We start from the raw sequence: 57,671 nt of genomic DNA, 5'->3' as shown, positions 1-57,671 counted from the left end.
TAATCAACTGCTCCGCTTCCTCATAAGGAATTTCAGGGATAAAGCGGACACCGCCTGCAGCGCCTGGAATCGTTTCTAAAATACCTGTTCCACGTTCTTTAAATGTTTTTTTAACAATTGCTAAATCTTCACTAATGGAAGACTTGGCAGATTGGTATCGGTCAGCAAAATATGTCAAAGAAACCAATGTATGGGGATGATCTAAAAGATATTGGGTCATATCGATTAATCGTTCACTTCTCCGAATTTTCAAATTCGTCACTCCTTTTCATTCTATCGTTCCTTATTATAAGGGGTTTAACCGAAAAATTCGAGGATTTTTTTCAAATAACTGAAAATAGTTCGCCATTTCTTTTAAAAAAAAGAAATAAAGGAGAAAAACTTTCGTTTTTCTCCTTAGTTTCTTTGCATTTTTTGTTTTCGTTGGACCATGACAACCACTCGGCGATAAATATTGACTAATAAGAATAAACCAATAAAAATTAGGGTAATGCTTGCACTCGGTGGTGTTTCCAAATAATACGAGCTAGTCAACCCTGTTAGCATGCCAATCAAGCCCATAAACACACTGATGATAATCACCGTGTTGAAGCCTTTACCAATTCGCATACCTATCGCAGCTGGTAAGACCATAATTGCTGAAATTAACAAGGCTCCCGCAATCGGAATCATCACAGCAATCGCCACACCAGTAATTACATTAAAAAACATCGACATCCAATGAATAGGTAGCCCATCAACATGAGCAGTATCTTCATCAAATGTTAAAACATACATTGGACGTTTAAATAACATAAACAATAGAACTAAAACTACGAATAAAATTGCCAACATAACCACTTGATCCCACGTAATCGTGACGATGGAACCAAATAAATACGATTGAATACTAGCAGCTGAATTGCCTCCTGTTAAATTCATCAAAACTAACGCCAAAGCCAAACCGCCTGACATTAAAATAGCAATCGAAATTTCTGAATAGGTGCTATAAATCATTCGTAAATATTCTAGAATGATTGCAGCCACAATCACGACAATTAAGGTCATTAAATTAGGATTCCAATTAAAAAAGAAGCCTAGTGCCACACCGGCTAATGACACATGTGAAAGGGTATCTGCCATTAAAGATTGTCGGCGAATAACTAGAAAGACGCCGAGCATTGGGGCAATCACTGAGATAAACAGTGCTGCTAAAAAGGCCTTTTGCATAAATGCATAAGAAAGCATTTCTGCCATACGATTCACTCCTTACCGCTAAAATGAACACTACCATTGTAGCGACGTTTAAGCGAATTAATTTTTTAATTCCTGTTTATTTTTTAAATTTTTCCAACATTTCTTTAAGTCGTTCCTTGGCTTTCGTTATGATCGAGCCAGATAACGTTTTATTGGAAAATTTACGTATACGATTCTTCACTCATATGGAAACAACGCCATTTCGAATCTTCTTTGCGGACAAGACGAATTTGACGATCCACATAGGTTTTGATATCTTCATGATCATGCGTAATCATCAAAATAGCTTTTCCATGTTCATGCGCACTGTGTTGCAACAATTGATAAAATTCGTTTCGCGATTGTTCATCCATACCTGTTGTTGGCTCATCTAAAATAAATAAATCTGGATCGGTCGCAAACACTCGTGCTAAACTAATTCGTTGCTTTTGCCCTCCAGAAAGCTCGCCAATTCGTTTGTGGCGCATTTCCCACATGTCCACTGATTTCAAAGCTTTTTCCACATGAAGATGATCTTTTTTCGTCAACGGTTTGAACCAACGATTTCTGGGAAAGCGACCTGAACGTACTAATTCAATGACGGTGCTAGGAAAGCCCGCATTGAAAGAAGCGACTTGTTGTGGAATGTAGCCAATGCTGATTTTTTCACCAGCACTATTTTTTTTAGCGACCGTAATTTTGCCACTTGTTGGTTTTAATAACCCTAAGGTACTTTTGATCAGCGTTGACTTGGCAGCGCCATTTTCTCCTGTTAAAATAACGAATTCCCCTGGATCAACATAATAAGAAACATCTTCTAAAACAGGTTCATCATCATAATAGAAGGTTAAATTTTCGACTTCAATATAATGCATAAGTTGGCTCCTTTCTGTTGCCAGATTAATGAATGCTTTTTTGTAAAGCAGCGAGGTTTTCTTTCATGACAGACACGTAGTTCTCGCCTGCTTCTTGTTCTTTTTGAGTTAAACTCTCTAAAGGATTCAATACGGCTAATTCGACGCCTGTCTCGTCTGCCAATGTTTTGGCTACTTTTGTAGAAGCCGATGCTTCAAAATAGATCACAGAAACATTGTTTGTTTTAATATATTTTTTTAATTCGGCTAAACGACTTGGCGAAGGTTCTTGGTCTGGAGAAATCCCAGCAATCGGTTCTTGGGTCAAGCCATATTGTTTCGCCAAATAGCCAAATGCAGCATGTTGCGTCACAAAGGTCCGATTTTTAGCGTCTGCAAATGCAACTTGGTATTCCTTATCTAGCGCAGTCAATTTTTCCAAATAAGCAGCGGTATTTTTTTCAAATACGGCTTTTTTCTCAGGATATTTTTTGATAAGCGCATCCCGAATCGCTGTTACTTCTTTTTGCGCTAACACGGGATCTAACCAGACATGCGGATCCAGTTCGTGGGAATGGTTATGGCCTTCATGACCTTCTTCGCCAGATTCTTCCTCTTCTGTTCCTTGCATCAATTGAATGGATTGACTGGCTTCCACGATTGAAACTTTTTTCGTGTCCAAGTTTTCAATAACATTCGGAACCCAAGTTTCTAGCTCTTTACTATTATAAACAAAGACATCCGCATCAGTAATTTTCGCTAAGTCTTTTGCGCTTGGTTCATAATCGTGTGGTTCCGTTCCAGCTGGAATCAACAGCTCAACCTCTCCCTCATCACCAACGACTTGTTTTGCGAAGTCGTACATCGGATAAAAAGTAGTCATTACCGTGAGCTCTTTCTTCTCTTTTGGCGATTGTGTGGTTTGCCCACAGCTAGCTAAAAGAAAAGCACTGATTGCTAAAGTAACGCCGATTATCAAACGGCGGTAGATTTTCGTCATGTTCTGTCCTCTTTTCGATTTACCTATCATAAACCGTAATATTTACGATTTGCCAGGAATAATGTACCAAATGGATCACGGGACGTCAAGGAATAAATTTAAAAAAACAACAGAGCGTGGGACAAAAATCACTTTGGGTTTTTGCTCCACGCTCTGTTGTTTTTATTTATTTCAATGTCCGAACCAAATAAACTTCTTCACAAAAGCCTTTAAGTCCATTATAAATCCGTTGTGCTCGTGTTTTCTTTTCACATAAAGCAAAGACTGTCGGTCCACTGCCGCTCATCAACGCTGCATCAGCGCCGTACTTCAGCATGCGATCCTTGATTTGTTGCACGATCGGATGTCTGGCAATCGTGACACTTTCCAACGCATTGCCAACCGTTTGGGTCATCCCAGTATAATCACCATTCTCAATAGCTATTCTTAGTCCAGCAATATCTGGATGGTGCAATTCATCTACCGCTAAATCATTAAAAACGGTACTAGTGGATACACTAATTCTTGGTTTAACTAACACAATCCAACATTGAGGCATGGTCGGTAATGCTTCAATTTTCTCCCCACGTCCGTTTGCAAAGGCTGTTCCGCCCCTTAAACAATAAGGAACATCCATACCAATTTGGCTGCCAATTTCACAGAGTTCGTCCATCGTCAACCCCAGATTCCACAGTTTGTTCAAGCCTCGTAATGCTGCGGCACAGTCACTGCTCCCCCCTGCTAAACCAGCTGCCACGGGGATACGTTTTTCAATATATATTTTAATTCCTTTATGAATATTATAGGTACGCTTTAATAAGTCAACTGCTTGATAGACATGATTCCGTCGATCCACGGGTAAAAAAGAGCTGTCCGTTTCAATACGAATGATGTCTTCTTCTAGATTTTCAAAAGTTAAATGATCGGCTAAATCTACACTTGCAAAAATAGATTCAACTTCATGATAGCCATCCACACGTTTATGCAGAACATCTAACCCAAGATTAATTTTCGCAGGAGCTCGTTCGATTATTTCCATCGGTTCCCTGATTCACCTTCCTTAATCTTTTGTCTACCAACATTTTAATCTTTTAGATTCTATCATATGTCCATGAAGAAGTACACCGAAGATTGCTCTTTCTCTGACAACAGATGGGTGAAATTAAAAAGAGCTTAGGAACGAAGGGCTCTTCCTTCACTCCTAAGCGGACTTTCTAAATTATACGGCTTGACCGATGAATTCGATTTCAACGGTGCGTGTTAAAACATCTGAATAGCTATAAGATACACGTTCAAATGAGTTCTCGTCTGGATCCAAGTCAACAACAAAAACAGATGGATAAGTCTCCGTTAAGATTCCTTTACGTTCTGTTTGGCGCTTTCTTCCAGTCTGAGCAACTAACATAATTTCACTGCCGATACGGCCTTCCAAATCTTTCTTAATTGACGATAACGTTGTTGGCATTGCATTCACCTCGAGAAACATTATATCACTTTTTTTAAAAAATTTCAAGTTTATCACACTAGAAGTCTGTTTGCAACTACTTTTGCTCGACAAACCGGCTGTTTTGTCGAATTTTTATTCATTTTCTAATGTATATTTCATTTTTGCTTTGGCACGATCATAGGCACTTCGGACAGCTGAAAAAGTTCCCCCACGTACTTTAGCGATTTCTTCTAACGTGTAGCCTTTTAAGTATGCGTTTAAAATTTGTTGTTCCAACGAGGAAAGACGTGTCGGAAAAGCTGCCAATTTTTCTTGAATCATTAATTGACCTAATGGGTCGGTAGCCGCTGTCCCCAAATAGTCCACTAACTCTTCACCAGCGCTTTCTAATCGTTGTTCCAGAGAAATAGACAAGGTATCTGTTCGCCGCTTATAGGCGCATTGATGGCGAATTAAGCTATGTACGTGATTTTCAAAATTTCGTTTAAAAAACTTTCCTAATGATGCTTGTTTTTCTGAATCAAATCGTTCTAACGTCCGAAAGAAGACAATTCGTCCTTCTTGAAGCCAGTCTTCAGTATCATAATCTTTTAAATAGTATTTTTTCATGCACTTATAAATCACTGGCTGATATTGCCCATATAAGGCTTGAAATTGTTCTTGGTCTCCTGCTAATGCTTGTTGAATCTGTTCTAACATAAAAAGCCCTCCTTTTCGATAAACGTATCGAATGATTTAGGAGAGCATAGCATGTTAGAAATTTATGACTTAAGCGAACATTTGTTTAATCTTTTTTTTGAGACAATTCTTCTAGCTTCTCAGAAAGTTTTGATAACTGCTCCACGTTCCATGGAGAATTTCGACGAAATTGCTGGAAATGGATATCCGTTGCATGAATGGCAATCGTCTTTTCTGTTTTCTGGACAGCTTTGTAAAGTTCATTGGCCGAAGTCCGCAATGCACCTTGTGAAAAGACCACCCATTGTTCAGCCAAATCACTCGTTGCGACTGTTACTTGCGTTAAACGATCATTTTTTTCACCAGCTAGACGTTCAATATAACTATCTGCTGTTTCATCTTCTTTGGTGAAAACCACGGTCAAAAGGTACTTTTTGTACGTTTGCTGAATACCTGGGACTAATTGGGCATCAAAGACCACAATGATTTCCAACCCTTCATATTTGGCATAATTGGACAGACGACTAAGAAGCAGTTCACGCGCATCCTCTAAACGCTCTTGCTTTTTCAACTGGACCAATTCTGGCCAAGCACCAATCATATTATAGCCATCAACGATTAACAATTGTTTTTTCATACAATCGCCTTCTTCTATAATGGGTTGCGGCCACGATAGACTTCATACATTAGCAAGCCTGCAGCCACACCAGCGTTTAAGCTTTGAACGTGTCCAGTCATTGGAATCGTTAATAATTCATCCACTTCTTTATGAAGACCTTGACTCATGCCACGACCTTCATTTCCGATGATTAAGGCAATTGCGCCTTGTGTATTCCAGCGACGGTAATCCGTCCCAGACATATCTGTACCAAAAATCCAAAATTGATTCTCTTTTAGCGTTGCAATACTTTGCGCTAGATTCGTTACACGAGCCACTGGAACATGTTCCACGGCCCCTGTTGATGCTTTGGTTACGGTTGGTGTAATTCCCACTGCACGATGTTTTGGAATGATAATACCGTCCACGCCTGTCGCATCAGCAGTTCGCAAAATTGAGCCAAAGTTATGCGGGTCCTCTAGACTGTCTAAAATTAGGAAAAATGGTGTTTCTGTCTTTTCTTTTGTTTGTTCCAATAATTCTTCTAAAGTTAAATATTGATACGCCGTGATTGCTAAAACCATGCCTTGATGCACGCCGTGATCACTCATCGTATCTAATTTTGCTTTAGGCACCCATTTGACTGGAACAGCCTGTTCTTTCGCTGCTTGTTTTAATTGCTCAATTTTCTCGCCACGAGCATCTTCTTGTAAAAACAATTTATTCCCGCGTCCTTGCTGCAACGCCTCAACAGTGGCATGGAAACCAAAGACAAAGTTATCTGCTAGCTCTTCTGAGGTTCCATCAGCACCTGCTGTCGCTGGTCGTGGGTTCCGTTCTTTTGAACGCTTATCTGAACGTTCTGGACGTTTCTTACCTTTTTTAAAAGGACGAGATTTTTCATTTTTCATTGGTTTCACCTACTTTCTTGATACACCAGTTAATTAATTCTTCTAAACGTTCTTTTTGTTGTGTTAAATGTAAATAACCCATCAAGGATTCGAAACCGGTCGCTACCCGATAGGTCGTCACATCAGCATTTTTGGCAAAGGTGTGACTTTTAGCATTCCGACCGCGTTTGTACATCACTTCTTCTTCCTCCGTTAGCATTTCTCCCGCTAACATCGCTTGCATTAAGCTTGCTTGGGCTTTTGCTGACACGTAATGTGTCGCCATGCGATGCAAAACATTCGGTTTCGTTTGTCCTAAGGAAACTAAATAATCACGAATGTAAATTTCATAAATCGCATCGCCAACATAGGCCAAAGCTAAACCGTTTAATTGTTTGTAATCTCTCATTCACTTCTTCTCCATCTCGTTCCTTGCGGAGTATCTTCTAAAACAATGCCTTGTTCTTTTAATAAATCGCGGATTTCATCACTTCGGGAAAAATCACGGTCTTTCCGTGCTTGGTTCCGTTCTTCAATTAACGCATCGACTTGTGCATCCACTAATTCTTCGTTTTTAAAGAATAAACCAAAAATAGCTAACCAGCCACTGAAAAGCTTATCCATCGCCAATAGAACTGGTTCCGAAACTGTCGCTTGTTCACTGTACTGATTCATCATCTTCGCTAATTCATAAACGACCGTAATCCCGTTAGCTGCATTGAAATCATCGTCCATTTCCGTAATAAAACGTTGTTCTAATTCGTTTAATTGAGCCAAATAGTGTTCATCCTCTGGCAAACTTGCGACCGCATCTGCTTGTCTAAAACGTAAATTTTCAAACGCATTTTTCAATTTTTGATAATTGGCTATTGCCTCTTTTAGAGTGCTTTCGCTATAACGAATCGGGCGACGGTACTGGGTGGTTGACATAAAGAAACGTAAAATTTGCGGATCCACTTTTTGAATCATTTCATGAACAGTAATGAAGTTACCTAGGGATTTGCTCATTTTTTCATCGTCTTCACCAATTGTGACATAGCCGTTATGCATCCAGTAATTGGCAAAGGTATGGCCTGTTTTGGCTTCGCTCTGTGCAATTTCATTCTCATGATGTGGAAATTCTAAATCTTGTCCACCGCCATGAATATCAATCGTCTCTCCCAAGTGTTTTGTCGCCATGACAGAGCATTCAATATGCCAGCCGGGACGTCCTTTCCCCCAAGGAGAATCCCAAGAAATTTCATCTTCTTTGGCACTTTTCCAAAGAGCAAAATCCAATGGGTCTTCTTTTAATTGTTGTTCAACGCCAGTTCGTTGACTTGCCCCCACTTCTAATTCATCAATCGATTGATGGCTTAATTTACCATAATTAGGGAATTTACGGGTGCGATAATACACATCACCTGCGACCTCATAAGCAAAACCTTTTTCAATTAAAACGTCGATAAAAGCTAAGATATCAGGCATATGGTCCATCACCCGGGGATGCAGCGTTGCTGGTTGGACATTCAATGCTTGCGTGTCTTCTTCAAAGGCTTTGATAAAACGCTCTGCCACTTCCGGCGCAGTAATTTTCAATTCTTTAGCTGCCTTGATAATTTTATCATCGACATCTGTAAAGTTCGAGACATAATTCACTTCATACCCACGATATTCAAAATAACGACGAATTGTATCAAAGGCGATCGCACTGCGCGCATTACCGATATGGATATAGTTATACACGGTTGGTCCGCAGACATACATCCGAACTTTATGCGCCTCAATTGGCGTAAATACTTCTTTTTCTCTGGTCAATGTATTATAAATTTTAATCATGCCCTTTTTCCACCTTTCTTCCATTTAGACGAACGACTTTCGCAGGAACACCCACAGCTGTGGCATCTGCTGGGATGTCTGAAATAACAACAGCACCCGCCCCAATTTTTGAACGTTCACCAATCACAACTGGCCCTAAAATTTGAGCTCGTGCCGAAATCATCGCTCCTTTTTTCACTGTTGGATGGCGTTTACCCGTATCACGACCGGTCCCACCTAACGTCACTCCGTGAAACAAAACAACATCTTCTTCTATTTCCGCGGTTTCCCCAATCACAATGCCCATGCCGTGATCGATAAAAACCCCCGCACCAATTGTGGCTCCGGGATGAATTTCTACGCCCGTTATGAAACGCCAAAATTGTGCATGAATCTTCGCCAACAAAAACAACTGATGCCTATATAAGAAATGAGACAAGCGATGCCAAAACAGGGCGTGCAAGCCAGGATACGTTAAAAGAACTTCTAGTGTGGTCCGCGCTGCAGGATCGTTTCTTTTAACAGCTGCGACGCTACGTTTCAACCAACTCATATGGTGAACTCCTTTCTATTATACAAAAATAAAAAACGTCTTTTAAGCAACAAAAAAACGTTGCTTAAAAGACGCCCATGCGTGGTTCCACTTTTCTTCACAAGAACTAGCTCTTGCCTCGATACAGTTAACGCCTGCCGACGTCTTCGGTTACTTTTTTCACCAAAGCCACTCATAGATGCATTTCGACAAAAGATGCTCGCTGTTCTCACCACCCACAGCGTCTCTGAAATCCATCTGATTGTCTACTTCTTCTATTCTTTGTGTTTTTATAACACTTTATTTAAATGATCTAAAGCTTTTTCTTTGCCTAATAACTCGATGGTTTCGCCTAATTCAGGACCATGCATTTGTCCAGAAACAGCAATTCGAATTGGCATAAACAAGTTTTTGCCTTTAACGCCGGTTTCTTTTTGGACGGCTTTAATCGCTGCTTTAATACTTGGGACATCGAAAACGTCCAAGGCTTCTAATTGTTCTTTAAACGCATGTAACACAGTTGGCACTGTTTCTCCTTGCAAGAATTCTTTCGCAGCATCATCTAAAACTGGATGTTCATTAAAGAACAAGTTTGATAGTTCCACAATTTCAGCTGCATAACTCATTTGTGGTTGATACAAGCTAACTAATTGTTTTAACCATTCGATTTTTTCAGGAGATGGATTTTCTTCAACACGACCGTCAGCGACTAAATAAGGAATACACATATCTGTTAGTTCACCTAAGTCCATTTGTTTCATGTATTGATTGTTAATCCATTCTAATTTTTTCGCATCAAAGGCCGCTGGTGACTTGCTTAAGCGTTGTTCATCAAACAATTTAATCAAGTCTTCTTGTGAGAAGATTTCTTCTTCGCCAACAGGAGACCATCCTAGTAAAGCAATAAAGTTGAACATGGCTTCTGGTAAGTAACCTAATTCACGGTATTGTTCAATAAATTGTAAAATTGTTTCATCACGTTTGCTCAATTTTTTGCCAGTTTCTGAATTAATGATTAAGGTCATATGGCCAAAGACAGGTGGTGTCCATTCAAACGCTTCGTAAATCATTAATTGTTTTGGTGTGTTCGCAATGTGATCATCGCCACGTAAAACATGAGAAATTTTCATTAAGTGATCATCTACTGCAACGGCAAAGTTATACGTTGGCATCCCATCGCGTTTTTGGATGACAAAATCGCCACCAATGTTATCTGACTCAAAAGTAATTTCACCTTTCACGATGTCATCAAATTTGTATTCTGTATTACGTGGCACACGGAAACGAATCACTGGTTCTAGACCAGCCGCTTCTTTGGCTGCTTGTTCAGAAGGTGTTAAATTCGCACAAGTGCCTGCGTAGTGAGGCATTTCCCCACGAGCTTGTTGTGCTTCACGTTCTGCTTCTAATTCTTCTGGCGTACAATAACACTTATACGCACGATTGCTACTTAATAATTGATCGATCAATGGTTGGTAAATTTCTTTACGTTCTGATTGACGATATGGACCATATTCTCCCGGATGAGCAGGTGATTCATCCCATTCCATCCCTAACCATGCTAAGTTTTCCAACTGACTTTTCTCGCCGTCTTCGATGTTCCGTTTTTGGTCGGTATCCTCGATACGAATGATAAATTCTCCGTCATTGTGGCGGGCAAATAAGTAGTTAAATAATGCTGTTCTTGCATTCCCAATGTGCAAGTGTCCAGTTGGACTTGGTGCGTAACGCACACGAACTTTCGTCATGTTCATTCCTCTTTCCATTTTTTAAAAACAGACGGTTTAACGTCGTTTTCAGTTATTTTTCCAATAAAGCAACGGCAATTGCGCCGATTCCTTCTTTTTTACCAACAAAGCCCATCGCTTCCATGGTCGTTGCCTTAATGTTCACTTGTGTGACCGCTAAGTGGCAACTCGCGGCTAGATTCTTTTCCATCTCTGCCAAGTATGGGCTCATCTTTGGCTCTTCCGCTAAAATTGTACAATCAATATTGCCAATAGTAAAGCCCGACCGCCCAACTTTTTCATTTACTTTTTTTAATAAGTTTACAGAATTCGCATTTTTGAACTGCGGATCGGTTTCGGGAAACAGTTGCCCAATATCACCCAGACCAGCGGCACCAAGGATTGCATCAATAATTGCATGTGTTAAAACATCGGCATCTGAGTGACCTAACAGACCTTTTTCATAAGGAAGAGTAACCCCACCAATAATTAAAGGTCGTTGCGGAACTAATTGATGAACATCAAAACCTTGACCGATTCGAATCATACTAAGTCCTCACTTTGCTTAATTTTTATCGTTTTTAGGATGGTTATCCTTGCGATCATTAATCCCGCGACCCGCGTGCGCCGGTTTGGCAAAAATCATACGCCCAGCTGCGGTTTGTAAAGCACTTGTAACGACCACTTCGATTTGCTCATTCATGTAATGCTGGCCATCTTCTACCACAACCATTGTGCCATCATCTAAGTAAGCGACCCCTTGTTGACGCTCTGTTCCGGCTTTTACAACCATCACATTCATCGTTTCACCTGGAATCACCACTGGTTTCACAGCATTAGCTAAAGCATTAATGTTTAAAACAGGCACATTTTGAAATTCAGAGACTTTATTTAAGTTGTAGTCATTGGTCACAACCACGCCATCTAATAATTTTGCTAATTTGATTAATTTACTGTCTACTTCAGAGATATCCTCGAAATCTCCGTCATACATCTCAACGGAGATACCTTCTTCTTTTTGTAAAGCATTTAAAATATCTAAGCCACGACGACCTCTCACCCGTTTTAAACTGTCTCCAGAATCAGCAATGTATTGTAATTCATATAAAACAAAGTTAGGGATGAGCAAAACACCTTCTAAAAAGCCTGTTTTAGCGATATCGTAGATTCTGCCATCAATGATGACACTGGTGTCTAAAATTTTGTATTTATGGAAGTTGTCTTCCACTTTACGTTCCAACATTTGTCCTTCGGTGTCTTCCGTATTTGCTTTCTTTTGGCGAGGTGTGAAAACTTTTTTCCACTCCTCAATCCGTGTTGTTCCCATTCGGAAACCTAAGTAACCCAGAATAATCATAACTAGAATTGGTAGTAAACTATTCACGACAGGAATTTGTAAGTTGTACATTGGAATGGAGATAATGACGCCAATTGTTAAACCAATGATGGCACCAATACTTCCAAATAATAAATAGGTTAAACTCATTTCATTTAAAGCTGCTTCGATTTTTTTAACAGCGGAAACAATATACTTTGCTAACCCTAAAGATAAAATAAAGAAAATAATTGCACCGATTAATCCGTTCGTAAAGTTATTGTTTAACCAACTGTTATTGCCTTGCTTAGCCATTTCCCAAGCCATTGGGAAAAGAGAAATTCCTAAACTTGCACCAGCAATGATCATCAGCAACGTGATGATTCGTTTTTGCATATAGCCATCCTCCTCGTTTATTTAATAAAGACGTCTAGTGTTGTGGGGCGTACAAAAATCATACGCCACCAAAAACCTAAACGGATTATTTCTACTTTTTTCATTATTTAAAAACTTTTCTTAACGTTTCACCAATTGTTGAAACGCCAATAATTTCAATCCCTTCAGGCGCTTCCCAGCCACCAAGGTTATTTTTAGGGACATAGACTTTTGTAAAGCCTAGTTTTTGCGCTTCACGCACTCGTTGTTCAATACTATTCACGCGGCGGATTTCACCAGTTAAACCAATCTCACCAATGAAACATTCTGAAGATGAGGTTCCTTTTTCTTTATAGCTAGAAGCAATACTGATTGCTAACGCTAAATCAATAGCTGGTTCATTAATTTTGACTCCACCAGCCGCTTTTAGATACGCATCCTGGTTTTGTAATAAAAGGCCTGCCCGTTTTTCTAAAACCGCCATGATTAAAGAAACGCGATTAAAGTCCAACCCGGTGGTCGTTCGCTTGGCATTGCCAAACATCGTTGGGGTAACTAACGCTTGGATTTCCACCAAAATGGGGCGTGAACCTTCCATTGCTACCACAATTGAAGATCCGGTGGCTCCTTCTAAACGTTCTTCTAAAAAGACCTGAGAAGGATTCATAACTTCAACCAATCCATGTGTCTGCATTTCAAAAATACCAATCTCATTCGTTGAGCCAAACCGATTTTTGACAGCCCGTAAGATTCTAAAGGTGTGATGCTTATCTCCTTCAAAATAAAGAACCGTGTCTACCATATGTTCCAACATCCGTGGCCCTGCGATAGACCCTTCCTTCGTTACGTGTCCGACAATAAAAATGGCAATCCCATTCGTTTTTGCCAGTTTCAATAATTCGGCAGTTGTTTCTCGGACTTGACTGACACTACCAGCAACGCTGGTAACATCTGGCTGCGTCATTGTTTGAATCGAGTCAATAATGACATAGTCTGGTTCTAATTTTTCAATGGCTCGTGAAATTTCGTGCATATCTGTTTCTGCGTATAAGTAAAATGTCTCGTTGACCGTGCCTAAACGCTCCGCTCGCAATTTAATTTGCTCAGCACTTTCTTCACCAGAAACATATAAAACCGTGCCACCTGTGGCTGCTAATTGTTGCGATACTTGTAAGAGCAATGTTGACTTACCTATTCCGGGATCGCCACCGATTAAAACTAACGAACCTGGAACAACGCCACCACCTAAAACCCGATTCAGCTCCACTAATTCAGTTTTTACACGAGGCTCTTTTTTAGGTACGACTTCAGATAGCCGTTGTGGTTGTGTCTTTTTACCAGTCAAACTTACTCTAGCACGACGATCAGAAGTATCTTGAATAACCTCTTCCACCATCGAATTCCATTGTCCGCAATTAGGACAGCGGCCGAGATATTTTGGAGACACATACCCACAGCTTTGACATTCAAATTGAACTTTTGCTTTTTTTGCCATGTAGAATCTCCTTATCTGTTGTTTATTTTAACATTTATTAAATGGTTTGAATAACGTTGCCTACTGAAAAAATGGGCTTTATTTTTGTCCAGACGAACCAAAACCGCCCGTTCTTTCTGCATCGACTTGGTCATCATCCGCTAATAAAAACGGCTTAAAAATCCCTTGGCCAATTCGTTCACCTTTTTCAATGACAACATCTTCATATCCAAAGTTTAAAAATTGGAACATGATATGTCCTTCGTTATTCTCGTTATTATAATAATCACTGTCAATGACTCCGACACCATTCGCTAAAAGTAGGAACCGTTTTAGCGGGTTCGAAGAACGACTCACCAATTCTAAATATTCAGAATCAGGCATATACGCCTTAATTCCTGTTTTAACTAAAATTGGTTTGGGATTTTCTCCAGCTTGTTGTAACTTCCAAAGACTTGGTACAACGACCGTTTCGGCTGCTTGAAAATCATACCCCGCGGCACCTTTTGTTGCTCGTTGTGGGACACTCAAGCCCTCTTCTTGATACTTAGAAATAATCTCAAAACCACGTTGTTTCATATTCATTCTCCCCTACTGTCTAAACTACTCCTATTTTACCATAATCTCTGATACTCTGGTTGTTTTTAGTAAGTTTCTCATTTCTAAAAGCCCAGTTAATCTAGACTACGCAAAAAAGAGGAGAATTTTTGTTTATTTTCCTTCTTTTAGTCTATCATCTTCTCTTAAAATAAACAGACCAAATCCCAAAAAGTCCCAAGATTCCCTCAAAAAGTTCACACTTTCATTAAACTTTCTTTACTATTCATTATTTAGCACTTTCTAGTAGCCGCTGATTTTGTTATAATGAATGTCAAATTTTACTGTAAAAAGAAACGAGGCACTTATGAGAAACAAACTCCAACAGGCCAAACGAATTGTGATCAAAGTCGGAACCAGTTCTCTGATTTATCCCAATGGCAATATTAACTTAAAAGCAATTGATCAATTAGCCTTTACTTTGAGTGATTTAAGCAACCAAGGCAAAGAAATTATTTTAGTTTCTTCTGGCGCAATTGGTGTCGGACTGAATAAATTAAATCTATCTGTACGCCCAACGACAATTCCCGAACAACAGGCAGTCGCTGCAGTCGGCCAAGCAGAATTAATGAACATTTATAATCAGCGGTTTTCAACCTATAGCCAACAAATGGCACAAGTTTTATTAACTCGTGATGTTATTGAATATCCTGAAAGTCGCAATAATGTTACCAATACTTTTGAACAACTGTTAAAAATGAATATTATTCCTATCGTCAATGAAAATGATACTGTCGCAATTGAAGAATTGGATCACTTAACCAAGTTCGGGGATAACGATCAATTGTCTGCCATTGTCTGCCAAATTGTTCAAGCTGACTTGTTAGTTATGTTATCAGATATTGATGGTTTCTTTTCAGACAACCCTACTGTCAACAAAGAAGCCACGTTATTTTCTGAAATCAATGAAATTAATGAAGACTTGTTCCAATTAGCCGGTGGTAAGGGGAGCCGCTTTGGCACTGGTGGGATGTCTAGTAAATTAAAAGCTGCTGAACGTGTGTTAGCTAATCAACAGGCGATGATTTTAGCAAACGGAAAGCAGCCAAAAATCATCTTTGAAATTTTAGAAGGAAAAGATATCGGTACGTTATTTATTAAAGGAGGGCATGAAAGTGACTGATTTAAAGCAACTAGGGCAACAAGCTAAAGAAGCCTCTTATACGCTAGGCTTGATGGATACTCGTCAAAAAAATACTTTGTTAAACAAAATGGCCGCAGCCATTGAAGCCAATGCACCCCGCATTTTACAAGCAAACGCATTAGATTTAGAGCAAGCCGCTACCCACGGAATTTCTGAAACAATGCAAGACCGCTTACGTTTAACAGAAGAACGGATCACAGCGATGGCCGAGGGCATACGCCAAGTCGCTACTTTACCCGATCCAATTGGGGAAGTAGATAAAATGTGGCGCAATGAAGCGGGGCTGTTAATTGGGCAACAACGCGTGCCTTTAGGTGTTATTGGAATCATTTATGAATCGCGGCCAAACGTGACAACAGATGCCGCTAGCCTTTGTTTCAAATCAGGAAATGCTGTTATTCTTCGAGGCGGAAAAGAAGCGTTTCACTCCAATCAGATATTGGTGACAATTTTACAAGAAGCGCTAATCCAAGAAGCCGTTTCTCCCCATCTCATTCAATTTGTTGATGATACTTCTAGAGAAACAGCCCAACAACTTATGCGCTTAAATGACTACTTGGATGTCCTCATTCCACGTGGCGGCGCCAACTTAATCAAAACTGTTTTGACAACAGCCACTGTTCCTGTTATTGAAACAGGCACAGGCAATTGTCATATTTACGTGGACAAAGACGCCCAGTTAACAATGGCAACTGAAATTATTGTCAATGCTAAATGTCAACGTCCTTCTGTCTGTAACGCCGCCGAAACGTTATTAATTCATCAAGAGGTGGCTGAAGCCTTTTTACCAACAATTGAAAAAGCCTTGAAGGAGTTTCACGTGGAACTTCGGGCAGATGAACGTGCGTTAGCAATTTTTGAAGAAGCCATTCCAGCGACTGAACAAGATTGGGAAACGGAATTTCTCGACTTTATCTTAGCAGTGAAAGTCGTTGATTCTTTGGACGAAGCCATCCAGCATATTAATCGCTACAATACAAAACATTCTGAAAGTATTATTAGTGATAATTACTTTGCCACACAACAATTTTTACAACAAGTGGATGCAGCCGCTGTTTATGCGAATGCTTCAACTCGTTTCACGGACGGTTTTGAATTTGGATTTGGCGCCGAAATCGGCATTAGTACGCAAAAATTACATGCCCGTGGACCTATGGGCTTAGCAGAGCTTACTTCGACAAAATATGTTATTTATGGAAATGGGCAAGCACGTTCTTAGAAAGAAAAACCCTTGATTTAAAAATCAAGGGTTTTTCTTTCTCCTCTCCAATGTGCATCTTTACACATGGAATTGTTCACAGTCCCACAATCTATTCTTGATATTTTTTTTGAATCCTCATTATACTTTCTACATATGCTTGTTTCACTTGGACTGGCTCTAAAATTGTCACTTCTTCACCAAAGCCCATAAAATAGTTGGCTAAAAATTGTGTTTCTGTTGGATGAATCTGTCCAACTAAAAAACACTGCGTGGGCGTTTCTTCCAACTGAATATTGTCAAAGCGATGTTTATAAAAAAATTCTTTGCCTTTTTCTGTAATGATTGCTTTAAATGGAATCGTACGTGCCGTCGTTTGTTGATGGCGATACGATTCTTTCAGTTCTTCAGTCGTAAAATCCAGTGTTTGGTTTAATTGCTGAATAGCCTCCATAAAATCACAGCGGTAAGTACGCCAAGCCTTTTTAGTCACATCATAGCCTGAACAATACCAATACCCTTCTAAAATAGTTAACCGGGTTGGTAAGATTTTTTTCGTTGTTGCTTCATATCTGGTATAGTTAAACTGAATTACTTGTTGCGCCAAAATACAATGAAACAGCTGCTCTAAATTGCCTGGTGCTTCTACTTGTTCAATTCCTTCGTAATAGACGACCTTACTCATTTGACTGATTTTAAATTGGGTTGGTTCATCTAAAGAATGCAATAATTTTTGCTTAATTTGCTGATAGGAATGACCAAACGGTGACTCTGCAACTAATTTCAGTAATTGTAACGAAAAAAAAATCGCTAACACTTCGTTTTCATTAAAATAAATCGGCGGCAACAACGGTTTGTTTAAAACTCGATAGCCACCATAACGACCATTCTCCACATATAGCGGCACGCCTAAATTTTCCAAAGCTTCAATATCCCGCAAAGCTGTGCTTTTAGAAATCCCAAAAGTTTTCATTAACTGATTTAAATTAAACTGAGGATGGGTTATCAAGAAAAAAAGTTCCTGATTTAAACGTTCTGATTTTTTCATTTTTCCCTCCATCGGTGTCACTTTTTGACACCTTTTATTGTTATGCTTATCTTATCAATCTTAGGAGGTTCAAACAATGAAAAACACACAATTTGCCCTTTTTATGGTCTTAAACGGACGAGCAACGGAAGCCTTGACGTTTTACCAAGAAGCCTTTGCTGGTGATATTCTTTTTAAAATTACTAATCAAGAATTTAAAGAGCGTTTAAATCCTTCTTTGACCATTCCCGCTGGCGAAGAACACTGGCTTTCTCACTCGATTTTACAAATGGACACTTTTCAATTACAACTAGCTGATAATCCTTTGTTTGCAGGAATGAATACCACGCCCACAGAACAATTGACCCTCAGCTTAATCGTCGAGAGCCGTCACTCTGCCAAAACAATTTTTGAAAAACTCACGCGCCATCCCGAATCCTGTATTATCCAAGAACCAATTGAAAATGAATTTGCAACGTTTTATGCGATTGTGAAAGATCCTTTTGGTTTAGTCACTCAAATTACTCATGAAAAACAAGCAGATCCTACCAAGAAAGGAAGTTAGCCGAAGAATGCGAACCTATGAATCAAAAGAAGCCTTGATTGAGGCCATTCAAATAGCTTCACAAAAATATTTAGCTGAATTTGCAGAAATTCCTGAAACACTTAAAGATCACCGAATTGAAACAGTAGCTAAAACACCTTCAGAGAACTTAGCCTATCAATTAGGTTGGCTCAACTTGCTGCTTTCTTGGGAAGAACAAGAACAACGTGGTCTGACCGTTCAAACGCCAGCTGAAGGCTATAAATGGAATCAACTGGGCTCTCTCTATCAATCATTTTATCAAACCTATGGACAAATGAGTTTAGAAAGTCAGCTGATTGTGTTGCAAGACACCTTAGAAAAATTACTTCATTGGATTGACTCGCTTTCCGAAGACGAATTATTTTTACCTCAACAACGGGCTTGGGCGACTACCAAAGCACAATGGCCTCTTTGGAAATGGATTCACATTAATAGCGTTGCCCCTTTTACTAGTTTCCGAACGCAAATTCGCAAATGGAAAAAAGCGTGTCTTTAAAAAGTTATCCACATTTTTTCAAAAAAAGCTTGACAAGCATTTTTAAATTCTCCACAGAAAACTTTGTGGATGAAATTTCTTGTTTTTTCCAAAAAACTTTTCCACAGTGCTTATTTGTTCGACATTAAATCCTTGTAAATTCTAGAAAAAAGAAGATGAAAACGTTGTTTTAATAACGTTTTCATCTTCTTTCAACTTTAGGGGCTCCTTCACTTTTAGCAAGCAGCCCTTCTGAACTTACGTCTATTTTTTTAGCAACTCGAAAACTTATCCTTGTGGATAAACCGAGATAAAAAGCTTTTTTGTGGTTTTCAACAGAGTTATGCACAAAGTTATCCACAGGGTGTTTTCAGCAATTTTTCGGAGAATATTCGTTGTTTTAATCTGGTGATTTAGCATTGGAATGTCAATCCCTTACTCCTAATTCTTCTTCACTCCACCCTTAGGATCCTAATAAAATTTTAAAGTTTTTCTTCTATTGGTACATCAAATAAAGAGTATGATAAACTATAGGTACTTTCGAAAAATCAGGTGAGGTTATTTATGAAAAATAAAAGTAGGCAGTTTTTAAAAAACAACTGGCCTTATATGTTAGCCAGTTTCTTCATTCCATTTTTAATTATGGCAATTATCTATTTGAGTATTGGGATTTATCCAGGAAGTAGTCGCAGTGTTTTAGCCAGCGATGCCTTTTCTCAATTTTCAAATTTTCACGCAAGCTTTAACAATGTTCTTCATGGAAAACAAAGTCTTTTCTATACGTGGAATGCTTCTTTGGGACTAAACTACTTGTCCTTAATTTCCTATTATCTTGGTGGCTTATTTACGCCGCTTGTCTTTTTCTTTAACAATCAAAACATGCCTGATGCGCTCTATTTCCTAACGTTGTTGAAAATTGGGAGTGCTGGCTTGAGTTTTTGGTTCTTGGCAAAACAAACCTTTAAGATTCCTAAATGGTCCCATGTGACTTTAAGTGTGTCTTATGCGCTAATGTCCTTTATTGTGGCCCATTCAGAATTAATTATGTGGCTGGATGCCTTTATTTATCTGCCACTCGTAATTTTAGGAATTCATCGTTTAATGGACCAACGAAAACCGACATTATTGTTTGTCAGTTATTTCTTGCTTTTCATTACAAATTATTATTTTGGCTTTATGATTGGGTTGTTTTCCTTCCTGTACTATTTTGCACGAACGTTTACAGACTGGCAACGATATAAATCTCGAATCGTTGCGTATTTTACTACTTCTCTTTTAGCTGGTGGAGCATCCATGATTATGGTCTTACCTGCTGTCTTAGATTTACGAACCAATGGTGAAACTCTTTCTGAAATTACAACCTTTAAAACAGAAGCGACTGCCTTTTTAGATATTATTATGAAAAATATGATTGGCGTTTACGATACAACCAAATATGGGTCCATTCCTTTTATTTACATTGGGTTGTTGCCTTTGATTTTTTGTCTCTTCTATTTCGTTACGAAAGAAATTCCATTGAAAAACAAACTACTTTTTGGCAGTTTGTTTGTCCTATTGATTGCTAGCTTTTACATCACGCCCTTAAATTTATTCTGGCATGGTATGCATGCGCCGAACATGTTTCTTTTCCGCTATAGTTTCCTCTTTTCATTCCTAGTTATTTTGCTTGCTGGTTATGGTTGGGAAAAATTTGAAAAGGATGATCTCGGTGTCTTAAGCGGCTTGATTTTGATTCTTTTAGCAATTTTTGCTCTTGCAATGGGTACAAAAGGTGCTACTAGTTATACGTATGTGACTTTAACCTCTTTCGTATTAACGGCAACTTTTTTACTATTATACTTTTTCGGAATTGCTTTTTATCAATTGAAAAAAGCGCCTATGCAATACTTAGTGATTTTACTATTGCTGCTCGTTTCTGGTGAAGCAATCATTAATACACGGGCGATGGTCACTGGTATTTTAGATGATTGGAACTACGCATCACGCAGCTTGTATTCTGAGCCTTATCCTGACTTAAAAAATCTAGTCGATCAAACAAAAAAAGAAAATGATACCTTTTACCGCTTGGAAAATTTAAATGGTGTTTCGGCCAATGACGGCATTAACTATGGCTACAGTGGCATTAGCATGTTTTCTTCCGTACGGAACCGACATTCTTCAACATACCTAAACGCCTTAGGTTTCCGCTCACGAGGCACGAATTTAAATATTCGTTACCAAAATAATACCTTGTTAATGGATGCTTTGATGGGCATTAAATACAATATTGCTGAAAATAATCCAATGAAATTCGGCTTTGAACGACAAGCAGCTGCTGGTAAATATCAGCTTTATCGTAACGAAAATGCTTTGCCGTTAGGATTTTTAGCAGACAAAGAGATTTACAATGTTCGGCAACCTCTCAATGATAATTTAGGTAGTCAAACAAATTTACTAAATGCTTTAGCCAATACCAATGAACGGTATTTTACCTTTTATCAACCAACGATGACGCTTCAAAATAACGTGACAATTACGCAAAATACAGCTGGCGTAACTTTTACGGAGAAACAACATAACGTAGCCAAAGAGATTTCTTATACAGTCAATGTGCCCGCCAATACGCAAGCTTATTTGAGTTTATTCCCAACGGATTTTGCTCAATTGGAAAGTTCCACTGCGACGGTCACCGTGAACGGCTCAAGTCAGCAATCACAAATTGGCATTACTGGCCAATATTATAACTTAGGTTACTATCCCAAAGATACAACCGTTAACTTCAAAGTAAGTTTTTATGGAACCAAAGCAGTAAGTTTTGTTCAGCCGCAAGTGGTTGGCTTAAATACCAATGCATTTGAAAAAGCCATTTCCGCCGTGCAAGAAAAAGGCGTTGATTTAACAACTGGCAAACGCTCTGCTTCAGGTACCTTTACCGCCGACAAAGATCAAGTACTCGTCACTACAATTCCTTATGACAAAGGTTGGCGTGTCAAAATTGATGGCAAAAAAGTTACCCCAAAAGCCTTTAAAGATGCCTTTCTAAGCGTTCCTGTCAGCGCTGGAACCCATACTATTCAGTTCTCTTATTTACCAGAAGGATTGATTCCTGGCATCGTGTTATTCGTTCTATGTACTGGTGGTTTCGTTGCCTACGTAACCTTGATTCCTGCTAGACGAAACCGTAAAAAAGAAGACAAATAAAAAATCACGCGATGGCTAAGTCATCACGTGATTTTTTTAAATTTCAGTCATTGCTTCTTCCACAAGCGAAACACTTTGATGTCTTCCTTTCGTAATCAACAAGGAAAGTTGCACAAAAGCAAAGAGTACGCTGGTCCGCTTAGGATAAGCAAAATAACGTGGTTGCCAACTAGTGACATATTGTTCTTTGCGCTTGCGTGTATCTTGAAACGCATAAATTTGATAACTATACTTGTAAAAAATATTAACAAAGCGTTCTTTTAAGAAAGAGTACTTGCTCTCCCCTACGTTAGCCAACGGCGCCATCCCAATATCAATTAATTGATAGCCCTGCTGTTGATAGGTTTCAATAAAATGAGTGAACAAATATTCTCTAGTAAAAGCAGGTGCGTCTGAACGAATACGTAACAAATCATAAGAAATACTTTTGCCTTTTTCCATTTCTTTTCCCGTAATGAAACCGATGACCGTTTGTTTCTGTCTCACCAAGCCCACGCTACTGCATTTCAAGTACTCGGAATCCAACCGTCCACCAATAAAGTAGCGCTCTTTTTGATTCCGTGACCAGTCCGCAGAAACTCGTTCTAACTCTTGATATAAGGCATCACTAATCGTTTCGGGATAAAATTCAAACTGAAAATCCGCTGCTTCCGCTGCTATTTTTTCAGTCACTGTTTCCGTCCAGGCTGTTTGATTCACTGTTGACGGCTCATCAAATTGAATCAAGCCTTCTTCCCCAACTTTCATAAATTCAAAGCCGCAATCGTGAAGATTCATAACATATTCTTCCGAAATACGATAAAAAACTAATTGATAACCTAACAAATCAGCTTGATCCATAAACGCCAGTGTCGCCGCTGTCCATTTCTCTCGTTGCCCAATCGGATCCGCCAAGACAAAGCATTTATTAAACTTCATTTGAAACCCAAAAAGTACTTGATCTTCGCCTTCTTCTTGGTAATAAAAATGACCATAATCCTTTAAATACAAAAATTGACTGCCTTCGTTGCCACCAAATTTTTCCAAAAAGCGTGTCAACCGCGCTTTCTCAAATCCCTCACCTAAAGTAACAGTTGTTTCGGCTAAATATTGATACAAAAAGAATAAACCAATCAAGGAAATACTTAATCCAATCAATCCGTTAAACCAAACATCATCTGACGGAAACAACAAAAAGTGATTGATAACTTGATTGCCACCAGCTGGTCGTGCGGCGTAATAGCCAGCAACCGCATAACCGATAAACAAGCAGCCAAACAAAATACTATCTACCGTTAAAGCGCCCCATGAATAAACAAACTTTTCACGATAAAATTCTTTACGAGCCAAAATAACCGCCAATAAAATAACAGCATAAACAGCAATCAACTGCCACGAAGTCGTTCGTGCCACCGTATTTACAATACAAAATCCTAGTAAAATAATTGTAGGCCAATAAGCTTTTTTCACTTTCATAGAAATGCCTCGAGCTAAACCTAATAACAAGAATCCTACAAATAAATTCAATGTTTGATCTAAAAAATTAAAAGAAAAGGGAAGTAACACTTGGAATAAACGACTGACATTCGACAAATTCGTCACAGTCGACAATAGAACCATCATAATCCCTGCAAAATATAACGCCGCCACCAAAATAAAATGCGCCACTTTTTGTGAAAATAACCGAGGTAAATTATCAAAAAATTGATTGACTTTCATGCCTGCTTGTTGCAAGAACAAAATAACTCCTGTCATAAAAGGCGTCACATAATAAAACAAACGATAATACAACAACCAGACGACCGCTTGTGATCGATCAATCCCTAATTGTGATAAGCCCAAAATCATTAAGACATCAAACGTTCCCATACCACCAGGAACCATAGTTAACATCCCAATCAACGTAGCGATAACAAACATTGGGTAAACAGAAACCATCGAAACTGGCACCTGCATCAAGCGACCTATCATCAAGAAAGCAAACATCCCACCTAGCCATTGACCTAATGAAGCGCCGAATAATAGGAGCACTGCTTTTGGAAAAAATGTTTTAAACAATGTTCGCCGTTTTAAATACGTGAAAAACCAGAGCGCTGGCGCAATCAGGCTGCCCAATAATAACCAAACCCAATATTCACGAAAAACATTTTGGGTTCGAATAAAAAATAAATCAACAAACGCCACAAAAGATAAAATAGATAACCCTGAAATCAAGAACAGAGCAACTTTTGAGACCGTTGCTACAACCTTGCCCCGCGGTACATCTTTTCCGTAAAAATTAATCCGTAGCGTTGCCCCAACCACGCCGCCAAAACCCGCTAAGTTATTAATGGTATTGGTGACCCAAGCCGAAGTTAACCAATCCATTCGTTTCATTGGTGGCTTACCTTCTTTTTCCAATAATTTAACGACTACATAGTCATAAAGGAGCATCGGAATAACCCCTAATAGTCCTGCCAAGACCATACCAATTAAACGCCCCGTACTTTGTTGTTCCATCGTGGAAAAAATATCCGCCCAGGTCATGCCTTGAGCGATATGTGTCACTTGGTTAGCCACGAAAACTAATACAGAACCAAGAAAAATTAGTTTCAATAATAAACTGTGTTCTTTCAACCACTGCGTTAGTTGGCTAATATTTTTTTTCATCTTATAGCCTCTTTCATATCTCTTTTCTATTCATTTAACTTTCGTTTTATCGATTTTCTTCCATGGTAGCCTATTTGCTGAAAATTTTCCAGCACGGCTAGACATTTTGGCTGAATCGTATTGTTTTATTGAAAAAAAGAGTGAGAAAAAAATCTAAGACGATTTTTTCTCACTCTTTTAACTGTATTTTTTACGCCACTACTTCTGCGATAATCTCAATCTCCACCAACACATCCATCGGTAATTTAGAGATTTCAATCGTTGTGCGTGCAGGATATTCCGCACTAAAATACTCAGCATAGACTTCATTGAATGCCGTGAAATCCGCCATATTTTGTAAATAGCATGTCGTTTTGACTACATGAGCAAAATCACTACCAGCTTCTGTTAAAATCCCTTGAATATTTTTCAGTACTTGATTGGTTTGTTCTTTAATCGTTGTCCCAACCACCTTGCCTGTTTCAGGATCCAGTGGAATCTGACCAGAAGTAATCAATAAACCATTCACAATTTTTGCTTGTGAATATGGCCCAATTGCTTGTGGTGCTTGCTTTGTTTTAATTGTTTTCATTTCTTTTCCCCCAGTAAATGACAAGTTGTTACTTTTTGTTATTTTATTTGTTTCTATTTTTCCATTGTACTGCAACCATTTTCGGAATGCTATCTTTTCTCAATTATTCCCAAGCGCTGATGCTGTGCCATCCTTTTGTAAAACAGCTTCAAAACCTTGGCGCATCCTTTCAAGTCCTTCGTGTAGTTTTGCTTGCGAACAGCCAATATTTAACCGTAAGAATCGTTGCCCATTACCACCATATATCGAGCCGTCCATAATAGCGACTTTCCCCACAGAAACTAAAGCCTCTTGTAAGCGGGCCACATCTGGAACTGCCGCTGATACATCCAACCACATTAAGTAAGTTGCCTCCAGCTCCGTCACTTTAATTTTTGGCAAATATGTCTGTAAAAAATCTTTCACGTAACGTTGGTTCTCCGCTAAATAATCATTCAACTCGTCAACCCAAGTACCACATTTTTGATAGGCCGTCATGGTTGCTAGCATTCCCAAAATACTTGTTGATGATAGACCATCGGCGTTTTTTAATTTGAGCTGAAAAGCGTCACGCAATTCGTTATCTGGAATTAGGGCGTAAGCAAAAATCAGCCCTGGAAAATTAAAGGTTTTCGTGCCACTGGTAATAATGGCAGATTTTTTATAATCAAATTGCGTAATTGGTCGATGAACTTGGCCTTTATTAACGATATCCATATGAATTTCATCAGAAAGTAAAAACACATCATACTGTTGGCACAATGAAACCATTCGCTCTAATTCCCATTGCTCCCAAACACGTCCTGTTGGATTATGCGGGGAACATAAAAGCAAACAGCGATTTTCTGGTTGCGCTAGTTTTTTTTCTAAATCAATAAAATCAATGCTGTAGCGCTTCTCTTGATAAAGCAGTTCATTTGCCACTACTTGCCGCTTATTTTCCTGAATGACTTTAAAAAATGCATCATAGGCAGGTGTTTGTAAAATAATGCCCTCCCCTTCGTTAGTCAATAATTGAATCAAAGCAGAAATACCATAGATAACAGTCGGGGTATACATAATCCAGTGTTCTTCAATCTTCGTCTGGAATCTTGTCTGGTACCACGTTTGAATTGCTTCTTTTAATTGCGGATGGTTCCACCTCGTGTAGCCAAATACGGGATGTTTCAAACGCTCCTGTAATGTTGCCAGAACTGCCTCTGGCACAGCAAAATCCGTATCGGAAATAGTGAAGGGAAGCAAGTCCGCTTCCCCAAATCGGTCTTCTACAAAATCCCACTGTGTACAATACGTTCCTCGTCGATCAATTGCTTTATCAAACGACACACTCTTCACCTTCTGTCTTTTTTCTAACCTAAAATCATCTCTAATTGATTACGGACCGTTGTCACTTTGGTTCCGATAATCACTTGCACATTCTGCGCATCTAAATGCACGACACCTAAAGCCCCTAATTGCTTTAATTTGTCATCATCTACTTTATTAGCATCTGCTAACACTAAACGTAAACGCGTAATGCAATTATCAATAGCTTGAATATTCTCTTGCCCACCCAAAGCCGCTAAAATCCCAGGCGCATCATAGCCACCCGTTTTCTTATATTGAACTTCTTGATCGGTATATTCAGTCTCATCTAAGACCTTGTCTCGTCCAGGTGTTTTTAAATCAAAGGTTACAATGACTGTTTTAAAGACGAAATAATAAATAACAAACCAGATAGCGCCGACAATGAGAACCCACCACCATTTTGTATAAGTTCCTTGTAACAAGCCAAAAATAACAAAGTCCAGTAGCCCGCCATCAGTGTTCCCAATCACAACACCCAATAAAGCCATTACCATGAAACCTAGACCAGTCATAATGACATGAAACAGCCATAATAATGGACTAATAAATAAAAATAAAAATTCAATTGGTTCTGTAATGCCAGTGATAGCCGTTGCAATCACACCTGAAAGGAGTAAGCCTTTAATCTTATGTCGATTCGCCGGAGCTGCAGTATGATACATCGCAAGCGCCGCCGCTGGTAGGCCAAAAATAAAGGTCGGCATTTTCCCTTGTGACAAGAAAGCTGTTGCGCTTGGTGAAATCGGTAAATTATTTTGCAATTCTGCATAGAAAATATTTAACGCACCAAACACTTCTTTGCCAGCCACCACCGCTGAACCCCCTGCTTCAGTAAAACGAATCATGGAAACCAAAATATGATGCAACCCAAACGGTAGCAGTAAACGTTCCCCTGAACCAAACAGAAAAGGCCCAAAAATACCAGAACGTTGGATAAGTTGGCCAATCGCCATAATCATTAGCGCGAAAAGTGGCCAAACTAACGGAATTACTAAGCCCACGAATGCCATCACTAATGAAGTAATAATTGGTACAAACCGTGCGCCAGAAAAGAAGGCAAAACTATCTGGTAGTTGCACCGTATAAAATCGATTATGCAACTTATATACAATAAGCCCAGCGATAATTCCACCAAGAACGCCCATTTCAATCGTTTGAATCCCAAAAACCATTCCTTGGCCGGCTTCCCGCAACTGCTCAGGATCCACGAGGCGATTCGTCTGCACTAAATAGAAATTAATCGCTAAATTCATCACCGTATAGCCTACGAAACCTGAAAACGCAGCAATTCCTTTTTCTTTCCGAACTAACCCCAACGGAATGGCCATTGCAAACATGACAGGTAAATAGGCAAACGCAAAACCACCAATTGTCGACATAAATTGGAAAATAATTTTTACTGCGGGCTTTCCTAAAAACGGGATCGTTTCAATCATGGATTCACTGGAAAAAGAACTTCCTAATCCCAACAAAATCCCCATAAAAGCTAATAAAGCCACTGGCAACATAAACGTTTTACCTAATCCTTGGAAAAACTCCCAGAAAGTCGCTTTCTTTTTCTTTACTGCCATTTCTTAACTCCTCCATTCATTCTTATAAAACTAAAAATGATTGCGTTTACATTCATTGCCCTCATTATAACTAGCCCAAAACAAAGAAAAAAGAGGCTACACTTTTTCTGTATCCCCTTACATCATTTAGTATGGTGTTGCATAAAATTACCGTGGTTGCTTTGCCTCTGCGTACATTAATAAAACCGTATCGAACAAACAAATGACAGCAATTCTTGAACTTAAATCCACGCGCTGATGATAACGTGTCGTCCCTTTGGCAAATAACGTCGTCGTCGACAATTTTTCCAAGGTGCTTCCTTTAGTCGAAATCAAACTAATCATCGGCACTTGCTGTTCCTGCGCTACACGTGCATACGCTAAAATCCCTTTAGTTTCTCCTGTATAACTGACAAAAATGGCTAAATCCTGTCCATCCAGATTCTTAACTGCTGCCGCTTGTTCATCCCAATCAGATCGTGCATAGGCTTTTTTTCCTAAAAATGTTAGCTTTCGTGCAAAATCAGTACAAATAGGAAAACTGCCACCAACACCGAACACTTCAATCGTATTCGCACGCTCAATCATTTTAAGCATTTCCGCGACTTTGGCTTCATCCATTTGTTGAAAACTGTCTTGCACATTGGCGATCAACTGTTGCGTAATAGCTTGAAAACTACGACTATCGCTTTCTGTGCTCTCGCTCTGCACCGATTGGACGATCGCGTATTTTAATTCTTGGAAGCCTCGATAACCTAAGTGTTTTGCTGTTCGAGAAATAGTGGCTGTTGAGACAAACAACGCCTGCGCCACCTCATAAATGGTTTGTGAACTAATTTCCGTCATATGCGTCAAAATATAATCCAGTACTTGATTTTCAATTTTACTTAAATGATTTCGTTTCTTTTCTAACAAAGCGATTAATCCCTCAGTCGACATCCAATCCCTCACTTTAAATCCTTTTTTATAATTATACACCAGAATATTCTGATTATTTCAATAAGAAAGTCCAAAATAACCAACAGCGGCTCCATCATTCGCCAGAGAAAAAAATCAGCCTTCCGATGGAGGTGCTTGTTGCGCTTTCTTGCTATACTCTGTATATAGAAAACAGGAAAAATTTGGAGGTAGTACGTATGAATAATCAACGACCAATGTTTATAAATATTCTTTTAGTGGTCCTTTTATTTTTAGTTGTCGGTTCACTCTTTAGTGCCGTTGTCGGTATCGTGGGAAGCTTATTGTGGCTAGCAGTAAAAATTTTAGTTCCCGTAGCGATTATCGTGTGGCTTGTTCGAACAATTTCGGGAAATAATGGCAACTGCCACCGTCGTTATTAAAAAAAAACAGGTTTTCCTTTTCGGAAAACCTGTTTTTTTTACTTCTTTTATCTAAAAGCATATACAATATTACTAATACCAAACATCATAAAGTAGAAGCCAACTAAGAAGCTTAAAGTTAGTGCTGAAGACAATGGATTAAATAATAACATTACACCTAAGATAATCCCTAAAACGTCAACAATTAATGTGAACCAGAAGTAACCTGTGCTTACTCGTTTAGCAAAATCTAAAGTAAATAAGCCGAAAATTGAGTCGAATAAAAACCAAATTGCAAAAACAAATGGTAACACAGCGACACCAATATTTAAGTTAAACAATAAGTAAACACCAATTAGGATATCAATAATCCCTAAGATGATTGGTGCATAAGCTTTGTAGCCTAGCAATTCTTTCATACGATTACGTACAAAAATTTCGAAAATCCCTTTAATAATAGCAAAAATCGCAAAAACCATCACAATGGCAATTAAATTACCGGCAGGATTTTGGAAAGAAATTAATGCAGTCAGAACAAATAGAATTCCTAATACTAATGAACCCCAGTCCATTCCATGATGTTGTCGTTGTTCCATGACACTCACTCCTCTATAAAATAATTTATTACACTTATTATGTTACTACTATTTTACAAGGTGTCAAATATTTTCATCGTGCTTTCTGAAAACCATTTCAATGATAACTCCATTAAAAACAACGTATCACTTGATTGTCTCTTTTTTGGTGCACAATTGTGCCTTTTTTGTATAAATAAGTCCCTCGTTTTCCCACAAAAAAACCGCTACTTTTTCATCTAGTTTATAAAAAAGTAACAGTTATAAATTATTTTTTCTTTTTCCCAATCGAGAGAATCCCTCTTTTTATGACATCAAAGAAACTCAAAGATTGGACCATATGATCTGGGTCAACATATTCACGAATAGCTCGTAACACTCGCTTCGGCTCTTTTGAAGCAAACGTATACGTCCCATTTTTCTTGGTTTGAATCGCATAACGAGGAATCCATTTTCCTTTGAACATTACTGAAGCCAACACGTAATCGACTTCTTCCCACGGAATTTGGATAAACTTACGTGGATCTTTGGCATGGTAAAATTCAAACCCGCGGTCACCTATCATAATTTGTCCATAATCTGTTAATCCTGTAAATGCCGTCGCATCTATAACTAAATCAACTTTTGTGTTTAATGATTGTACCATGTTATCTGCTCCATTTCATTCGACTAATTCCTCTTTATTATACGTTTCTTTCCTGATCGAAACAAACAAAATTACATCTTTGTTTAAAAAAGCGGAAGAAAAGTTTCTCGACTTCTCTTCCGCTTTTTTTGATTAGAAGTAATAAACTTACCTCGTCATTCTTATAATAAGCCGATTAAGTGGCCGACAACGCCGACTACGAATAAACCAAGAATGATAACGATTGGGCTAACTTTTTTCTTCAATAACCACATACATAAGAATGTAAGTAGTAATGGTGCTAGACCTGGAATCAATTGATCTAAGTTATCTTGTAACGTAGTAACTTTCGTTGGTGAAAGCGCCAAGCCTTGGTTCACTTGTTCAAAGGCTTTATGCATTCCTTCACCGCCAGCAGGAAGTTTATCCCACTCGATATAAGCACCTTTGTCTAACTTAACTTGTGAGACAATTGGTAAGAACTTAATCGATACCCAACGTTGAACCAATGCGGCCAGTACGAACATCCCTAAAATAGAAGCACCTTTTGTAATATCTTGTAGTAAACCACCTGAAAGGTCATCAGTAATTTTAGAACCGGCTTTGTAACCAAACTCTTGTGTATACCACATGAATGACCAACGAATTAAGTTCCAAGCAACGAAGAATAAGATTGGGCCTAAGATGTTACCACCCATTGCTAAGGAAGCACCTAAAGCGCCTAACATTGGACGAACAGTAAACCAGAAAACTGGGTCACCAACACCGGCTAAAGGACCCATCATCCCAACTTTAACCCCTTGAATCGCTACGTCATCAACTGGTGCGCCATTGGCACGTTCTTCTTCCAAAGCTAATGTTACACCAAGGATTGGTGAGGCAATGTATGGGTGTGTATTAAAGAATTCTAAGTGACGTTTTAACGCCGCTGAACGTTCTTCTTTCGTTTTATATAATTTTTTGATTGCTGGAATCATTGAGAATGCCCAGCCGCCGTTTTGCATACGTTCATAGTTCCAAGAACCTTGGATAAATGTTGAACGCCAAGCTACAGCTAAACGATCTTTTTTAGTTAATTGAATTTTTTCTGCCATTTTCTTTGCTCCTCCTTCAGAATTAGTAGTCGTTTAAAATATCGCCTAATGGGTCGCCAGAGTTGCCTCCGCCATTTGAGTTAGAAGAACCGCCCATTTTAGATAAGTTCAAGTAAATAAGAGCTAAAGCGACACCTAAAGCACCTAATGCGATTAATGTTAATTGAGAAATCGCTGCGACTACGAAACCGATAATGAAGAATGGCCATACTTCTTTTGTTGCCATCATGTTGATTACTAATGCATAACCTACGGCAACGACCATACCACCACCGATAGCCATACCATCAGTTAACCAAGCTGGCATTGATTCTAAGAAATTACGAACAGTGTCAGCAGGAATGAATAGTAACGCACCTGCTGGAATCGCAATACGAATACCTTGTAAACATACAGCGAAAATGTGTAACATTTCAACTTGTTTAATGTTGCCTTTTTCAGCAGCCGCATCCATCATGTGAACGATTGGAACCGCAACTGTCCGAACGATCATTGTTAAGAACAAACCTGCAACCGCTAAAGGAACTGCGATGGCAATCGCTGAAGGAACACCTTTAACACCTTGGCCACCTAAAACTAAAATAATTGCTGAGGCAACAGATGCTAAAGCGGCATCCGGTGCAACGGCAGCCCCGATGTTCGCCCAACCTAACGCGATCATTTGTAAAGTACCACCTAAAACAATTCCGGCTTCTAAATTACCAGTAACTAATCCGATTAATGTACATGCTACTAACGGTTGGTGGAATTGGAACTCATCCAAAATCCCTTCCATACCAGCTAGAAAGGCAACGAGTAAAACTAAAATAATTGATATAACAGACATGATAAGCCTCCTATTTTGATTTGTATTTGGCGAGTTACGCGTTTGCTAACTCATTTTTTGCTTTTTTCAAAATTTCGTCCATATTCGCTTTTGAATCATTTGGCACTTTACGCACATCAAATTTGATGCCTTTGGCTTTTAATTCATCAAACGTATCAACGTCTTCTTGACCCATTGATAATACTTTGCTTACAACGACTTTTCCAACAGAGTGAGCCATTGAACCAACGTTTACTTCTGGGATTTCTACGCCGCCTTCAACCACTTTTAAGACGTCTTCAGGATTTTCAAATAATAATAATGCTTTTGTATTGCCAAAACGTGGATCTTTCGCTACTTCAATCATTTTACTGATTGGAATAACATTGGCTTTTACTCCTGGAGGAGCTGCTTGTTCGATTAATTTCTTACGTAAGTCATCTTTTGCAACGGCATCAGAAACAACAATAATTCTGTTTGGTTGTGTTGCTTTTGTCCAAGCTGTTGCTACTTGACCATGTAATAAACGTGAATCAATACGTGCTAGCACAAATTTAATTTTGCCATCGCCAACAACTGTACCTGGTGGTAACGAACCTTTTGGCTGTGCATCTTCTGTCGCAGCAGCTTTTGGTGCTTCTGCTGGTTGTAACTCTTCTGGTTTAACTTTGACACCATCTTTTGCTGTTTCAAGAATGTGTGTCGCAATTTCTTGTGCTGATTCCATAGAGAAACGAGAAGCATATGCTTCAATAACCATTGGTAAATTCATACCTGCAACGATTGCCCATTTGTCTTTATGATCTTCTAACAATGAGTTCGCTTGGTTAAATGGTGTTCCTCCCCATAGGTCAACTAAAAATAGTACTTCGTCTTGATTGTCAAACGATGCAATGGCTTCTTGCATTTTTGCTTTTACATCATCGGGACCTTCGCTAGGCATTAACGTAACTGCTTTTACATTTTCTTGTTCGCCAAAGATCATTGCACCAGATTGCAAGATCCCTTCAGCAAATTCACCGTGACTTGCTAGGATAATTCCTACCATTTTTATACCTCCTGTATAATTGATGTTTTTTTTCATGGTTGTACTGCTAAACGCTTTCACTTTTTGAAAAAAATCAGATAAATCAGATTCTGACAAAAATAAATGAAAAAATTTCAATAGTTCTTGATTTTTTTCAACATCAGCACTTGCCTTTATCAATACAGTTCATGAAGCAATGATGTTGGTCCTAGGCCACCACATCCTTTCAATGTCTTTCGTCTGTAAAAATTAACGTCAGCTGGCGTTATTTTCTTTGCTACGCTCTTTTTTCAGTAAATCCATCAAATTCACTTGGCTGTCTGCTGCGACTTTTCGAATTTCCAATTCAATACCTTGTTCATTTAAAAACAGAAATGCTTTTAAATCGTTGGCATCCACTGCGACTGCATTCGTAATCATTCGCTTGCCTGTGCTGAAACTCATTCCGCCAATATTCACAGAAGTGAGTTGTACACCGCCTTCGACCACTCGTTTCACGTCCAAAGGATTAGTGAATAACAACATGGCTCGAAACGAATCAAAACGAGGATCAGGGTAAACATCAATCATTTTTTGAACAGTGATGACATTTACTTTGACACCAGGTGGAGCAGCTTGAACCAACAAGGCTTTTCTCAAATTGTCATGAGCAACGGAATCACTAACCACTAAAATGCGATTAATGTTCGTCAATTTTGCCCAAACAGTTGCTACTTGGCCATGAATTAATCGATCATCAATTCGAGCTAAACGAATATCCATTACCATCGGGAATGCTCCTTTAAATTCATTTTTAAAGGTTAGGACCTTTGTCTTTTTACTTAAAAATTTTAGGTAAAAAGGGACACCTTATTATAAGCAAGTTTCGTGCCAACTTTAGTGTATCGGTTCGAAACCTAGAAAATTATAGGTTTTTTAAGAAAATCAAAAAAACGATACACTAATAAATAGTGTATCAGTTTTTCTGTATTAATCTAGTGTATCAATTTCGGTGATTTTATCTTCGATACACTGGGCATTTTTGACTAACTGTGCGATAAAATAAACTTCTTCTGCTGGAACATCCATATTAAGAGCTTCTTCCATAGTCTCAATTGAGGCCACAATCACTGGATAAATTGGTTCTTGAACCAATCGACCAAGTTCCTTTTCTGAAACCGTCAGTGTATCATTCCGTAAAATACGCTCCAACATGCCCGATGTGTGCATAATCAAATTGATGTAAAATGTGTACTCTTCTGGCATCGCTAATTGGGTTTGGATATTTTTAGCGAATGACCACAACAGATCAATGATTTTTTTTCCATTAATGAAAGTGAAACTTTGCTCCATATATTTTAGACAAATTTCTTTTGCTGCCGCTTCGTCCAACGGCTTATTCATTACTTCTTCTTTCCGCTCTGCTAGTAATTGCTGAATAATTTTTTCTGCTTCACCGGAAAAGAAATTTTCCATGGAAATATAAGGAACTCCAATTTTGGGATTGGTAATCCCAGTTGTCGCAATAATTTCATAATCTTCTTGAATTTTAGGCAAGACTTCTTTCATATTTACAATGGACAAAGGAATCACTTCTAAATGCCAGTCTATTTGTGGCAAGACAGCTTCCTCAATAAGCTCTTTCATTCGGCGCGCAGTTCCTTCTCCAGAAGCGCAGATAGCAATAATTGCTCTTGTTTTCCAATTTTCAATGATTTGTTTCGTTTCACTTTGGCGAATATCGGCATAGCCATGAAAGTTTTTTAAAGACTCGTGAAGTGTTTCCAATTGCGTATCAATTAATGCGGTTTTGCGGGCCGCTTCAAGAACAATTGGCGTGGTCACCATGTCTACTGTCCGCACATCAATGCCTGTCTGGCGTACAATTTCTTCTGAAAACGTACTTAATGAACCCATATCCACTAATAATAGTACGCCATTTTCTTCATTCACTTCACCAACTGCTTCAACGATTTTACGCAAAGCTTCTTTCGGTGGCATATCTAACGGCATATCCACAGCCTTCAAATTATCAACATTTAACAATTGAGAAACCACTTGTACCATACTGCTAGCGGTACTATTTCCGTGCGCAGCCACGACAATGCCAATCCGGCCAGCCTCAGGATTTTCTCTTAAAGAAATGAGCAAAACAGCTAAATAGTAACTTTCAGATTCAGGAATCTCCATCTGATAACTACTTTCAATAATATTTTTAATTTCTTTCGCTGTTTCAAACTCTGTTGGATAATCTAAAACCATATTTCGAATACTTTCATTTAAAGGATGCTTAGGATCTTTGCCTAATTGGATGCGTTTCAAGAAAGAACTAATGTGTAAACTCATTGCATAAATAAAGTTGGGTTGAAACGAATACGATAACCGCTTCGCTGCAAAATTATAAATTTTCTTAGTGACATCAATAATTCGTTGGTCAACAATTTCAGCCAATTTATTTTCTGTATCAAAGGTGAATCCATAATCTTTGTAGAAAGATTTTAAATGAACATTGATATCCGTTGTAATAAAATTATTAATTAGTTCTTGGTCCAAGCCGTCTGCTTTTAAGAGAGCCGCTTTATCTCCAATAATCTCATATAGATTGTAAGGCAATTCATAGGCATCTGACTGAATAGCTACTAAAGATTCATTTGGTGATACCACTAATTGCGGTTCCAGATATTTCGATAACTCCGACAATACTTCTCGATTACTGGCAAGTTGCATAATGCCTTCTTTAATATTGTCCGTTAATTCGTCCATCGTAATCATTAATTCCTCTTGTTCCATCTGATTAAGGAACCCTCGCGCAGTCACAAGTTGCACATTCGATTTTAGCTGACCGACATTTCCATAAGAAACACTTCCAATTAACGCTTTGACCACATCTTCTGACAAAGAGATTCGCCGTTGAATCCGCGCTGCTTCCATTGAAACCATCACTTTTAGGAGGTCAATTTTTTCTTTCGCAGGACGGTCACTGAAGTTCGGTAATTGAATGATAATCGGAATGCGTCGCACAAAAGTATTCAATAAAGAAGAAGTAGGATTTTCCGTCGTAGCACAAATAATCCGAACATCCGCATGATGTGATTTCACTGTTTCACCTAAACGCGCGTACACGCCGTGATCCATAAAATAAAAAATCATTTCTTGTCCTTCGGGTGGTAACCGATGTACTTCATCTAAAAACAGAATGCTGCCATCTGCTTCATCAATAATCCCTTCTTTTGCTTTCGTAGCGCCTGTGAAGGCCCCTTCTACATACCCAAATAAATGCGACATCAAAAGTTCTGGATTATGCGCATAGTCTGCACAGTTAAACACCACAAACTCTTTTTCTTTGGCCACAATTTGGTTCAGCTTCGCAAACTGAAACATGGCATGAGCAAAATAAGTTTTCCCAGAACCTGTTGGTCCAGTAATTAAACAATTCAAGCCTTTTGGCGGATATAAAATCGCTGCTTTGGCTTGTTCCACCGGCGTTTTCATGCTTCCAGCTGAACCGATAATTTTTTTGAAAATATCTTCAACTTCTGGGGTTTTACTTGTCGTGACTACTGGTTCAACCAATGGTTCGATAAAAGTTTTTGTGGAGTGATCCATTGATTTTTCCCGATAACTTTTAACTGGCTTGGTTAATGGTCGATGCTGAAACGCCACCTGCGCGACATATTTTACTGGTCGACCAGATAATTTTTTCAAGCGCCCTTCACGAACCAGTTGATTCAAATCTTTACTAGCATTGGTCCGCTGAATGTTTAAACGTTCTGAAATTTCTTGTGTCGTGACTCCCGCATCACTTGTTAAGGTCATTGGCGTTAAATTCTTCGTTTGCTCTTTAACATATTGATAGATTTTTTCAATCCGCTTCATTTTTGATGGCTCCTTTAATCGATACACTAATTAATTTACATGATACAGTGTATCATTAAAAAAATACACTAAAAACCCTTTCATGAAAAAAATTTCTGTTTCACATGAAACATTTTAAAAAAACGCCTTTTTTTCTATAAAAAACCCACCTTTTTATTCGTTTCTGTAAAAAGATTGAAACTCCTTGAAAAAAGGTTCTGTAGCCGATATAATGCAGAGAGGTTCAAGAATATATTAAAAGCGAGGAAAACAATTGATTACTGTTAATGATGTAAGTTTACAATTTCCAGATCGTAAACTTTTTGAAGAAGTGAATATTAAATTTACTCCTGGCAACTGTTACGGCTTAATCGGCGCAAACGGTGCAGGAAAATCAACGTTTCTTAAAATTTTATCAGGTGAGATTCAACCGACAACTGGCGTGGTTTCAATGGGTCCTAATGAGCGACTAGCAACGCTGAAACAAAATCACTTTGACTACGAAGACTACACTGTTTTAGAAACTGTAATTATGGGACATAAACGTCTTTACGAAGTAATGAAAGAAAAAGATGCTATCTATATGAAAGAAGATTTTTCAGATGAAGATGGGATTCGTGCCGCAGAACTAGAAGGCGAATTTGCTGAACTTGACGGTTGGGAAGCAGAACCTGAAGCAGCTGTTTTACTCCAAGGGCTAAACATTCCAGAAGAATTACATGATCAAAAAATGAGCGAATTAACAGCTGGTCAAAAAGTCAAAGTATTATTAGCTCAATCTCTTTTTGGTAAACCAGATGTCTTACTATTAGACGAGCCGACAAATGGTTTAGACACCCGCTCAATCAATTGGTTAGAAGAATTTTTAATCAACTTTGAAAATACCGTTATCGTGGTTTCCCATGACCGTCATTTCCTAAACAAAGTCTGCACTCACATGGCAGATTTAGACTTTAGTAAAATCAAACTTTACGTTGGTAACTATGATTTCTGGTTGGAATCAAGCCAACTAGCGACAAAATTGCAAGCACAATCTAATGCCAAAAAAGAAGAACAAATCAAAGAATTACAAGACTTTATCGCTCGTTTTAGCGCCAATGCCTCAAAATCAAAACAAGCAACGTCTCGTAAAAAAATGTTAGATAAAATTACCTTAGATGACATTCAACCTTCCTCTCGTCGTTATCCATTCGTTGGTTTTACACCAGAACGTGAAATCGGCAATGACTTATTACAAGTTGAAAATGTCTCTGTAACGATTGATGGCAAAAAAATCTTAGATAATATCTCGTTCAACTTAACAAAAGATGATAAAGTGGCATTCATCGCTGACTCAGATATTACAACGACTACGTTATTCAAAGTGATTATGGGCGAAATTACTCCCGATACAGGTTCTGTTCGTTGGGGCGTTACAACTAGCCAAGCTTATTTACCAAAAGACAACAGCAAAGACTTTGAAGAGCCATTAACCATTTTAGATTGGTTACGTCAATTTGCTGGTAAAGAAGAAGATGACAATACGTTCTTACGTAGTTTCTTAGGTCGGATGTTATTCTCTGGTGAAGAGGTACTAAAACCAGTCAATGTTCTTTCCGGAGGCGAAAAAGTGCGTGTCATGCTTTCAAAATTAATGCTTTCTAAAGCCAATGTCTTGGTTTTAGATGATCCAACGAACCACTTAGACTTAGAATCAATCACTGCATTAAATGATGGGTTGATGGCTTTCACTGGTTCAATTCTTTTTGCTTCACATGACCACCAATTTATCCAAACATTAGCGAACCGAATTATTGCTGTTTCTGATAAAGGTGTCATTGATCGGGCAGAAACAACCTATGACGAATTCTTGGAAAACCCAGAAATTCAAAAACAAATGGACGTTTTATTCAGTTCAGATTATTAAAAAAAAGCTTCAAGAATGTAGTTTTATAACATTCTTGAAGCTTTATATGTTTAATAATTCTATTAAATCTTTAAGCTTTCGTTTAAAAATTTAACATACCTAGGTGATTTTTTTCTTACATTATCATAAAATCCCCATATAAATATAGCAATAGTAGGGATGTAAGATAACAAGAGTAACATAAATAAGTCAAAACTAACCTTTATTCCATACAGATAAATCAAAGAAAGTAAGTACATACCTGGAAAAAGCATTACTAAAACAACTACACCTATTATCGAACAAGCATTAAATATTTTCTTTATATATTTAATAATTTTTGATTTAGATTGAGAAGAGTCTAATATTTCTACTTCACTCAACATCAATATAAAAAATGGAGCAAACAAAAATATCAATGTATAAAGACTACTTCCTTCTTGTTTCAGCAAATTTTCCGTGTTACTAAAAAATTTTTCAATATCAAATTTCAATCCATAAATCAGTACAAAAATAATAGCTGAATAATAAACAATAAACCATGGTATTAACTTAAAAATAATTTTCTCTCCTAGCACTTCCTTTTTAGATTTTTCCCAATCATATTTCAAAAGCAATGACAATTTAACAAGTAATATATTTTTTTGTTCTTCACCAAAATATCCTGTTTTTTCAAAATCTTTTATACTATCCCAAATATAACTATCATTATAAAAACTATATTCATCGTAACTCTCTTCAACTTTTTTTGAATTTAAATATCCAAAAACATTAATTCTAACTTTTAATCTATCCATTGCAAGTCTAATTTTTTGTGAATCCTCTGTTTGAGAAAGTATGTCTGCAATATCTTTAATTTCTCTTCTCCAATTAGCTCTTTCTTCTGTAATCCTTTTAAGTCTAAATTCTTTTTTTGCTTTGTAAAAATTAAATCCTGTTGTTATGATAGTTGCAATAACTGTTGAAGCTAAAACAATTGGAATAAGATTTCCTTGGACTGTCATACCTTCATCACCCCATTCTTCATCAAGTTACTCTTAAATTTCTTTAAACTTATCTATCAAATTTTATTTTCTTTTTTCACCAAAAGAAAACACAGCAATACAACCTATTCCAGTATGACTAGTAATGGTGGGTCCTAGAGGATAAATCAGTATCTCATTAACTTCTATTTCTTTTTCAATTAATTCTTTGACTTTTTCCGCGTCATCTTTCGTTCCCGCATATGCAATCAACAGTGTTTGTTTCATTGGCTCTACAATGCCTTGAATCGTTTCTTGCGCAATCTTTTGCAAGGACTTGTTTCGTCCACGAGTTTTACCAACGGATGCTAGTTTGCCTGCCGCATCCACGCGAATAATTGGTTTAATGTTCATTAAGCCACCAAGTGCTGCCGCTGTTTTAGAAATCCGTCCGCCACGTTCTAAATGTTTTAAATCATCTACCGTTACCCACGAGTGAAGTTTCATTTTTTGCTCTTCAAGATAGGCAACAACTTCTCCTAATGAATGACCATCTGTTTGTAATCGAATGGCTTCTCGGACTAACATCCCTTGACCTAAGCTAGCTGCTTTTGTATCAATAATATGAATTTCTACATTATCGTACTCTTCTTTTAACATCTCTACTGATTGCAACGCACTTTGATAAGAGCCACTTAACCCAGATGAAAAAGCTAAATAAATCACCGGTAACCCTTGCTCCACAAAAGGACGGAAAAATTCATTGTAGCGTCCTACATTAACTTGAGAGGTAGTGGGCATACTTCCATTTTTAATAGCCGTTAAGAAGTTCTGATAATCAAACGTTTCGCCTAAATCATCGCGATATTCTTTCCCGTCAATTTGAATATTCATGCTAATAAAAGGTACTTGGTTTTCTTTTAAGTATGTATACGGCAAGTCACAACAAGAATCTGTCACTAATTGATAATTCACGGACAATTGCCCCCTTCATGTTTTCTTTTATTTTACCATAGTTTTTCATTTTTATATAAAAATTAAAAAAGAACGTAAAGGCTGAATTGGCATAAGCCATCCTTTACGTTCCCTTAAAAATCTGCTTAAATTTGTGCCCAAACGCTTTCTAAAACGTTCGTTTGGTTACGGTCTGGACCTACAGAGAATGTTGAAATGCGCACACCAACTAATTCTGAAATCCGATGCACATAGTTACGAGCATTAGCTGGTAAATCAGCTAAAGTTTTGCAACCAGTGATATCTTCAGACCAACCTGGTAATTCTTCATAAACTGGTTTACAGCGGCTTAATTCTTTCAAGCTTGCTGGATAATGATAAATTAATTCACCATCAAGTTCATAAGCTGTACAAATTTTCACCGTTTCTAAACCACTTAACACGTCAATCGAGTTTAATGACAAGTTTGTAATCCCTGATACACGTTTTGAATGACGCATAACTACTGAATCAAACCAACCGACACGACGCGGACGTCCTGTTGTTGTTCCGTATTCTTTACCGACACGACGAATGGTTTCTCCTGTTTCATCAAATAATTCTGTTGGGAATGGGCCGTCACCGACACGTGAAGTGTACGCTTTGCAGACACCAACCACTTTATTAATTTTTGATGGACCAACGCCACTACCGATAGTTACGCCACCAGCTACTGGATTAGAGGAAGTAACAAATGGATAGGTTCCTTGATCGATATCCAACATGACACCTTGTGCCCCTTCAAATAAAACCCGTTTTCCAGCATCTAATGCATCATTTAAAATAACCGAAGTATCTGTAACATATTGTTTAATTTGTTGTCCGTATTCATAGTATTCTTCAAAAATATCATCAAATTCAATGGCTTCGCTATCAAACATTTTAACGAATTGACGATTTTTTTCTTCTAAGTTAATTTGCAAACGTTCCGCAAAAATTTCTTTATCCAATAAATCAGCGATACGGATTCCCACCCGTGCTGCTTTATCCATATAGGCTGGGCCAATTCCTTTAATCGTTGTCCCAATCTTGTTTTCACCTTTCGCATCTTCTTGCAATTGATCCAATTTAATATGATACGGCAAGATGACATGGGCACGATCTGAAATACGTAAATTATCAGTGGCAACATTATTTTCTTTTAAATAAGCTAATTCTTTTACTAAAGATTTTGGATTCACAACTACGCCGTTACCAATTACACTAATTTTTTCTTTATAGAAAATCCCTGAAGGAATTAAATGTAATTTATACGTTACGCCGTCGAATTTAATGGTATGTCCGGCGTTATCTCCGCCTTGGTAACGAGCGATCACTTCTGCGTTTTCACTTAGAAAGTCTGTAATTTTTCCTTTACCTTCGTCGCCCCATTGCGTTCCAACAACTACTACTGATGACATTCGAACACCTCGTTCATAATTTTTTTGTCCTGAATCATTGTACCAGTAAAACCAGTCCCTTTCAAGGGTAAAAATCGAATATTCTTTCACAATCAAAAGCGTTTCTGTCAAAAATACGAACATTTTTAGCTATGTTTTTGTAAAATAATAAAATATACGAATATTGTTCGTGTTTTACTCTCTGATTTTAATCCCTTAATAAGCAAAAAAACGAACTCAAAAAATGAGTTCGTTTTTTTAAAATTCTGTCCTCGGCGAAAGCGAAGAAAATTTATTATATTCTTTAATGAAAAGTAATTCGACCGTTCCACGCGCACCACTACGGTTTTTCTCAATGATGACTTCTACAACATTGTCAACTTCTGGTGGCTCATGATCGCCGTCTTCTCCTTCACCACGATCATAGTAATCATCACGATAAAGAAAGGCAACGATATCGGCATCTTGCTCAATGGAACCTGACTCACGAATATCACTTAACACAGGACGTTTATCTTGACGTTGTTCCACGCCACGAGAAAGCTGTGACAAAGCGATAACCGGGACTTTTAATTCTTTCGCTAATTTTTTTAATTGACGTGAAATATCAGAAACCTCCTGTTGGCGGTTCTCTTTTCCAGTTCCTTCAATCAATTGTAGGTAGTCGATCAAAATTAGACCTAAGTTGCCCTTTTCTTGTGCTAATTTACGACATTTCGCACGAATTTCGGTAATTTTAATCCCTGGTGTGTCATCAATATAGATATTCGCACGGGACAAACTACCCATCGCAATAATTAAGTTTTGCCATTCTTCTTCAGATAATTGCCCTGTTCTTAAATGGCTGGCCTCAATGGATCCTTCTGCACAAAGCATCCGGTTCACTAATGATTCTGCCCCCATTTCTAAACTAAAAATAGCGACAGCTTTATCTGTTTTGGTGCCGACATTTTGGGCAATATTTAATGCAAAAGCGGTTTTCCCTACCGCTGGACGGGCCGCTAAAATGATTAGCTCTTCCGCTTGCAAGCCAGCAGTCATTTTATCCAATGCTTGATAGCCTGTAGGTAAACCAGTAATCTCTTCATCATTTTGGTATAATTGGTCAATATTTGCAATAGTTGTATTTAGAACATCTGAAATTGATAAAAAGCCACTGCGATTCCGCTTTTCGGAGACTTCTAAAATGCTTCGTTCTGCATCATCCAAAATAGATTCAACATCTTCACCTTGCTCAAAGCCTTTAGTTACAATCTCTGTAGCAGTTTGGATTAAGTTGCGCAGCAACGATTTTTGTTCAACAATTTTTGCATAATAAATGACATTGGCAGCTGTCGGCACAGCTAAAGCTAAATCTGACAGATAACTTAGTCCACCAACATCTTCTAACAAATTCTCTTGTTCTAGGCGATCTTTGATTGTTACCACATCAATCGCTTCATTTCGGTCGCTTAAGGTCATCATCGTTTGGAAAATCAACTGATGACTACGACGATAGAAATCTTTAGGTTCCACATATTCCATCGCTTCTATTAGCACATCTGCATCTAAGAAAATAGAACCTAAAACGGCTTGTTCCGCTTCAATATTTTGTGGCGGTACCCTATCTTGCAATAATTCATTCATTTTGTTCTCTCCCACGATGTCTTACTTTCTGGTTCGTTTAGTCTATCCATTTTAACACAATTTCATTAAAAAAAGTACATTTTTTCTCTGCTGATTTCTCTATTTTTAGTTCACTTTCCAATTTTGAAAAATATACAATTAATAAAAATATAATACTTTCGTTAATTTAAAGTGTTGTATATTTTATTTTTAAATATTATAAAAAATAATTCGAGTAATTTATTTTGCATAAAAAAGAAGCCGGAGAAATCGGCTTCTTTTTTATCGATTGTATTATTCCGCTACGACATGAACCTTAATTTTCGCTGTAACTTCATGATGTAGTTTGACTGGTACGTTAGTGTAACCTAGAGAACGAATTGGGTTGGCTAATTCGATTTTGCGTTTATCCAATTTTACATTGTATTGTTTGTTTAAGGCTTCTGCAATTTGTTTTGAAGGAATTGAGCCAAATAAACGGCTATCTTCTCCAGCTTTTGCCTTGATCTCTACAACAGTCTTTTCATCTTCTAAAAAGGCTTGCATTTCTTTTGCTTGTGCTAAAACTTCTGCTTCATGTTTTTCTTGGGCTTTCTTTTGACCCGCTAATGCACTCATGCTCCCTTTATTGGCTTCTTTCGCATAACCATTTTTAATTAAAAAGTTTTGGGCGTAACCAGTTGGCACTTCTTTTACGTCCCCTTTTTTTCCTTTTCCTTTAACGTCTTGTAAAAAAATGACTTTCATTTCCTTCACTCCTGTTCATACATTTCATTAATATTTTGACGAATTACATCAAGTAGTTGCTCTTTTACTTCTGCTACTGTTACGTTTGATAATTGTACTGCCGCATTAGTAAAGTGACCGCCTCCACCTAAATTTTCCATAATAATTTGGACATTAATTGAACCATTACTCCGAGCACTAATGCCAATCTGTTGATCCGTCCGCTTGGTAATGACAAATGCTGCATTAATCCCTGCCATAGAAAGTAACGTGTCCGCTGTTTTGGCAGCTGTGACACTATCGTATTCTTTGTCTTCACTCCCTGCAACAACGACGGTATCTTTTGTGACATATTCGCTTTTAGAGATTAAGTTGTTCATTTCCAGATAGCTTGTAAGATCAGAACTTAATAGATATTGTACTAAAGATGAGTCTGCTCCACAAGTTCGTAAATAACTAGCCACATCAAATGTTCGCGCCGTCGTTCGTGTATTGAAACTTTTCGTATCAACCACAATTCCCGCCAACATCATGGTTGCTTCAAAGGCCTGCAGTTTATTTGCGCTATTACTTTGGTATTCGATCAATTCTGTGACTAATTCTGAAGCAGAAGAGGCAGAAGATTCAATATAAGAAAGCAAGGGTTTTGCTGGAAATTCGTCTCCTCGTCGATGGTGATCAATGATTACCACTTTATCAAAACGCTCATAGAGCTCTTGTGAGATCGATAGAGACGGTTTATGGTAATCTACCATAACTAATAAGCTACTTTCTTTCTTGCGCTTCATGGCCTCTTTAGGACTAATAATGCGCTCTTCTAATTCTGGGTACTCTTTAATCGCCTCTAACACTCTTTTGACATCGGGAATGATTTCATTTTCATCTAAAACAATCCACGCTTTTCGATTATTAAACGAGGCTAAACGAGCAACACCAAATGCTGAACCTAACGCATCCATATCTGGATAACGATGGCCCATAATATAGATGTCAGCAGATTCCGCAATAATTCCCTTAATTGCCATGCTCATTGCGCGAGAACGTACTTGGGAACGTTTCGTCGTTACTGCCGTTTTTCCACCAAAAAATAACGGCTTCGCTTCATCTTTGGCTTCTTTTACAACCACTTGATCACCACCACGAACTAAAGCTGTATCTAGGTTTGTTTGAGCCGTGGTCCCGGTTTGATCTAAGGTTGGCCCCCCATAAGCAATCCCCATACTTAACGTAATGGCTACTTCATGGTTAGCTGATTCCTTACGGATCGTATCCAAAATAGAAAATTTTTCGTCCATCATTTTTTGAATATCTTCCCATTGGGCAATGAAAAAATAACGTTCTGCGTTGATTCGCTTATAAAAAACTTTGTATTGGTCCATCCAATCAGAAACCATCGTCGTAATGAAACTATTCAAATAAGAAATTTCTTTCTCGTCCATTGTATCGGTGACATCATCATAATTATCGACAGACACAATGCCAATAGCCGTTTGCATTTCGACTTTTTCTTGATACAAATTACTTTCTTTAGTGATATCTTCAAAAGTAATTGTATGTTGTTCTTTATTGACGCTAAAGCGATAGGTATTTTCGTCAATCGTAAAAATATCTTGGTTTCGTTCTGCTAATTCTAAATAAGACGTAACTTGGCTAGCGGTTAACGTTAGCTGATTGTCTTTATTAAAAATAGAAGCAGCATAAGGATTAAGCCATTCTACCGCGCGTGTTTCCCCGTTATACGTAATAATTCCCACAGGTACTTCATTTACAACATAATCCAACGATTGTTCAGCAATGGAACTTGCTTCTTGAATCTTTTCTACGTTTGTAATTTCTACATCTCTAATCAACAGCCGAATAACCACTAAGAGAAAGATATCTAATGCGATAATTACCGCCAATAGCAGCCATTTATTTGTTAGTAAGAAATAGAGGAGAAATTCTACTAAGAGAAGACCCACAACAATTAAGAAACCGTTTTTTTGAATTCTCTTCTTTTGCATTTTTTTTGCCTCCAATCTTTCTGCAGACCTTTGAGGCGACTTGTTCCAACGAGCATATTGCTCTGGTGATTCACTAGTTATTTCATCCTTTATTTTATCACAAAACACTTCATTCTGCGAACCTTGTTATGTTTCACGTGAAACACTAGTCAAGATAAAAAAGAACCAAAGAGCAAGCTCTTTGGTTCTGGAAATTGTCATAAAATTATTGTTCGTCACTAACGAATGGTAATAATCCCATGATACGTGCGCGTTTAATAGCAATCGTTAATTTACGTTGGTTTTTAGCGCCAGTACCTGTAACACGACGTGGTAAAATTTTGCCACGTTCTGAAATGAATCGTTTTAACAATTCAGTATCTTTATAATCGATGTATTCGATGTGGTTTGCTGCGATGTAGTCGACTTTCCGACGTTTACGTCCGCCTCTTCTTTGTTGTGCCATTCTTGTTCCCTCCTATCAAATTCGTTTAGAATGGTAAATCATCATCTGAAATGTCGATAGATGAACCTGAGCCACCAAATGGATCAGAATCTTTATCGAAATCAGGCATACCGTTATTGTTTTGCGACTGAGAAGATGATGGATTGAAACTATTGTTGTTGTTATTAAATCCAGAACCGGCATTGTTATTACCAAAGCTACGATTTTGTGATTGATAACCATTTTCGTTGTTATTAAAGCTACCGCCGCCAGTTCCTCTTTGTTCTGAAGCAGAACGAGATTCTAACAATTGGAAGTTTTCACAAACCACTTCAGTTACGTAGACACGTTGACCTTGTTGGTTCTCGTAGTTACGAGTTTGAATTCTTCCGACAACACCTAATAATGTACCTTTACGGGCATAATTAGCCATTGTTTCTGCGGGTTTACGCCAAATCACACAGTTGATAAAGTCTGCTTCACGGTCACCATTTTGATTCGTAAAGTTACGGTTTACAGCAAGTGTAAAGGTCGCAACAGCTGAACCACTAGCGGTGTAACGTAAGTCAGGATCTTTTGTCAATCTTCCGACTAATACAACGTTATTAATCATTCAAAACATCTCCTTTCGTCAATAAATGTTTCATGTGAAACAAATTATGCTTCTACCTTCACGATCATATGACGGATAATATCGTCATTGATTTTTGCTAAACGATCAAACTCGTTGATTGCGCCAGCTGTTGATGGAGAAGTAACGTTAACGATATGATAGATGCCTTCACGGAATCCGTTCATTTCATATGCTAAGCGGCGTTTTTCCCAATCTTTAGATTCGATAACTTCTGCTCCGTTATCTTTTAAGATTGTGTCGAAACGTTCTACTAAAGCAGTTTTTGCTTCTTCATCAATGTTCGGACGAATAATGTACATGATTTCGTACTTCGTATCTTGACTCATTGATTTTCACCTCCCTATGGACTTCAAGGCTCTTAGTTGGCTAAGAGCAAGGAGAACATACCTAAAAAGGTAGTTCACAATCTCTAATTATATGCTAATTGATAGACAAAAGCAAGAAATAGTTTTGAAAAGCCCCAATAAAAAAGTTTCGCCAACTGGCGAAACTTTTTTATGTTATTCTTCTGTTTCTGATGTTGTTTCGTTTTCTGTTGTTTCTACAACTTCAACGATTTCTTCTTCCACTTCTTCTGGTTCTACAACAGCCATTGTTACCACTTTGGCACCATCTTCCATTCTCATTAAACGAACTCCTAATGTTGCGCGTCCTGTTTGAGAAACAGAATCTACGTTAAAGCGGATAATGACGCCTTTGTTCGTAATCAATAAGATATCTTCATCCCCATTGACCGTGGTTAAACCAGCTAATGGACCATTTTTCTCAGTGATATTTGCTGTCTTAATCCCTTTACCGCCACGTCCTTTAACTGGATATTCAGAAGCTTTTGTACGCTTACCATAACCATTTTCAGTAATGACTAGGACTTCTTTATTTTCATCCAGAATCGCTGCGCCGACCACATAATCATTTTCGCGGAGACGGATTCCCCGAACACCTGATGCTGTCCGGCCCATATCACGTACAGTATTTTCATCAAATGTGACAGAGTATCCTGCATGTGTTCCGATAATCATCTTCTGATTGCCATTAGTCGTTACCACGTTAACTAACTCATCATCTTCTTTTAAGCTAATGGCGATTAATCCATTACTACGGATATTAGAAAAGGCTGTTACGGCTGTCCGTTTGACGGTTCCTTTTAAGGTTGTGAAGAACAAGTATTTACCTGCTTCCGCTTTGCCCTCAACAGAAATAATTGCTTGAATTTTTTCTGCAGAATCAATTCCCAGTAAGTTAATCACTGGAATTCCTTTTGCTGTTCTACCGTATTCAGGGATTTCGTAACCTTTTGCTCGGTAAACTTTCCCAGTGTTCGTAAAGAATAATAACGTGTCGTGTGTTGAACAAGAAACTAGGTTTTTCACGAAATCATCATCATGAACGCCCATGCCTTGGACACCACGTCCGCCACGGCGTTGCGCCCGGAATTCAGAGTTTGCCATCCGCTTAATGTAGCCGTTATTGGTTAATGTAATCACGACTTCTTCTTCTTCGATTAAATCTTCATCTTCAAGACTTAAGACTTCACCTACTAATAATTCTGTGCGTCGTGCATCACCAAATTTTGTGCGAACGTCATTTAACTCTGTTTTAATGATTTCAATGACGCGTTCTGGGCGGGCTAAAATGTCCTCTAAGTCCGCAATGAATTTCAATAGCTCTTGATATTCATTTTCAATTTTGTCGCGTTCTAAGCCTGTTAAACGGCGTAAACGCATATCTAAAATCGCTTGCGCTTGACGATCTGAAAATTCAAAGCGTTCAATTAACGTTGCTTTTGCTTCGTCATCTGATTGTGATCCACGGATAATGGCAATGATTTCATCGATATGATCTAAGGCAATTCGTAGACCTTCTAAAATATGCGCCCGTGCTTCTGCTTTGTTTTTGTCAAAAATCGTCCGGCGAGTAATGACTTCTTTTTGGTGCTCGACGTAGTTTTCTAAAATACGTTTCAAGCTTAAAATTTTTGGTACGCCTTTTTCGATGGCTAACATGTTAAAACCAAAAGATGTTTGTAAGGCAGTCATTTTGTACAAGTTGTTTAACACAACAGAGGCACTCACATCTCGACGAACATCGATGACGATCCGCATGCCTTCACGAGAAGATTCATCCCGCAAATCAGTAATTCCTTCAATTCGTTTATCTCTGTGTAATTCAGAAATTCGTTCGATTAATTTGGCTTTATTCACCATATAAGGCAATTCAGTTACTAAAATACGTTCTTTTCCATTCGGCATTTCAGTCAATTCAACTTTTGCACGAACAGTAATCGAACCTTTCCCTGTTTCATATGCTCGGCGAATCCCTGATTTCCCCATCACTAAACCGCCTGTTGGAAAATCTGGTCCAGGTAACACTTCCATCAATTCATTCGTCGTTACATCAGGATTGTCCATCAATAAACTTGTTGCATCAATCACTTCACTTAAATTATGTGGTGGAATATTTGTTGCCATCCCCACCGCAATCCCCGTTGTTCCGTTAACTAGTAAGTTTGGAAAACGAGCAGGTAAAACTACTGGTTCTTGTTCTGAATCATCATAGTTTCCTTGGAAATCGACTGTATTTTTGTTAATATCTCGTAGCATTTCTAAAGCAATTTTACTCATACGTGCTTCGGTATAACGCATAGCGGCAGCGCCGTCACCATCGACAGAACCGAAGTTTCCGTGGCCGTCAACTAACATAGCCCGATAACTAAAAGGTTGTGCCATCCGCACCATTGATTCGTAAATCGCACTGTCCCCATGGGGGTGATATTTACCCATAACATCCCCAACAATCCGGGCTGATTTTTTGTGTGGTTTATCAGGGGTTACCCCTAATTCGTTCATTCCATATAAGATTCGGCGATGAACAGGTTTTAAACCGTCACGAACGTCAGGTAACGCGCGGGCTACGATAACACTCATTGCGTAGTCAATGAAAGATTCTTTCATTTCGCTGGTCAGATTGACGTCTTGAATGTTTTCTTTAATTTCTTCACTCATGAATTTTTTCCCCTCTAAATATATGTTCTAGCGTCTCTTACAACGTTGCGACACATTAAATATCCAAGTTTTTCACGTAATGGGCATTTTCTTCGATAAACGCACGACGTGGTTCCACACGATCGCCCATTAGCATTTCAAAAATTTGGTCAGCTTCAATGGCATCATCGACACTCACTCGCGCCATTAATCGTTTTTCTGGGTCCATTGTTGTTTCCCAAAGTTGGTGATCATCCATTTCACCCAACCCTTTGTAACGTTGGACACTTGGTTTTGGTGAAGCAGGTAATTCTTCTAACACTTTTGCTAGTTCTTCTTCAGCATGTTTGCCCGGTTGAACGTAGGTGATGTTTTTCCCTTGTTTCACACCATATAGTGGTGGTTGGGCAATATACACATAACCAGCTTCAACAATTGGCCGCATGAAGCGATAGAACAAGGTTAATAACAACGTTCGAATATGCGCACCATCGACATCGGCATCGGTCATAATCACTAGTTTGTGATAACGTGCTTTAGAAACATCGAAATCTTCGCCGAAGCCTGTTCCCATAGCTGTAAATAATGACCGAATTTCTTCATTGGCTAAAATTTTATCCATGCTGGCTTTCTCAACATTCAAGATTTTCCCACGAATTGGTAAAATGGCTTGGAATTCACGGCTACGGCCTTGTTTTGCTGAACCGCCGGCCGAGTCTCCTTCGACGATAAATAATTCGCATTTTTCCGGATCTTTACTTGAGCAATCAGCCAGCTTCCCTGGCAAGTTGCTAATTTCTAACGCGCCTTTACGACGGGTGACTTCACGGGCTCTTTTAGCGGCTAAACGAGCTTTTGAAGCCAACATGCCTTTTTCGACAATTTGTTTGCCGACTGTTGGGTTTTCCATTAAGAATTTTGTAAAGTATTCTGAGAATAAACGATCCGTAACGGTCCGTACTTCTGAGTTCCCTAATTTCGTTTTGGTTTGTCCTTCAAATTGAGGATCTGGATGTTTGATGGAAACCACTGCGGTTAAACCTTCACGAACATCTTCCCCAGTTAATTTTTCATCGTTTTCTTTCATCAATTTTTGTTTACGTGCATAGTCATTAATCACACGTGTTAAAGAAGTTTTAAAACCAGATTCATGCGTTCCGCCTTCATAAGTATGAATATTGTTGGCAAAACTTAAAATATTTGAGTGGTAGCCATCTGTATACTGCATTGACACTTCCACTGTAATATCTTGTTGCTCTCCCTCAATGAAGATTGGCTCTGGGAAAATAACGTCTTTATTGGCATTTAAATGCTCAACATAACTCTTAATCCCGCCTTCATAGTGATACTCTTTTTTATCTTCTTGTCCTTCACGACGGTCTTCAATTGAAATGTGTAAGCCTCGATTTAAAAAGGCTAATTCACGAACCCGTGTTGCTAATTTATCAAAATCATAAACGGTTGTTTCTGTAAAAATTTCAGGATCTGGAATAAAGTGAACAGTGGTTCCGTGACGATCCGTTTCTTCGATAACTTTTAGGTCATCAACAACCGCACCACGACGATATTCTTGGTAATACACTTTGCCATCTTTATAAACACGAACATCTAAACTGGTCGATAAAGCATTAACAACAGAGGAACCAACACCGTGCAAGCCACCTGATACTTTATAGCCGCCACCGCCAAATTTCCCGCCGGCATGTAGCACTGTAAACACTGTTTCCACAGCTGGACGACCTGTTTTGGCTTGAATTCCGACTGGAATTCCACGACCATCATCGATAACAGTAATACTATCGTCTGGTTCGATAATTACTTGAATTGATTTAGCAAATCCTGCTAAGGCTTCGTCGATAGAGTTGTCAACGATTTCCCATACTAAGTGGTGTAACCCTTCGCCACTAGTAGAACCTATGTACATACCAGGACGTTTCCGGACAGCTTCTAAGCCCTCCAAAACTTGAATCTGACTAGCGTCATATTCTTGCGCACGTTCTCTCATGTTTTTTTCTTCTTCTGTCATGTCGCTGAATTCCTTTCTATCTTGCCTTGTTGAACATAAAAAATATCTGGTTCAACTGTTAGCTTGTCTTTTATGTGATCTAAACTAGTTGTCGTTAAGAACGTTTGAACTTTGCCTTCAATCGTTTCTAACAAGTGAATTTGACGTTCATTATCTAATTCACTCATGACATCATCTAGTAATAACACAGGATATTCTCCTGTTTCTGAATGCATCAAATCAATCTCTGCCAATTTAATACTTAAAGCTGTCGTTCGCTGTTGACCTTGTGAGCCATACGTTTGAACATTTTGACCATTGACAATAAACAGCAAATCGTCACGATGAGGGCCTAAAAAAGTATTCGCTTTAAACAATTCACGCTTACGATTGTTCATTAATTGTTGGAGCAATTGATTTTGAAGTGCTTCTAAGGAAAGATCCGTGTTGTCAATTGGGATGCTTGATGCGTAGTCAATGGTGAGCGTTTCGCGTCCATGACTAATTTTTTGATGGAGTAAGTTTGCCCAGTGTTCTAATTTTTTAAGAAAACCTAACCGAGCGTATAGAACTTTCCCGCCAAATTCAGCTAGCTGCTCTGTCAAAATATCCAGATAAACAGTATCTGTTTGTTTTTTTTCAGCTAGTTGTTTTAGGTATTGGTTCCGTTGCTTTAAAACAGACTGATATTGGACAAGATCATAAAGATAAATAGGACTCACTTGTCCGAGTTCCATGTCAATAAATTTCCGGCGGACTTGAGGTGAGCCTTTCACCAAAGATAAATCTTCTGGGGCAAATAAAATAACATTCAGTTGCCCAATGTACGCACTGAGCCTTTTTTGCTCAATGTGGTTAACCTTGGTTTTACGTCCTTTGTTGGAAATTAAAATTTCCAACGGTACGGTGCCTGTCTTTTTTTCAACCACGCCGCTAATTTTAGCTGCTGCTTGTTCCCAGCCAATTAATTCTTTTTCATTGCTGGTTCGATGACTTCGTGTCATTGCTAGAACATAAATGCTTTCTAACAAGTTGGTTTTTCCTTGGGCGTTTTCGCCTAAAAAAAGATTTAACGTTTTTGGAAAATCTAAGCTGACTGTTTCATAATTACGATAATGCTGAAGTGTCAGCTCATTCAGCCGCATCGTCGGACTCGTTTCCGTTTTTCACCATAAAAAAAGTACCTTCTTCAGGTATCTCAATCATCATGCCCGCATAAAGTTTCCGTCCGCGACGATTTTCCAACTCGCCATCAACAAACACGCTATTGTCTGCCAAATACCATTTGGCTTGGCCGCCACTACCAATGACGTTGATTTCTTTAAGAAACTGACCAAGCGTTATATACTCAGTTGCTAAAACAAACGTTTTTTTCAATGTGCATCCCTCTTTTTTCTAATACGTTCTCATATATATTATACCCTTTTTCATAAGAGAAAACAAATTTATCTGTCTAATTTTCATTCTAAGCAATTTTAATTCTAAATGACCGAAAATATTATTAGGATAAAAAAACTCTTAAAAAGCATTTTAAAACGGAAATTGATATTTTCTTGAGAAAAAAGGGGCCTGATTTGGCAGAAATGACGAGTAGCGTTTAACTAAAAAACAATTTGGGGTAACTCAAAGACAAACAAAGAGGGCGCGCAATGAAGAAAAGTAGCTTGTAGAGGTCTGAGCGTCGTTTTAAGCAACGTAAACTTCTTTCACTAGGAAATGTTCATAAAAAAATGAACAGCTCTTAAACGAAAAATTAAAGGGCTTTTTTCTTTATCCACGAAAAAAAAGGCAGAATTTATTCGTCAAACGATAGTTCAAACATTCACAATCACATTAGCGTAAAAGCTATTCTAGTTTTAAAAAGCTTATCTAGCAGCGTTTATCGGCTTTAAACAGACGACAAAAAAGAACCTTCGGCGATCATAGTGATTTTCCGAAGGTCTTTTTTAAACATGATTAATTTGTACGAACCGGTGTAATTAGTTGAATGAAATCTAGTTCTGTTTCGGTTGGCTCCAATGTAAACGGACGAATTGGAGAAAGGAATTTCACGGTAATATTCATATCGCCAAACGCTCGCAACGCATCTTTCATATAATCTGGGTTGAAAGAAATATCCAACGCTTCACCAGAAACATTTTCATAGTTTAAAGCTTCTTCGACTTTTCCAATTTCAGGTGAATTTCCATATAAAACAACAGAATCTGGTGAAATTGAAAGGCGAACAATATTGTTACGTCCTTCATGAGAAAGTAAAGAGGCACGTTCGATTGCTGAAAGCAATTCTGGTACATAAAATTCAATTTGAGTGTTATGGCTAGTTGGAATTAAACGGTTGGTATCAGGATAATTTCCTTCTAACAAACGAGAATAGAAGTACATTGTTTCTGTTTTAAATAGCACTTGGTTTTCCATAATGCTGATTTCAACCATTTCTTCTTCATTGGTTAATGAACGAGAAAGTTCAGTTAAACTTTTTCCTGGAATTACAATGTTAAAGTCTTCTACTGCTTGTTCTGTCGGGATCACACGTTGACTTAAACGATGTGAATCTGTCGCAACGGCAAGTAATTTTTGATTTTCTAAAATAAAGTGAACCCCAGTTAAAATTGGACGACTTTCGTGCATCGATACAGCAAAACCTGTTTCACTAATAATTTTTGTCAATAAATGAACAGGTAATTTCATTTGGTTTTGAGTATCAATTACTGGTAAGTGCGGATAATTGTCAGCATCTAATCCATTAACCGTAAAATCAGCTTTTCCTGAAGTAATTGCAACTTGATTGTTATCTAGAACTTCCATTGTGAACATATCTTCTGGTAATTTACGAATAATTTCGCCAAAGAAACGAGATTGTAAAACGATGCTACCTGTGCGTTCAATGGTCATTTGAGCTTTTTCATCATCTTTACTTAAAAAACTTTCAATTGAAATATCCGCGTTACTCCCAGTAAGTGATAAGCCATCTTCTGATAACACAATTTTAACACCTGTTAAGATTGGAATCGTTGTTTTAGAAGAAATTGCTCGTTGAACAGTTTGTAATTCTTGTAAAAAGACACTTCGTTTGACCGTTAATTTCATAATGTAAACTCCTTTTTAAGTATTTTCAATACGTTCTAATTTTGTACGCCACTGTTTTGTATATTATATATAAATAAATAATAAAAGTAATAGGGCATGTTGATTCTGTGGAAAAGTCAAAAGAGCATTGATTTTACTAAGTTATCCACTTGTGTATAAGTTGTGGATAACTTTGTTCTTTTTTGTTTAGTTTTCCACATCCTAAGAGTTCAATAAATTTTTAATTTCACTGACTTCTTTTTGAATCGCTGGATCTTTTTCCAATAATTGCTGAATCTTTTCGTGCGCATGAATCACCGTTGTATGATCTTTGCCGCCAAATTCGGCACCAATTTTTGGCAAGGAATTGTCGGTCATTTCTCTAGCAAGATACATTGAGATTTGACGAGGAACCACAATTGTTTTCACCCGTTTTTTCCCTTTTAAATCCTTAAGAGGCACATGATAATATTTGGATACTTCTTCTTGAATTTGTAAAATGGACAATTGATTTTTACTACCAACTGATTTTAGAGATTTCAAGGCGTCCGCCGCTAAACTAGTGGTAATATCTTCTCCATTAATAGTTGCAAAGGCTTGAACACGGACCAAAGCACCCTCTAATTCACGGATGTTGGAATCAATTTGACCAGCGATATAACTTAGTGTATCATCCGGAATTTCTAAACGCTCGGCATCTGCTTTTTTGCGCAAAATTGCAATCCGTGTTTCTAAATCAGGCGGGGTGATATCAACAGACAAACCCCAAGCAAAGCGAGAAACTAATCGTTCAGGTAATTTTGGAATATCATTCGGCGGGCGATCACTTGTTAAAACAATTTGTTTATTTTCATTGTAAAGATCGTTGAAGGTATGGAAAAATTCTTCCAATGTTGCTTCTTTTTCCGCCAAAAATTGAATATCATCGACTAATAATAAGTCAACATTGCGATATTCTTTCCGAAATTGTTCGGATGTCTTTGTTTGAATTGAGTTGATAAATTCATTCGTAAACGTTTCGCTACTAACATATTTGACTTTGGCATCTGGTTGATTCACTAACATTTGATGACCAATAGCATGCATCAAATGGGTTTTCCCTAACCCTACACCACCATAGAAGAAAAGGGGATTGTAAATCGAACCTGGATCCTCGGCAACAACAAGCGCTGCAGCGTGCGCCATTTGGTTTCCTTTACCAATAACGAAGGTGTCGAAAGTGTACTTAGGATTAAGCATCGCTTTTTTACTTTGTTCACTAAAAACAACTTCTTCTTCGGCAGGTTCTTCGAGTTCTTGTGCCAGTGCTGCGTCTTTTTCATCGGCAACAACAAAATGGGGCATCACTTCTGCACCGGTCAATTTAAATCCAGTTTCGACAATTTTTGCCGAAAGATTTTTTTCCCAGTAATCACGATGAACTGCAGAAGGGACTTCTAGCCACAATTGATTGTTGTCTAATTTCAAAGGGCGTGTGGTTTTAATCCAAGCATCAAAACTTGGCGCCGACAAAATCGCTTGATAGGCTTCTTCAAGGCTATGCCAAAAACTTTCCACGTCGGGCAT

The 57,671-nt window shown here is 38.2% G+C and carries 52 protein-coding genes and 1 other annotated feature (1 of these 53 running past the window's edge); of the genes, 7 read left to right on the top strand and 45 right to left on the bottom strand.

Features of this window, described 5'->3' with window-relative positions:
• The 17 genes from purR to IGL23_RS00180 all read right to left on the bottom strand — a co-directional run.
• A protein-coding gene (purR, locus tag IGL23_RS00260) for a pur operon repressor (protein WP_002381336.1) crosses the window boundary here: on the bottom strand, positions 1-253 show its beginning. 569 nt of this gene lie to the left of the window's left edge; the window shows 253 of its 822 coding nt (coding positions 1-253); it begins with the start codon at positions 251-253; its stop codon lies off the left edge, out of view.
• Between the two features lie 143 nt (positions 254-396).
• Positions 397-1,236, bottom strand: a complete 840-nt coding sequence (locus tag IGL23_RS00255; protein ID WP_033594371.1) for a metal ABC transporter permease — start codon at positions 1,234-1,236, stop codon at positions 397-399.
• Between the two features lie 161 nt (positions 1,237-1,397).
• On the bottom strand, positions 1,398-2,090 hold the full coding sequence (locus IGL23_RS00250) for a metal ABC transporter ATP-binding protein (RefSeq protein ID WP_002356064.1): 693 nt from the start codon (positions 2,088-2,090) through the stop codon (positions 1,398-1,400).
• A 25-nt stretch (positions 2,091-2,115) separates the two neighbouring features.
• Entirely contained in the window at positions 2,116-3,069 is a 954-nt protein-coding gene (locus IGL23_RS00245; protein WP_033594373.1) for a metal ABC transporter substrate-binding protein, read from the bottom strand.
• A gap of 166 nt (positions 3,070-3,235) precedes the next feature.
• Entirely contained in the window at positions 3,236-4,087 is an 852-nt protein-coding gene (gene ispE, locus IGL23_RS00240) for a 4-(cytidine 5'-diphospho)-2-C-methyl-D-erythritol kinase (protein WP_002356061.1), read from the bottom strand.
• A gap of 180 nt (positions 4,088-4,267) precedes the next feature.
• Positions 4,268-4,513, bottom strand: a complete 246-nt coding sequence (locus IGL23_RS00235; protein WP_002356060.1) for a Veg family protein — start codon at positions 4,511-4,513, stop codon at positions 4,268-4,270.
• A gap of 114 nt (positions 4,514-4,627) precedes the next feature.
• A complete protein-coding gene (locus IGL23_RS00230) occupies positions 4,628-5,194 on the bottom strand; it encodes a sigma-70 family RNA polymerase sigma factor (protein ID WP_002356059.1) in 567 nt (188 codons plus the stop codon).
• A gap of 85 nt (positions 5,195-5,279) precedes the next feature.
• Positions 5,280-5,810, bottom strand: a complete 531-nt coding sequence (locus tag IGL23_RS00225; protein WP_002356058.1) for an NYN domain-containing protein — start codon at positions 5,808-5,810, stop codon at positions 5,280-5,282.
• A gap of 14 nt (positions 5,811-5,824) precedes the next feature.
• A complete protein-coding gene (gene rlmB, locus IGL23_RS00220) occupies positions 5,825-6,682 on the bottom strand; it encodes a 23S rRNA (guanosine(2251)-2'-O)-methyltransferase RlmB (RefSeq protein WP_033594374.1) in 858 nt (285 codons plus the stop codon).
• Positions 6,672-7,070, bottom strand: coding sequence for a Mini-ribonuclease 3 (locus IGL23_RS00215; protein ID WP_002356056.1), 399 nt, complete (start codon positions 7,068-7,070; stop codon positions 6,672-6,674). Before IGL23_RS00215 ends, rlmB begins: the two co-directional genes overlap by 11 nt.
• On the bottom strand, positions 7,067-8,479 hold the full coding sequence (gene cysS, locus IGL23_RS00210; protein WP_033594375.1) for a cysteine--tRNA ligase: 1,413 nt from the start codon (positions 8,477-8,479) through the stop codon (positions 7,067-7,069). The genes IGL23_RS00215 and cysS overlap by 4 nt, the downstream gene beginning before the upstream one ends.
• Positions 8,472-9,011, bottom strand: a complete 540-nt coding sequence (gene epsC / locus IGL23_RS00205) for a serine O-acetyltransferase EpsC (protein WP_002356054.1) — start codon at positions 9,009-9,011, stop codon at positions 8,472-8,474. The genes cysS and epsC overlap by 8 nt, the downstream gene beginning before the upstream one ends.
• A gap of 64 nt (positions 9,012-9,075) precedes the next feature.
• Positions 9,076-9,282, bottom strand: a binding site (T-box leader).
• A complete protein-coding gene (gene gltX / locus IGL23_RS00200) occupies positions 9,281-10,738 on the bottom strand; it encodes a glutamate--tRNA ligase (protein ID WP_002381335.1) in 1,458 nt (485 codons plus the stop codon). Its footprint overlaps the feature before it by 2 nt.
• Before the next feature lie 52 nt (positions 10,739-10,790).
• On the bottom strand, positions 10,791-11,264 hold the full coding sequence (gene ispF / locus IGL23_RS00195; protein WP_033594376.1) for a 2-C-methyl-D-erythritol 2,4-cyclodiphosphate synthase: 474 nt from the start codon (positions 11,262-11,264) through the stop codon (positions 10,791-10,793).
• A gap of 18 nt (positions 11,265-11,282) precedes the next feature.
• Positions 11,283-12,428 carry a PIN/TRAM domain-containing protein gene (locus IGL23_RS00190; RefSeq protein WP_002368622.1) on the bottom strand — a complete coding sequence of 382 codons (1,146 nt, stop codon included), beginning with the start codon at positions 12,426-12,428 and terminating at the stop codon, positions 11,283-11,285.
• Positions 12,429-12,531: 103 nt separating this feature from the next.
• Positions 12,532-13,902 (bottom strand): DNA repair protein RadA, encoded by a 1,371-nt coding sequence (radA, locus tag IGL23_RS00185; protein ID WP_002356050.1) that lies wholly within the window; start codon positions 13,900-13,902, stop codon positions 12,532-12,534.
• Positions 13,903-13,980: 78 nt separating this feature from the next.
• Positions 13,981-14,466, bottom strand: coding sequence for a dUTP diphosphatase (locus IGL23_RS00180; protein ID WP_002367569.1), 486 nt, complete (start codon positions 14,464-14,466; stop codon positions 13,981-13,983).
• A gap of 319 nt (positions 14,467-14,785) precedes the next feature.
• Between IGL23_RS00180 and proB the strand changes: the two genes are divergently transcribed.
• Both proB and IGL23_RS00170 read left to right on the top strand, forming a co-directional pair.
• Positions 14,786-15,601 (top strand): glutamate 5-kinase, encoded by an 816-nt coding sequence (gene proB / locus IGL23_RS00175; RefSeq protein WP_002389550.1) that lies wholly within the window; start codon positions 14,786-14,788, stop codon positions 15,599-15,601.
• Positions 15,588-16,841 (top strand): glutamate-5-semialdehyde dehydrogenase, encoded by a 1,254-nt coding sequence (locus IGL23_RS00170; RefSeq protein ID WP_002385467.1) that lies wholly within the window; start codon positions 15,588-15,590, stop codon positions 16,839-16,841. Before proB ends, IGL23_RS00170 begins: the two co-directional genes overlap by 14 nt.
• A gap of 91 nt (positions 16,842-16,932) precedes the next feature.
• Here the strand turns inward: IGL23_RS00170 and IGL23_RS00165 are convergent, their stop codons facing one another.
• Positions 16,933-17,880, bottom strand: a complete 948-nt coding sequence (locus tag IGL23_RS00165) for a helix-turn-helix transcriptional regulator (RefSeq protein WP_033594401.1) — start codon at positions 17,878-17,880, stop codon at positions 16,933-16,935.
• A gap of 64 nt (positions 17,881-17,944) precedes the next feature.
• Between IGL23_RS00165 and IGL23_RS00160 the strand changes: the two genes are divergently transcribed.
• The 3 genes from IGL23_RS00160 (at position 17,945) to IGL23_RS00150 (ending at position 22,088) form a co-directional block, all read left to right on the top strand.
• Positions 17,945-18,412, top strand: coding sequence for a VOC family protein (locus IGL23_RS00160; protein ID WP_033594377.1), 468 nt, complete (start codon positions 17,945-17,947; stop codon positions 18,410-18,412).
• A 7-nt stretch (positions 18,413-18,419) separates the two neighbouring features.
• On the top strand, positions 18,420-18,929 hold the full coding sequence (locus IGL23_RS00155) for a ClbS/DfsB family four-helix bundle protein (protein WP_002368626.1): 510 nt from the start codon (positions 18,420-18,422) through the stop codon (positions 18,927-18,929).
• A gap of 543 nt (positions 18,930-19,472) precedes the next feature.
• The gene (locus tag IGL23_RS00150; protein ID WP_002370603.1) at positions 19,473-22,088 is read left to right on the top strand and encodes a YfhO family protein; all 2,616 of its coding nucleotides are present in this window, start codon (positions 19,473-19,475) and stop codon (positions 22,086-22,088) included.
• 36 nt (positions 22,089-22,124) lie between these two features.
• On the opposite strand, the gene mprF is transcribed toward IGL23_RS00150, so the two are convergent.
• From mprF to IGL23_RS00125, 5 genes are all read right to left on the bottom strand, one after another.
• Entirely contained in the window at positions 22,125-24,716 is a 2,592-nt protein-coding gene (gene mprF, locus IGL23_RS00145; RefSeq protein ID WP_033594378.1) for a bifunctional lysylphosphatidylglycerol flippase/synthetase MprF, read from the bottom strand.
• 190 nt (positions 24,717-24,906) lie between these two features.
• A complete protein-coding gene (locus IGL23_RS00140; RefSeq protein ID WP_002356039.1) occupies positions 24,907-25,287 on the bottom strand; it encodes a RidA family protein in 381 nt (126 codons plus the stop codon).
• 99 nt (positions 25,288-25,386) lie between these two features.
• Positions 25,387-26,601 carry a MalY/PatB family protein gene (locus IGL23_RS00135; protein ID WP_002397716.1) on the bottom strand — a complete coding sequence of 405 codons (1,215 nt, stop codon included), beginning with the start codon at positions 26,599-26,601 and terminating at the stop codon, positions 25,387-25,389.
• Positions 26,602-26,615: 14 nt separating this feature from the next.
• Positions 26,616-28,184, bottom strand: a complete 1,569-nt coding sequence (gene malX / locus IGL23_RS00130) for a maltose/glucose-specific PTS transporter subunit IIBC (protein WP_010818093.1) — start codon at positions 28,182-28,184, stop codon at positions 26,616-26,618.
• Positions 28,185-28,331: 147 nt separating this feature from the next.
• On the bottom strand, positions 28,332-29,102 hold the full coding sequence (locus IGL23_RS00125; protein ID WP_002387434.1) for a MurR/RpiR family transcriptional regulator: 771 nt from the start codon (positions 29,100-29,102) through the stop codon (positions 28,332-28,334).
• 197 nt (positions 29,103-29,299) lie between these two features.
• On the opposite strand from IGL23_RS00125, the gene IGL23_RS00120 reads away from it, so the two are divergent.
• Positions 29,300-29,503, top strand: a complete 204-nt coding sequence (locus tag IGL23_RS00120; protein WP_002383512.1) for a hypothetical protein — start codon at positions 29,300-29,302, stop codon at positions 29,501-29,503.
• A gap of 47 nt (positions 29,504-29,550) precedes the next feature.
• Here IGL23_RS00120 and IGL23_RS00115 read toward each other — a convergent pair whose 3' ends face one another.
• The 7 genes from IGL23_RS00115 to IGL23_RS00085 all read right to left on the bottom strand — a co-directional run bounded on the left by IGL23_RS00115 (position 29,551) and on the right by IGL23_RS00085 (position 37,463).
• Complete coding sequence (locus IGL23_RS00115) at positions 29,551-30,078, bottom strand: HdeD family acid-resistance protein (protein ID WP_002356034.1); 528 nt, start codon at positions 30,076-30,078, stop codon at positions 29,551-29,553.
• A 247-nt stretch (positions 30,079-30,325) separates the two neighbouring features.
• Positions 30,326-30,703: a DUF956 family protein gene (locus IGL23_RS00110; RefSeq protein WP_002356033.1), complete on the bottom strand. Its 378-nt coding sequence runs from the start codon at positions 30,701-30,703 to the stop codon at positions 30,326-30,328.
• Positions 30,704-30,864: 161 nt separating this feature from the next.
• Positions 30,865-31,776: a PTS system mannose/fructose/sorbose family transporter subunit IID gene (locus IGL23_RS00105; protein ID WP_002356032.1), complete on the bottom strand. Its 912-nt coding sequence runs from the start codon at positions 31,774-31,776 to the stop codon at positions 30,865-30,867.
• A gap of 22 nt (positions 31,777-31,798) precedes the next feature.
• The gene (locus IGL23_RS00100; RefSeq protein ID WP_002356031.1) at positions 31,799-32,602 is read right to left on the bottom strand and encodes a PTS mannose/fructose/sorbose transporter subunit IIC; all 804 of its coding nucleotides are present in this window, start codon (positions 32,600-32,602) and stop codon (positions 31,799-31,801) included.
• A gap of 34 nt (positions 32,603-32,636) precedes the next feature.
• Positions 32,637-33,629 (bottom strand): mannose/fructose/sorbose PTS transporter subunit IIA, encoded by a 993-nt coding sequence (locus IGL23_RS00095; RefSeq protein ID WP_002356030.1) that lies wholly within the window; start codon positions 33,627-33,629, stop codon positions 32,637-32,639.
• Positions 33,630-33,863: 234 nt separating this feature from the next.
• Positions 33,864-34,376, bottom strand: a complete 513-nt coding sequence (locus IGL23_RS00090) for a mannose/fructose/sorbose PTS transporter subunit IIB (RefSeq protein ID WP_002385473.1) — start codon at positions 34,374-34,376, stop codon at positions 33,864-33,866.
• A gap of 201 nt (positions 34,377-34,577) precedes the next feature.
• Positions 34,578-37,463 (bottom strand): sigma 54-interacting transcriptional regulator, encoded by a 2,886-nt coding sequence (locus tag IGL23_RS00085; RefSeq protein WP_002356028.1) that lies wholly within the window; start codon positions 37,461-37,463, stop codon positions 34,578-34,580.
• A gap of 253 nt (positions 37,464-37,716) precedes the next feature.
• Here IGL23_RS00085 and IGL23_RS00080 point away from each other — a divergent pair, with 253 nt between their 5' ends.
• Entirely contained in the window at positions 37,717-39,348 is a 1,632-nt protein-coding gene (locus tag IGL23_RS00080) for an ABC-F family ATP-binding cassette domain-containing protein (RefSeq protein ID WP_002359215.1), read from the top strand.
• A gap of 62 nt (positions 39,349-39,410) precedes the next feature.
• Here the strand turns inward: IGL23_RS00080 and IGL23_RS00075 are convergent, their stop codons facing one another.
• From IGL23_RS00075 to dnaA, 15 genes are all read right to left on the bottom strand, one after another.
• Positions 39,411-40,331 carry a hypothetical protein gene (locus IGL23_RS00075; protein ID WP_033594379.1) on the bottom strand — a complete coding sequence of 307 codons (921 nt, stop codon included), beginning with the start codon at positions 40,329-40,331 and terminating at the stop codon, positions 39,411-39,413.
• 63 nt (positions 40,332-40,394) lie between these two features.
• Entirely contained in the window at positions 40,395-41,264 is an 870-nt protein-coding gene (locus IGL23_RS00070; RefSeq protein ID WP_002359214.1) for a DegV family protein, read from the bottom strand.
• 125 nt (positions 41,265-41,389) lie between these two features.
• Complete coding sequence (locus IGL23_RS00065) at positions 41,390-42,682, bottom strand: adenylosuccinate synthase (RefSeq protein ID WP_002359213.1); 1,293 nt, start codon at positions 42,680-42,682, stop codon at positions 41,390-41,392.
• 237 nt (positions 42,683-42,919) lie between these two features.
• Entirely contained in the window at positions 42,920-44,287 is a 1,368-nt protein-coding gene (gene dnaB, locus IGL23_RS00060) for a replicative DNA helicase (protein WP_002381331.1), read from the bottom strand.
• A gap of 273 nt (positions 44,288-44,560) precedes the next feature.
• Complete coding sequence (gene rplI / locus IGL23_RS00055) at positions 44,561-45,013, bottom strand: 50S ribosomal protein L9 (protein WP_002356023.1); 453 nt, start codon at positions 45,011-45,013, stop codon at positions 44,561-44,563.
• A gap of 5 nt (positions 45,014-45,018) precedes the next feature.
• Positions 45,019-46,995 (bottom strand): DHH family phosphoesterase, encoded by a 1,977-nt coding sequence (locus IGL23_RS00050; protein ID WP_002356022.1) that lies wholly within the window; start codon positions 46,993-46,995, stop codon positions 45,019-45,021.
• Between the two features lie 205 nt (positions 46,996-47,200).
• Positions 47,201-47,440, bottom strand: coding sequence for a 30S ribosomal protein S18 (gene rpsR, locus IGL23_RS00045; protein ID WP_002356021.1), 240 nt, complete (start codon positions 47,438-47,440; stop codon positions 47,201-47,203).
• Between the two features lie 25 nt (positions 47,441-47,465).
• Entirely contained in the window at positions 47,466-48,032 is a 567-nt protein-coding gene (gene ssb, locus IGL23_RS00040) for a single-stranded DNA-binding protein (RefSeq protein ID WP_002364599.1), read from the bottom strand.
• Positions 48,033-48,076: 44 nt separating this feature from the next.
• Entirely contained in the window at positions 48,077-48,379 is a 303-nt protein-coding gene (gene rpsF / locus IGL23_RS00035) for a 30S ribosomal protein S6 (protein WP_002356019.1), read from the bottom strand.
• 174 nt (positions 48,380-48,553) lie between these two features.
• Positions 48,554-51,055, bottom strand: coding sequence for a DNA gyrase subunit A (gene gyrA, locus IGL23_RS00030; protein WP_002361457.1), 2,502 nt, complete (start codon positions 51,053-51,055; stop codon positions 48,554-48,556).
• Between the two features lie 55 nt (positions 51,056-51,110).
• Entirely contained in the window at positions 51,111-53,060 is a 1,950-nt protein-coding gene (gene gyrB / locus IGL23_RS00025) for a DNA topoisomerase (ATP-hydrolyzing) subunit B (protein ID WP_002359210.1), read from the bottom strand.
• A complete protein-coding gene (gene recF / locus IGL23_RS00020) occupies positions 53,057-54,184 on the bottom strand; it encodes a DNA replication/repair protein RecF (RefSeq protein ID WP_002356016.1) in 1,128 nt (375 codons plus the stop codon). Before recF ends, gyrB begins: the two co-directional genes overlap by 4 nt.
• Entirely contained in the window at positions 54,171-54,416 is a 246-nt protein-coding gene (gene yaaA, locus IGL23_RS00015; RefSeq protein WP_002356015.1) for a S4 domain-containing protein YaaA, read from the bottom strand. The genes recF and yaaA overlap by 14 nt, the downstream gene beginning before the upstream one ends.
• A 579-nt stretch (positions 54,417-54,995) precedes the next feature.
• Positions 54,996-56,126: a DNA polymerase III subunit beta gene (dnaN, locus tag IGL23_RS00010; protein WP_002356014.1), complete on the bottom strand. Its 1,131-nt coding sequence runs from the start codon at positions 56,124-56,126 to the stop codon at positions 54,996-54,998.
• Positions 56,127-56,327: 201 nt separating this feature from the next.
• Positions 56,328-57,671 (bottom strand): chromosomal replication initiator protein DnaA, encoded by a 1,344-nt coding sequence (dnaA, locus tag IGL23_RS00005; protein ID WP_002356013.1) that lies wholly within the window; start codon positions 57,669-57,671, stop codon positions 56,328-56,330.

The sequence above is a fragment of the Enterococcus sp. MSG3299 genome, assembly GCF_050555765.1.
GTDB classification, from domain to species: domain Bacteria; phylum Bacillota; class Bacilli; order Lactobacillales; family Enterococcaceae; genus Enterococcus; species Enterococcus faecalis.
Note: the sequence above shows the minus strand (reverse complement) of the source record. Positions and strands in the feature narration are given on the sequence as shown.

Excerpts from the sequence above, each read along its gene's own strand:
- IGL23_RS00255 (WP_033594371.1), bottom strand. The coding sequence starts at position 1,236 with ATGGCAGAAATGCTTTCTTATGCATTTATGCAAAAGGCCTTTTTAGCA.
- IGL23_RS00250 (WP_002356064.1), bottom strand. The coding sequence starts at position 2,090 with ATGCATTATATTGAAGTCGAAAATTTAACCTTCTATTATGATGATGAA.
- IGL23_RS00245 (WP_033594373.1), bottom strand. The coding sequence starts at position 3,069 with ATGACGAAAATCTACCGCCGTTTGATAATCGGCGTTACTTTAGCAATC.
- ispE (WP_002356061.1), bottom strand. The coding sequence starts at position 4,087 with ATGGAAATAATCGAACGAGCTCCTGCGAAAATTAATCTTGGGTTAGAT.
- IGL23_RS00235 (WP_002356060.1), bottom strand. The coding sequence starts at position 4,513 with ATGCCAACAACGTTATCGTCAATTAAGAAAGATTTGGAAGGCCGTATC.
- IGL23_RS00230 (WP_002356059.1), bottom strand. The coding sequence starts at position 5,194 with ATGTTAGAACAGATTCAACAAGCATTAGCAGGAGACCAAGAACAATTT.
- IGL23_RS00225 (WP_002356058.1), bottom strand. The coding sequence starts at position 5,810 with ATGAAAAAACAATTGTTAATCGTTGATGGCTATAATATGATTGGTGCT.
- rlmB (WP_033594374.1), bottom strand. The coding sequence starts at position 6,682 with ATGAAAAATGAAAAATCTCGTCCTTTTAAAAAAGGTAAGAAACGTCCA.
- IGL23_RS00215 (WP_002356056.1), bottom strand. The coding sequence starts at position 7,070 with ATGAGAGATTACAAACAATTAAACGGTTTAGCTTTGGCCTATGTTGGC.
- cysS (WP_033594375.1), bottom strand. The coding sequence starts at position 8,479 with ATGATTAAAATTTATAATACATTGACCAGAGAAAAAGAAGTATTTACG.
- epsC (WP_002356054.1), bottom strand. The coding sequence starts at position 9,011 with ATGAGTTGGTTGAAACGTAGCGTCGCAGCTGTTAAAAGAAACGATCCT.
- gltX (WP_002381335.1), bottom strand. The coding sequence starts at position 10,738 with ATGACGAAAGTTCGTGTGCGTTACGCACCAAGTCCAACTGGACACTTG.
- ispF (WP_033594376.1), bottom strand. The coding sequence starts at position 11,264 with ATGATTCGAATCGGTCAAGGTTTTGATGTTCATCAATTAGTTCCGCAA.
- IGL23_RS00190 (WP_002368622.1), bottom strand. The coding sequence starts at position 12,428 with ATGCAAAAACGAATCATCACGTTGCTGATGATCATTGCTGGTGCAAGT.
- radA (WP_002356050.1), bottom strand. The coding sequence starts at position 13,902 with ATGGCAAAAAAAGCAAAAGTTCAATTTGAATGTCAAAGCTGTGGGTAT.
- IGL23_RS00180 (WP_002367569.1), bottom strand. The coding sequence starts at position 14,466 with ATGAATATGAAACAACGTGGTTTTGAGATTATTTCTAAGTATCAAGAA.
- proB (WP_002389550.1), top strand. The coding sequence starts at position 14,786 with ATGAGAAACAAACTCCAACAGGCCAAACGAATTGTGATCAAAGTCGGA.
- IGL23_RS00170 (WP_002385467.1), top strand. The coding sequence starts at position 15,588 with ATGAAAGTGACTGATTTAAAGCAACTAGGGCAACAAGCTAAAGAAGCC.
- IGL23_RS00165 (WP_033594401.1), bottom strand. The coding sequence starts at position 17,880 with ATGGAGGGAAAAATGAAAAAATCAGAACGTTTAAATCAGGAACTTTTT.
- IGL23_RS00160 (WP_033594377.1), top strand. The coding sequence starts at position 17,945 with ATGAAAAACACACAATTTGCCCTTTTTATGGTCTTAAACGGACGAGCA.
- IGL23_RS00155 (WP_002368626.1), top strand. The coding sequence starts at position 18,420 with ATGCGAACCTATGAATCAAAAGAAGCCTTGATTGAGGCCATTCAAATA.
- IGL23_RS00150 (WP_002370603.1), top strand. The coding sequence starts at position 19,473 with ATGAAAAATAAAAGTAGGCAGTTTTTAAAAAACAACTGGCCTTATATG.
- mprF (WP_033594378.1), bottom strand. The coding sequence starts at position 24,716 with ATGAAAAAAAATATTAGCCAACTAACGCAGTGGTTGAAAGAACACAGT.
- IGL23_RS00140 (WP_002356039.1), bottom strand. The coding sequence starts at position 25,287 with ATGAAAACAATTAAAACAAAGCAAGCACCACAAGCAATTGGGCCATAT.
- malX (WP_010818093.1), bottom strand. The coding sequence starts at position 28,184 with ATGGCAGTAAAGAAAAAGAAAGCGACTTTCTGGGAGTTTTTCCAAGGA.
- IGL23_RS00125 (WP_002387434.1), bottom strand. The coding sequence starts at position 29,102 with ATGTCGACTGAGGGATTAATCGCTTTGTTAGAAAAGAAACGAAATCAT.
- IGL23_RS00120 (WP_002383512.1), top strand. The coding sequence starts at position 29,300 with ATGAATAATCAACGACCAATGTTTATAAATATTCTTTTAGTGGTCCTT.
- IGL23_RS00115 (WP_002356034.1), bottom strand. The coding sequence starts at position 30,078 with ATGGAACAACGACAACATCATGGAATGGACTGGGGTTCATTAGTATTA.
- IGL23_RS00110 (WP_002356033.1), bottom strand. The coding sequence starts at position 30,703 with ATGGTACAATCATTAAACACAAAAGTTGATTTAGTTATAGATGCGACG.
- IGL23_RS00105 (WP_002356032.1), bottom strand. The coding sequence starts at position 31,776 with ATGGCAGAAAAAATTCAATTAACTAAAAAAGATCGTTTAGCTGTAGCT.
- IGL23_RS00100 (WP_002356031.1), bottom strand. The coding sequence starts at position 32,602 with ATGTCTGTTATATCAATTATTTTAGTTTTACTCGTTGCCTTTCTAGCT.
- IGL23_RS00095 (WP_002356030.1), bottom strand. The coding sequence starts at position 33,629 with ATGGTAGGAATTATCCTAGCAAGTCACGGTGAATTTGCTGAAGGGATC.
- IGL23_RS00090 (WP_002385473.1), bottom strand. The coding sequence starts at position 34,376 with ATGGTAATGGATATTCGTTTAGCTCGAATTGATGATCGATTAATTCAT.
- IGL23_RS00085 (WP_002356028.1), bottom strand. The coding sequence starts at position 37,463 with ATGAAGCGGATTGAAAAAATCTATCAATATGTTAAAGAGCAAACGAAG.
- IGL23_RS00075 (WP_033594379.1), bottom strand. The coding sequence starts at position 40,331 with ATGACAGTCCAAGGAAATCTTATTCCAATTGTTTTAGCTTCAACAGTT.
- IGL23_RS00065 (WP_002359213.1), bottom strand. The coding sequence starts at position 42,682 with ATGTCATCAGTAGTAGTTGTTGGAACGCAATGGGGCGACGAAGGTAAA.
- dnaB (WP_002381331.1), bottom strand. The coding sequence starts at position 44,287 with ATGAATGAATTATTGCAAGATAGGGTACCGCCACAAAATATTGAAGCG.
- rplI (WP_002356023.1), bottom strand. The coding sequence starts at position 45,013 with ATGAAAGTCATTTTTTTACAAGACGTTAAAGGAAAAGGAAAAAAAGGG.
- IGL23_RS00050 (WP_002356022.1), bottom strand. The coding sequence starts at position 46,995 with ATGCAAAAGAAGAGAATTCAAAAAAACGGTTTCTTAATTGTTGTGGGT.
- rpsR (WP_002356021.1), bottom strand. The coding sequence starts at position 47,440 with ATGGCACAACAAAGAAGAGGCGGACGTAAACGTCGGAAAGTCGACTAC.
- ssb (WP_002364599.1), bottom strand. The coding sequence starts at position 48,032 with ATGATTAATAACGTTGTATTAGTCGGAAGATTGACAAAAGATCCTGAC.
- rpsF (WP_002356019.1), bottom strand. The coding sequence starts at position 48,379 with ATGAGTCAAGATACGAAGTACGAAATCATGTACATTATTCGTCCGAAC.
- gyrA (WP_002361457.1), bottom strand. The coding sequence starts at position 51,055 with ATGAGTGAAGAAATTAAAGAAAACATTCAAGACGTCAATCTGACCAGC.
- gyrB (WP_002359210.1), bottom strand. The coding sequence starts at position 53,060 with ATGACAGAAGAAGAAAAAAACATGAGAGAACGTGCGCAAGAATATGAC.
- recF (WP_002356016.1), bottom strand. The coding sequence starts at position 54,184 with ATGCGGCTGAATGAGCTGACACTTCAGCATTATCGTAATTATGAAACA.
- dnaN (WP_002356014.1), bottom strand. The coding sequence starts at position 56,126 with ATGAAATTAACGGTCAAACGAAGTGTCTTTTTACAAGAATTACAAACT.
- dnaA (WP_002356013.1), bottom strand. The coding sequence starts at position 57,671 with ATGCCCGACGTGGAAAGTTTTTGGCATAGCCTTGAAGAAGCCTATCAA.